The organism is Achromobacter sp. 1L-A-4-B-C2 (assembly GCF_057291955.1).
The window spans coordinates 230,687-286,326 of the sequence record NZ_JBXAWP010000005.1 but is presented as its reverse complement, the minus strand read 5'-3'; the positions used below and the strand labels follow the sequence as shown (position 1 = coordinate 286,326).

At 65.0% G+C, this 55,640-nt stretch carries 53 protein-coding genes (2 of these 53 running past the window's edge); 20 read left to right on the top strand and 33 right to left on the bottom strand.

From position 1 onward, the window contains the following. Nucleotides 1–443, bottom strand: partial view of a LysR family transcriptional regulator gene (locus AC0Z35_RS23360; RefSeq protein WP_485132892.1) — the start only. Its footprint begins 457 nt before the window's first position; only the first 443 of its 900 coding nucleotides appear in the window; it begins with the start codon at nt 441–443; the stop codon falls past the left edge of the window. 113 nt (nt 444–556) lie between these two features. On the opposite strand from AC0Z35_RS23360, the gene AC0Z35_RS23355 reads away from it, so the two are divergent. Further along, complete coding sequence (locus AC0Z35_RS23355) at nt 557–1,432, top strand: aldo/keto reductase family oxidoreductase (RefSeq protein WP_120156068.1); 876 nt, start codon at nt 557–559, stop codon at nt 1,430–1,432. A 48-nt stretch (nt 1,433–1,480) separates the two neighbouring features. On the opposite strand, the gene AC0Z35_RS23350 is transcribed toward AC0Z35_RS23355, so the two are convergent. The 6 genes from AC0Z35_RS23350 to AC0Z35_RS23325 all read right to left on the bottom strand — a co-directional run bounded on the left by AC0Z35_RS23350 (nt 1,481) and on the right by AC0Z35_RS23325 (nt 8,943). Beyond that, entirely contained in the window at nt 1,481–3,055 is a 1,575-nt protein-coding gene (locus AC0Z35_RS23350; RefSeq protein ID WP_485132893.1) for a serine hydrolase, read from the bottom strand. Nucleotides 3,056–3,062: 7 nt separating this feature from the next. Then, a complete protein-coding gene (locus AC0Z35_RS23345; RefSeq protein ID WP_485132894.1) occupies nt 3,063–4,184 on the bottom strand; it encodes a hypothetical protein in 1,122 nt (373 codons plus the stop codon). Nucleotides 4,185–4,312: 128 nt separating this feature from the next. Next, entirely contained in the window at nt 4,313–5,458 is a 1,146-nt protein-coding gene (ampH, locus tag AC0Z35_RS23340; protein ID WP_104145308.1) for a D-alanyl-D-alanine-carboxypeptidase/endopeptidase AmpH, read from the bottom strand. A 151-nt stretch (nt 5,459–5,609) separates the two neighbouring features. Next, nucleotides 5,610–6,524: a GAF domain-containing DNA-binding protein gene (locus tag AC0Z35_RS23335; protein ID WP_223264979.1), complete on the bottom strand. Its 915-nt coding sequence runs from the start codon at nt 6,522–6,524 to the stop codon at nt 5,610–5,612. A gap of 137 nt (nt 6,525–6,661) precedes the next feature. After that, complete coding sequence (locus AC0Z35_RS23330; protein ID WP_485132895.1) at nt 6,662–7,951, bottom strand: M20 aminoacylase family protein; 1,290 nt, start codon at nt 7,949–7,951, stop codon at nt 6,662–6,664. An 8-nt stretch (nt 7,952–7,959) separates the two neighbouring features. Further along, complete coding sequence (locus AC0Z35_RS23325; protein WP_046807791.1) at nt 7,960–8,943, bottom strand: Bug family tripartite tricarboxylate transporter substrate binding protein; 984 nt, start codon at nt 8,941–8,943, stop codon at nt 7,960–7,962. A gap of 108 nt (nt 8,944–9,051) precedes the next feature. Between AC0Z35_RS23325 and AC0Z35_RS23320 the strand changes: the two genes are divergently transcribed. After that, nucleotides 9,052–10,101: a LysR family transcriptional regulator gene (locus AC0Z35_RS23320; protein WP_485132896.1), complete on the top strand. Its 1,050-nt coding sequence runs from the start codon at nt 9,052–9,054 to the stop codon at nt 10,099–10,101. Here the strand turns inward: AC0Z35_RS23320 and AC0Z35_RS23315 are convergent. Continuing rightward, on the bottom strand, nt 10,098–10,628 hold the full coding sequence (locus tag AC0Z35_RS23315) for a GNAT family N-acetyltransferase (RefSeq protein ID WP_314355769.1): 531 nt from the start codon (nt 10,626–10,628) through the stop codon (nt 10,098–10,100). The two genes, AC0Z35_RS23320 and AC0Z35_RS23315, sit on opposite strands and share 4 nt — an antisense overlap. Nucleotides 10,629–10,817: 189 nt before the next feature. Here AC0Z35_RS23315 and AC0Z35_RS23310 point away from each other — a divergent pair, with 189 nt between their 5' ends. The 3 genes from AC0Z35_RS23310 (at nt 10,818) to AC0Z35_RS23300 (ending at nt 13,091) form a co-directional block, all read left to right on the top strand. Continuing rightward, entirely contained in the window at nt 10,818–11,069 is a 252-nt protein-coding gene (locus AC0Z35_RS23310) for a hypothetical protein (protein WP_082134694.1), read from the top strand. A gap of 157 nt (nt 11,070–11,226) precedes the next feature. Beyond that, nucleotides 11,227–11,655 (top strand): DUF2231 domain-containing protein, encoded by a 429-nt coding sequence (locus tag AC0Z35_RS23305; RefSeq protein WP_319301795.1) that lies wholly within the window; start codon nt 11,227–11,229, stop codon nt 11,653–11,655. Next, nucleotides 11,652–13,091 carry a PQQ-dependent sugar dehydrogenase gene (locus tag AC0Z35_RS23300; protein ID WP_485132897.1) on the top strand — a complete coding sequence of 480 codons (1,440 nt, stop codon included), beginning with the start codon at nt 11,652–11,654 and terminating at the stop codon, nt 13,089–13,091. The genes AC0Z35_RS23305 and AC0Z35_RS23300 overlap by 4 nt, the downstream gene beginning before the upstream one ends. Nucleotides 13,092–13,104: 13 nt before the next feature. Here AC0Z35_RS23300 and AC0Z35_RS23295 read toward each other — a convergent pair whose 3' ends face one another. Next, a complete protein-coding gene (locus AC0Z35_RS23295; protein WP_485132898.1) occupies nt 13,105–13,566 on the bottom strand; it encodes a bleomycin resistance protein in 462 nt (153 codons plus the stop codon). Nucleotides 13,567–13,770: 204 nt separating this feature from the next. On the opposite strand from AC0Z35_RS23295, the gene AC0Z35_RS23290 reads away from it, so the two are divergent. Further along, nucleotides 13,771–14,793, top strand: coding sequence for a MerR family transcriptional regulator (locus AC0Z35_RS23290; protein ID WP_485132899.1), 1,023 nt, complete (start codon nt 13,771–13,773; stop codon nt 14,791–14,793). Nucleotides 14,794–14,817: 24 nt separating this feature from the next. Here the strand turns inward: AC0Z35_RS23290 and AC0Z35_RS23285 are convergent, their stop codons facing one another. After that, nucleotides 14,818–16,074 carry a hypothetical protein gene (locus AC0Z35_RS23285; RefSeq protein ID WP_485132900.1) on the bottom strand — a complete coding sequence of 419 codons (1,257 nt, stop codon included), beginning with the start codon at nt 16,072–16,074 and terminating at the stop codon, nt 14,818–14,820. Nucleotides 16,075–16,417: 343 nt separating this feature from the next. Between AC0Z35_RS23285 and AC0Z35_RS23280 the strand changes: the two genes are divergently transcribed. The 4 genes from AC0Z35_RS23280 to AC0Z35_RS23265 all read left to right on the top strand — a co-directional run bounded on the left by AC0Z35_RS23280 (nt 16,418) and on the right by AC0Z35_RS23265 (nt 20,835). Next, the gene (locus AC0Z35_RS23280; protein ID WP_485132901.1) at nt 16,418–17,563 is read left to right on the top strand and encodes a muconate/chloromuconate family cycloisomerase; all 1,146 of its coding nucleotides are present in this window, start codon (nt 16,418–16,420) and stop codon (nt 17,561–17,563) included. 83 nt (nt 17,564–17,646) lie between these two features. Then, on the top strand, nt 17,647–18,582 hold the full coding sequence (catA, locus tag AC0Z35_RS23275; protein WP_485132902.1) for a catechol 1,2-dioxygenase: 936 nt from the start codon (nt 17,647–17,649) through the stop codon (nt 18,580–18,582). Between the two features lie 114 nt (nt 18,583–18,696). Then, a complete protein-coding gene (locus AC0Z35_RS23270; RefSeq protein ID WP_485132903.1) occupies nt 18,697–20,040 on the top strand; it encodes an MFS transporter in 1,344 nt (447 codons plus the stop codon). A 15-nt stretch (nt 20,041–20,055) separates the two neighbouring features. Then, nucleotides 20,056–20,835, top strand: a complete 780-nt coding sequence (locus AC0Z35_RS23265; RefSeq protein WP_046806384.1) for a 1,6-dihydroxycyclohexa-2,4-diene-1-carboxylate dehydrogenase — start codon at nt 20,056–20,058, stop codon at nt 20,833–20,835. On the opposite strand, the gene AC0Z35_RS23260 is transcribed toward AC0Z35_RS23265, so the two are convergent. Next, nucleotides 20,827–22,032, bottom strand: a complete 1,206-nt coding sequence (locus AC0Z35_RS23260) for an MFS transporter (RefSeq protein WP_205571566.1) — start codon at nt 22,030–22,032, stop codon at nt 20,827–20,829. The two genes, AC0Z35_RS23265 and AC0Z35_RS23260, sit on opposite strands and share 9 nt — an antisense overlap. Nucleotides 22,033–22,338: 306 nt before the next feature. On the opposite strand from AC0Z35_RS23260, the gene AC0Z35_RS23255 reads away from it, so the two are divergent. Next, nucleotides 22,339–22,926: a GTP cyclohydrolase II gene (locus AC0Z35_RS23255; RefSeq protein ID WP_104145295.1), complete on the top strand. Its 588-nt coding sequence runs from the start codon at nt 22,339–22,341 to the stop codon at nt 22,924–22,926. 73 nt (nt 22,927–22,999) lie between these two features. Here AC0Z35_RS23255 and AC0Z35_RS23250 read toward each other — a convergent pair whose 3' ends face one another. Next, nucleotides 23,000–23,716, bottom strand: coding sequence for a PAS domain S-box protein (locus tag AC0Z35_RS23250; RefSeq protein WP_485132904.1), 717 nt, complete (start codon nt 23,714–23,716; stop codon nt 23,000–23,002). Between the two features lie 332 nt (nt 23,717–24,048). Between AC0Z35_RS23250 and AC0Z35_RS23245 the strand changes: the two genes are divergently transcribed. Both AC0Z35_RS23245 and AC0Z35_RS23240 read left to right on the top strand, forming a co-directional pair. Next, nucleotides 24,049–27,150: an autotransporter outer membrane beta-barrel domain-containing protein gene (locus AC0Z35_RS23245; RefSeq protein ID WP_485132905.1), complete on the top strand. Its 3,102-nt coding sequence runs from the start codon at nt 24,049–24,051 to the stop codon at nt 27,148–27,150. A gap of 48 nt (nt 27,151–27,198) precedes the next feature. Further along, complete coding sequence (locus AC0Z35_RS23240) at nt 27,199–27,765, top strand: dihydrofolate reductase family protein (protein WP_485132906.1); 567 nt, start codon at nt 27,199–27,201, stop codon at nt 27,763–27,765. On the opposite strand, the gene AC0Z35_RS23235 is transcribed toward AC0Z35_RS23240, so the two are convergent. From AC0Z35_RS23235 to AC0Z35_RS23225, 3 genes are all read right to left on the bottom strand, one after another. Continuing rightward, nucleotides 27,712–28,236: a hypothetical protein gene (locus AC0Z35_RS23235; RefSeq protein WP_485132907.1), complete on the bottom strand. Its 525-nt coding sequence runs from the start codon at nt 28,234–28,236 to the stop codon at nt 27,712–27,714. The two genes, AC0Z35_RS23240 and AC0Z35_RS23235, sit on opposite strands and share 54 nt — an antisense overlap. Nucleotides 28,237–28,285: 49 nt before the next feature. Continuing rightward, nucleotides 28,286–29,059 carry an alpha/beta hydrolase gene (locus tag AC0Z35_RS23230; RefSeq protein ID WP_485132908.1) on the bottom strand — a complete coding sequence of 258 codons (774 nt, stop codon included), beginning with the start codon at nt 29,057–29,059 and terminating at the stop codon, nt 28,286–28,288. Nucleotides 29,060–29,365: 306 nt separating this feature from the next. After that, on the bottom strand, nt 29,366–30,220 hold the full coding sequence (locus AC0Z35_RS23225) for a YihY/virulence factor BrkB family protein (RefSeq protein ID WP_120156032.1): 855 nt from the start codon (nt 30,218–30,220) through the stop codon (nt 29,366–29,368). 51 nt (nt 30,221–30,271) lie between these two features. On the opposite strand from AC0Z35_RS23225, the gene AC0Z35_RS23220 reads away from it, so the two are divergent. Then, nucleotides 30,272–30,619, top strand: a complete 348-nt coding sequence (locus tag AC0Z35_RS23220) for a hypothetical protein (RefSeq protein ID WP_255593189.1) — start codon at nt 30,272–30,274, stop codon at nt 30,617–30,619. Nucleotides 30,620–30,628: 9 nt separating this feature from the next. Here the strand turns inward: AC0Z35_RS23220 and AC0Z35_RS23215 are convergent, their stop codons facing one another. From AC0Z35_RS23215 to AC0Z35_RS23185, 7 genes are all read right to left on the bottom strand, one after another. Further along, nucleotides 30,629–31,399 (bottom strand): enoyl-CoA hydratase/isomerase family protein, encoded by a 771-nt coding sequence (locus tag AC0Z35_RS23215; protein WP_485132909.1) that lies wholly within the window; start codon nt 31,397–31,399, stop codon nt 30,629–30,631. Nucleotides 31,400–31,409: 10 nt separating this feature from the next. Beyond that, nucleotides 31,410–32,558, bottom strand: coding sequence for a type 2 periplasmic-binding domain-containing protein (locus tag AC0Z35_RS23210; protein WP_485132910.1), 1,149 nt, complete (start codon nt 32,556–32,558; stop codon nt 31,410–31,412). Next, a complete protein-coding gene (locus AC0Z35_RS23205) occupies nt 32,555–33,751 on the bottom strand; it encodes a CaiB/BaiF CoA transferase family protein (RefSeq protein WP_485132911.1) in 1,197 nt (398 codons plus the stop codon). Before AC0Z35_RS23205 ends, AC0Z35_RS23210 begins: the two co-directional genes overlap by 4 nt. A 30-nt stretch (nt 33,752–33,781) precedes the next feature. Continuing rightward, nucleotides 33,782–34,543 (bottom strand): SDR family NAD(P)-dependent oxidoreductase, encoded by a 762-nt coding sequence (locus tag AC0Z35_RS23200; RefSeq protein ID WP_485132912.1) that lies wholly within the window; start codon nt 34,541–34,543, stop codon nt 33,782–33,784. After that, nucleotides 34,540–35,718, bottom strand: coding sequence for an aldose 1-epimerase family protein (locus AC0Z35_RS23195; protein WP_485132913.1), 1,179 nt, complete (start codon nt 35,716–35,718; stop codon nt 34,540–34,542). The genes AC0Z35_RS23200 and AC0Z35_RS23195 overlap by 4 nt, the downstream gene beginning before the upstream one ends. Nucleotides 35,719–35,855: 137 nt before the next feature. Then, on the bottom strand, nt 35,856–36,770 hold the full coding sequence (locus tag AC0Z35_RS23190) for a sugar phosphate isomerase/epimerase family protein (RefSeq protein ID WP_485132914.1): 915 nt from the start codon (nt 36,768–36,770) through the stop codon (nt 35,856–35,858). Nucleotides 36,771–36,800: 30 nt separating this feature from the next. Then, nucleotides 36,801–37,892: a Gfo/Idh/MocA family protein gene (locus tag AC0Z35_RS23185; protein WP_046806370.1), complete on the bottom strand. Its 1,092-nt coding sequence runs from the start codon at nt 37,890–37,892 to the stop codon at nt 36,801–36,803. 226 nt (nt 37,893–38,118) lie between these two features. Between AC0Z35_RS23185 and AC0Z35_RS23180 the strand changes: the two genes are divergently transcribed. Next, nucleotides 38,119–39,216: a LacI family DNA-binding transcriptional regulator gene (locus AC0Z35_RS23180; RefSeq protein ID WP_046806369.1), complete on the top strand. Its 1,098-nt coding sequence runs from the start codon at nt 38,119–38,121 to the stop codon at nt 39,214–39,216. Nucleotides 39,217–39,223: 7 nt separating this feature from the next. Here AC0Z35_RS23180 and AC0Z35_RS23175 read toward each other — a convergent pair whose 3' ends face one another. Continuing rightward, on the bottom strand, nt 39,224–39,982 hold the full coding sequence (locus AC0Z35_RS23175; protein ID WP_485132915.1) for an NADPH-dependent F420 reductase: 759 nt from the start codon (nt 39,980–39,982) through the stop codon (nt 39,224–39,226). Nucleotides 39,983–40,075: 93 nt separating this feature from the next. Here AC0Z35_RS23175 and AC0Z35_RS23170 point away from each other — a divergent pair, with 93 nt between their 5' ends. After that, complete coding sequence (locus AC0Z35_RS23170; protein ID WP_082134582.1) at nt 40,076–40,456, top strand: winged helix-turn-helix transcriptional regulator; 381 nt, start codon at nt 40,076–40,078, stop codon at nt 40,454–40,456. A 79-nt stretch (nt 40,457–40,535) separates the two neighbouring features. Here the strand turns inward: AC0Z35_RS23170 and AC0Z35_RS23165 are convergent, their stop codons facing one another. Both AC0Z35_RS23165 and AC0Z35_RS23160 read right to left on the bottom strand, forming a co-directional pair. Next, complete coding sequence (locus AC0Z35_RS23165; RefSeq protein ID WP_485132916.1) at nt 40,536–41,408, bottom strand: nickel/cobalt efflux transporter; 873 nt, start codon at nt 41,406–41,408, stop codon at nt 40,536–40,538. Between the two features lie 10 nt (nt 41,409–41,418). After that, complete coding sequence (locus AC0Z35_RS23160; RefSeq protein WP_104145279.1) at nt 41,419–41,697, bottom strand: metal-sensing transcriptional repressor; 279 nt, start codon at nt 41,695–41,697, stop codon at nt 41,419–41,421. Between the two features lie 131 nt (nt 41,698–41,828). Here AC0Z35_RS23160 and AC0Z35_RS23155 point away from each other — a divergent pair, with 131 nt between their 5' ends. The 3 genes from AC0Z35_RS23155 to AC0Z35_RS23145 are packed head-to-tail and all read left to right on the top strand — an operon-like array spanning nt 41,829 to nt 44,392. After that, the gene (locus tag AC0Z35_RS23155; RefSeq protein WP_485132917.1) at nt 41,829–42,797 is read left to right on the top strand and encodes a chromate resistance protein ChrB domain-containing protein; all 969 of its coding nucleotides are present in this window, start codon (nt 41,829–41,831) and stop codon (nt 42,795–42,797) included. A 24-nt stretch (nt 42,798–42,821) separates the two neighbouring features. Beyond that, nucleotides 42,822–44,021, top strand: coding sequence for a chromate transporter (locus AC0Z35_RS23150; RefSeq protein ID WP_485132918.1), 1,200 nt, complete (start codon nt 42,822–42,824; stop codon nt 44,019–44,021). Between the two features lie 20 nt (nt 44,022–44,041). Beyond that, nucleotides 44,042–44,392 carry a rhodanese-like domain-containing protein gene (locus AC0Z35_RS23145; RefSeq protein WP_319301745.1) on the top strand — a complete coding sequence of 117 codons (351 nt, stop codon included), beginning with the start codon at nt 44,042–44,044 and terminating at the stop codon, nt 44,390–44,392. 59 nt (nt 44,393–44,451) lie between these two features. Here AC0Z35_RS23145 and AC0Z35_RS23140 read toward each other — a convergent pair whose 3' ends face one another. The 7 genes from AC0Z35_RS23140 to AC0Z35_RS23110 form a co-directional block, all read right to left on the bottom strand. Further along, on the bottom strand, nt 44,452–45,561 hold the full coding sequence (locus AC0Z35_RS23140; protein ID WP_319301743.1) for an NAD(P)/FAD-dependent oxidoreductase: 1,110 nt from the start codon (nt 45,559–45,561) through the stop codon (nt 44,452–44,454). Next, nucleotides 45,558–46,943 (bottom strand): FAD/NAD(P)-dependent oxidoreductase, encoded by a 1,386-nt coding sequence (locus AC0Z35_RS23135; protein WP_485132919.1) that lies wholly within the window; start codon nt 46,941–46,943, stop codon nt 45,558–45,560. The genes AC0Z35_RS23140 and AC0Z35_RS23135 overlap by 4 nt, the downstream gene beginning before the upstream one ends. Further along, nucleotides 46,940–47,236, bottom strand: coding sequence for a (2Fe-2S)-binding protein (locus AC0Z35_RS23130; RefSeq protein ID WP_319301739.1), 297 nt, complete (start codon nt 47,234–47,236; stop codon nt 46,940–46,942). Before AC0Z35_RS23130 ends, AC0Z35_RS23135 begins: the two co-directional genes overlap by 4 nt. Further along, complete coding sequence (locus AC0Z35_RS23125; protein WP_319301737.1) at nt 47,233–48,936, bottom strand: thiamine pyrophosphate-dependent enzyme; 1,704 nt, start codon at nt 48,934–48,936, stop codon at nt 47,233–47,235. The genes AC0Z35_RS23130 and AC0Z35_RS23125 overlap by 4 nt, the downstream gene beginning before the upstream one ends. Further along, nucleotides 48,933–50,666: a hydantoinase B/oxoprolinase family protein gene (locus AC0Z35_RS23120; RefSeq protein WP_319301735.1), complete on the bottom strand. Its 1,734-nt coding sequence runs from the start codon at nt 50,664–50,666 to the stop codon at nt 48,933–48,935. The genes AC0Z35_RS23125 and AC0Z35_RS23120 overlap by 4 nt, the downstream gene beginning before the upstream one ends. Nucleotides 50,667–50,677: 11 nt before the next feature. Then, nucleotides 50,678–52,753, bottom strand: a complete 2,076-nt coding sequence (locus AC0Z35_RS23115) for a hydantoinase/oxoprolinase family protein (RefSeq protein WP_319301733.1) — start codon at nt 52,751–52,753, stop codon at nt 50,678–50,680. A gap of 129 nt (nt 52,754–52,882) precedes the next feature. Beyond that, nucleotides 52,883–53,827 (bottom strand): LysR family transcriptional regulator, encoded by a 945-nt coding sequence (locus AC0Z35_RS23110; RefSeq protein WP_104145270.1) that lies wholly within the window; start codon nt 53,825–53,827, stop codon nt 52,883–52,885. Nucleotides 53,828–53,957: 130 nt separating this feature from the next. On the opposite strand from AC0Z35_RS23110, the gene AC0Z35_RS23105 reads away from it, so the two are divergent. Beyond that, nucleotides 53,958–54,929, top strand: coding sequence for a Bug family tripartite tricarboxylate transporter substrate binding protein (locus tag AC0Z35_RS23105; RefSeq protein ID WP_319301730.1), 972 nt, complete (start codon nt 53,958–53,960; stop codon nt 54,927–54,929). Nucleotides 54,930–55,021: 92 nt separating this feature from the next. Here AC0Z35_RS23105 and AC0Z35_RS23100 read toward each other — a convergent pair whose 3' ends face one another. Then, nucleotides 55,022–55,640 carry the 3' portion of an MFS transporter gene (locus tag AC0Z35_RS23100; RefSeq protein ID WP_319301728.1) on the bottom strand. Its footprint extends 641 nt past the window's final position, so only the last 619 of its 1,260 coding nucleotides appear in the window; the start codon falls outside the window, past its right edge — the gene reads right to left on this strand; the stop codon is at nt 55,022–55,024.

Genomic DNA, 55,640 nt, shown 5'->3' with positions numbered 1-55,640 from the left:
CTTTCTTCGTAGCGAATGCCCGCATCGCAATCCGATTGCAGCAGGTCCACAAAGCGGTCCTCGACAACGACCTCAAGGCAGATCTCCGGGTAGGCGGCCAGAAACGGGGGGACGATGCGCGGCAGCACCAGCTTGGATGCCGCCAGCGGCACATTCAGCCGCAGCCTCCCCGCCGGCCGATCACGAAAGTGGTTGGCCACGTCCAGCGCCGATTCCACCGCGTTGAGCGCGGGCGTCAGCTGTTCCAGCAAGCGCTGTCCGGCAACCGTTAGCGCCACGCTGCGCGTCGTTCGGTTAAGCAGCCGCAAACCCAGCCGCGTTTCCAACCGGCGCACGGCCTCGCTCAATTGCGATGCGCTGGCCCCGGTCATGCGCGCAGCGCCACGAAAGCCGCCATGCGTGGCAACGGCAACAAAGGCGCTGATGTCTTGAAGGTCGACCACGGCGTTTCTCGATTGTTCGGATTTCCGCACAAGCTGTGCGATTGTGCCCGATTGTCGCACGGCCAATCCAGGCCTAGACTGCCAGGCATTCACCCCCGTTCAAGGAATACCCCATGACCCAAGCCCAACAAGCCGGCACCTACCGCCTGGCCCAATTCAACGTCAACCGCCTCGGCTACGGCGCCATGCAACTGGCCGGCCCACACGTGTACGGTCCGCCCAAGGACAAACAGCAGGCTATCGCCGTGCTGAAGGAGACCGTGGAACTGGGCATCAACCACCTGGACACCAGCGATTTCTACGGGCCGCACATCACCAATCAACTGATCCGCGAAGCACTGCATCCGTATCGCGACGACCTGGTCATCGTGACGAAAGTGGGGGCGCGACGCGGCGCCGATGCGTCCTGGATACCCGCCTTCTCTGCCGCTGAACTGGAATCGGCCGTGCACGACAACCTGCGTAATCTGGGGCGCGACGTGATGGACGTCGTCAACCTGCGCTTGATGTTCGACGTGGCCGGCCCGGCGGAAGGCGACATCGAAGCATCCATGACCACGATGGCCGAACTGCAACGCAAGGGCCTGGTGCGTCACATCGGCCTTAGCAACGCCACCGCGCGGCAAGTGGAGCAGGCGCGCGGCATTGCCGACATCGTTTGCGTGCAGAACCAATACAACCTGGCCCATCGCGGCGACGGCCCGCTGATCGATGCACTGGCCCGCGACGGCATTGCCTACGTGCCGTTCTTCCCGCTGGGTGGTTTCTCGCCGCTACAGTCGGCGGTGTTGTCGGACGTGGCGAACAAGGTGCAGGCCACGCCGATGCAGGTGGCGCTGGCCTGGTTGCTACAGCGTTCGCCCAACATCCTGTTGATTCCGGGTACGTCGTCGGTGAAGCACCTGCGCGAAAACGTCGATGCCGCCGCGTTGCGCCTGAGCGACGATGACATCCAGGCGCTGGATGCCATCGCGCCGGAACCGCGCTGATAGGCGGATGCGGGGCAATATGCCAGGCCCAGGCACCCAGCCCGCGCGCTATTGACGGGTCCAGCGGCCCAAGCCGGCATCGTCATAGAACTTGATGGCGAAGCCGGCGGCACGGCCCTGGTTCATCTCGAACACCAGCGACGCCCGCGAAGCGACCAGTTCGGCTTCGCCCACGGGCGAAAAAGCGTAAGTGTCGCCATCCCAGTGCGTGAGCGGAAAGCGCATTGCGCGCGGGCCTAGAACCAGCGTCAGGCCATCGTCGGCCTGTTCGATCCGCGCCGCGCCGTAGTACGGATTGTCAAAGCCGCCGGCGTAGGCGGCCACGGCTTGTGCGGGTGTCGGCTTGGCCGGTTTAACCTTGCCGGAAAGGTCCGCCTGCGGTTCAAAAAAGCCCTTCATCGCCCCGTGATAGGCCGCGTACCAGTCCCGGGTCGGCTTGCCGTAAAGCGCCGTATCGGTAAACGCCGCCGCCACGGATTCGGCCGCGCCGATGGGCGCGCCATTGGTCAGCACCACAATGCCGATGCCCGCCGACGGCACGATCTTGAAGGTGGTGCCCGTGCCCATCAGGAAGGCGCCCGAATGCCCCATCGACGGCCGGCCGCCCAGTTCGGTGTTGACGTTAAAGCCATAGCCATAGAAGCCTGAACGCGAATTCAGATCGTGGGCACGCGCGGAAAACGCCTGGGCGGTCAGGGCGGGCAGCAGCGCGCCGGGGGCGATAAGCCTCTTGCCCTGATATTGGCCGTCGGCCAGCAGCAGCTTCAGCCACTCGGCCATGTCGATGACGGTGGACGACGCGCCGCCGGCGGGCGCCTGCTGGTCCGCATTGCGCTGGCCCAGCGACACGAACTTGCCTTGTTGGTAGCCATGCAGAACGGCGTGATTGGTGTGCGCCATGAAGTCGTCGAAGCGATAACTGGTGGCCTGCATGCCCAAGGGCTTGAACAGCCGTTCGTCAGCCAGCTTGTCCCATGGGCGGCCCGCTGCCCTGGCCACGGCGTTGGCGCCGATAGTCGTGCTGAAGTTGGCGTAGTGATAGGACGTGCGAAAGGCATCCAGCGGCAATTGCCGCAAGCGCGTGATGACGTCGGCCTGCTTGTACCCCAGGTCTTCCAGGTCGTCACCCGCAGTGCCAGGCAGCCCCGACCGATGCGCAAAGAAGTCGCCGATGGTGGCGTGCCGGGACACATAGGCGTCTTGCAGGCGGAAGTCCGGCAGGTATCGGGCCACGGGGTCATCCCACGCCACGGTGCCTTGGGACACCTCGATCGCGGCCACCGTTGCCGACAGTGACTTGGAGATGGATGCGATCTGGAACACCGTGCTTGCGTCCACGGGCGCATTCCTGCCGACCTCGCGCGTGCCCCAGCCGCGTACCAGCACCGTCTTGCCGTCCACCACCACGGCCACGGCCATGCCCGGCACCCCGCTGCGCGTCATGATGTCTTGCACGATGCCCGGAAGCGCCTGGACGGCGTGTTGCGCGCTGCCTGAGGGAATGGCCACGACGTCCGCCGGCGGGCTGGCCGCGCTGTCGATCGCCACGGTCTGCGCCCACGCCCCGGAACCGCCAAGCGCCAAGGCGCATGCCCAGGCCGGAAATAGTGTTTTGCTTGTCATGGTGCCCTCAGAATCCCGCCTGGTAAGCGATGCGAAAAACGCCTTGGTTGATACGAATGGCCTGGTCGCGCTGGTGCGTCAACCCCGCCTGCACAATGAAGCCCAAGGGCGTCACGTAGGTCAGGGCGCCCGATAGCGCCCAATCGACGTCGTCCTTGAGTCCGTAGCGCGCTAGCTTTTGTTCGCTGCCCGATAGCCTGCGCACGGCGGCTGTGGCGGTCAGTTGCCAGCGGTCGCGCGACAGCGACACCGACGTCACGCTGTTGCCGTTTGCCACCGGCGCGCCTCGAAAGGCGGTGGCGTAGGTGGCCTCGTTGAACCAGCCCAGGCTCCACGCGTTGCCCAGCGGCGCGTCATAGCGCAGGCGGGCCGACACGGTGTTGGCGCTTTTTCCGTGGGACGGGTCCACGTACAGCCTGCCCGCATCCACGCCGCCCGACAGGCGCTCCAAACTCGGCAGGTCGCGGAAGTCATAGGACACGATGAAGGACTTCATCTGGTCGCTGAAGGCGGGTGGTGCGTCCGTGCGGATGAAGCTATCGTCCAGGCTCAGGCGGCGGTTCAGCGCCGTGTCGTCACGCTTGAATAGCACCGCCGCCACGGAATGTGCGCCTTGGCCGGGCGTGTCCAACGTGTAGCGTCCGCCCAAGCCGATCGATCCGCGAAACTCAGAGTTTTCGTTAAAGCCGGTGTACACGCCGTCGATGACATGCCAGGCATCCCCGAAGCCCAGGTCCATCTTGCCGCCATACAGCGCATAGTGATCGGCCGTATAGGCCGCGAACAGGTTGTTCATATCGACGCCCAGGTCGGAAAACGCGTTGTCCTTTGTTTCGTTGTTGGCCGAGTTGAACGTGGCCTTGGTTCGGATGGAAAATTCCCGCGTCAGTTGCAAGACCAGGGCAGCCTCGGCGGTGGGCTGCACGCTGCTCCAATGGGATCGCGGGATCCGGCCGTTGTCGTCCTTGATGCCGGAAAAGCCGGTGTAGCCGGTCATCAGTAGAAAGCGGCCGTTCAGCTGCGGGTACTGACTGTCGTCATCGCCCAGTTCGCTATAAGGCGTCAAGAAGATCTCGGTCTTGAAGATGTCTCTGGCTTCTTGCGCCGACGCCGTGTGCGCGATCAGCATGGCAAGCATCCCGAATAACCCAAACAACCCAGACAACCCAGACAACCCAGACAACCCAGACAACCCAGACAACCCAGACACCGCGGCGTGGATTGGCGACACGGCGCGCGGCACCGACTTCAACCCGATCACCGCGCCAACTCGGCCGCCAATGTGCGTACTTGCGAATGGATGTTCTCGAACATGGCGAAGTTGACGCGGCTGGCCACCACAAAAATGCCCAGATCCCGGTTCGGCGACAGCACCGCATAGCTCATGAAGCCCCCCAGCCCGCCGCTTTTGCCCAGCAGCAACGGCGCGCCATTGCGCGGCAACGTGGCCACCCAGCCCAAACCCATGCCGTCGGCGTCGGTCACTTCGGTGCCCACCACTGACTTCAGCCCGTCATACGGCAGCCACATCAGGTGGTCCAGCGCGAACGCTTCTTTGGCCTGCCTGGCGCCGTCCAGGTGCCAGCGCATCCATCGCGCCATATCGCTGGCCGACGAATAAATGCCGGCGCTGGCATACATCACGTCGGGCACCGTTGCGTTCGCGTCCGGCTTGCCGAACGGGTCCAACCCCGTCATTAACCGCTTCTTTTGCGCATCGTTAAGCACGTTGGTGGTATCCACCAGGCCCGCCGGTCGAGTTACTTCGTTGGTCAGCACCGTTGAATAGTCCGTCCCCGCCGCCTTGGCCAACGCGTCGCCCAGCAAGCCGAAGCCCAGGTTGGAATACAGCGTGGTGGTGCCGGGTACATAGGCCGGCTTGTTGGCGCTCATCCATTTCCAGTAATAGGCGCGGTCAAAGGCGGCGTAGGGGTTGTCTGACGGCTTGGCGTCCGGGTTGGGCAGTTCGCGCGGCAGCCCGCCAGAATGCGTGGCCAGATCCAACAGGGTGATCGGACGGCCGTGGGATTGAAGCTGGGTGCCGTCCGGTGCGTACTTGGCCAGCGGGTCCGTCAGTTTGAGTTTGCCCTTGGCGGCCAAGGACGCCAGCACATCGGTGGCGAAAACCTTCGAGACGGACGCGATCCGGAAGACGGAATGTTCGTCGGGTTCGACCCCGTTCCCCGGCGCCGTCTCGCCATAGCCCTGGATCACGACCTCGTCGCCGCGTACCACCGCGATGATGACGGCGGGGGCGCCCGAATTCAGATAGAGCTGCATGCCGGCCATCGACACGGCGTCCTGTAGCGCGGGGTCGGCGGCGTTGGCTGGGGCGGTGCCCAGCGCGCACGCGACGGAAAACGCCAGGGAGGTGAAGCGCGAAGCAAAGCGGGACGCCAGCATGCCGATCCTGAAGAAAAAGCGCCGGGGGAACGGGGGTTCCTCCGCATGCCGAGATAATCCCAAGAACTTGGCGAACGGTCTTCTGCGTCAGGACGAAACAACATGCCGGCATGACGAATGACATCCGCCGGTGCACGGCAGGGGTGGGCTTTCAGATCCCCATGCGCTCGCGCAGCAGCTTGCGGTACGACCGCGATACCGGCCAGTGGCTGTTCACCGACCGCATTCGGATCAGCCACTTGTCGACGCTTCTGCGGTCCACGTCCATGACATGCAGCGCGTTGGCAATGGCGGTGCGGTGTACACGAAAGAAGGTCTTGTCCGGCAGCAGGGTGCACCACATGCCCAGCGCGCGGGAATCCAGCACCATCGAGCCGTCGTCCAGCCAGATCTCGCTGTAATTGCCGGCCGAGCGCACGCCCACGATGGCTTCGGGCTGTACGCCCCGGACCACGCCGCGCATGGTCAGATAGATGACGGCGGTCGTGCCGTCGTAGACGGCGCGCCGGTCATCGAGGCGGTTGGCGTACTTGGCTTGCCCGATCAGGTTGGCGCATTGATATACGGCCCGAACTTCTTGCGGGGACCACGTCCTGTACTGCGCGGTGGTGTCGAAACCGATGATGCCGTAGAGCTTTCCGTCATGAAAGACCGGCACGCTGAGCACGCTTTTATTACCCTGACGCTGGAATTCCATCTGGATCGGCCGCGCGGTACGCGGCAGGTCGTTGATGTCATGAATGGCCACGGCCAAGCCTTTCACCATGAACCGGTGCAACCAGGCGATCAGGGTCGTCGGCACATCCTGCAATTGCTCAACGAAGGGTTGAGTCTGGCCCCGGCACCATTCGTGCGTGTTGCGCAGGCGTAGCAGGTCGGGGCGGTATTCGATCATCCAGGCGCGGTCTGCGTCCGAGGTCTCGCCCATGAAGGCCAGCAGATCCGCGATGGCGTCATTGACGGGGCGCTTAAGCAGGCCCATCGCGCATTGGTACAACCAGTCCGAGGGCGGATTGCCGTCGAGATACGTAGCATTGTGCGTTGCGTACTGACCAGCATCTTTCACACGCAGTTCCCCCGGCGGCCGGATCACCTGTCCTCGCGCTGGCTGCGCCGCGCGCCCTGGGGCGATTTTCACCTTGCCCGGCGGGAATGACAAGAGAGCCGGGCACGCGCAACGTGCCCAAGCCCCCCGGCCGGCTTCTAGCCCGTGTCCCGCGCCAGGAACCGCTGCGCCAGGCGCACGAAATACGCGGCCCCCAGCGGGATCGCTTCATCGTTGAAGTCATACGACGGGTTGTGCAAGCGGCAAGGCCCGGGCCCGTGCCCCGCGTCCCGATGCGCGCCCGCGCCGTTGCCCAGCAGCACGTAGCAGCCCGGTCGTTCGGCCAGCATGAAAGAGAAGTCCTCGGACCCCATCAGCCGGGCAAGGTCATCCGACACGCGCTCTTGGCCCGCGACTTCACGCATGACCTCGACCGCAAAGCGCGTCTGTTCCGGGTCGTTCACCAGCGACGGATAGCAGCGTTCGAAGGTCAGCGTGGCCGTGCAGCCGAACGTGGTGGCGGCACCGTTGGTGATTTCTTCGATGCGCCGCTGGATCATGTCCAGCGTGTCGTCGCGGTGCGTGCGCACCGTGCCGCCCAGCCACGCCGCTTGCGGGATGACGTTGACCGCGTCGCCGCCGTGGATCTGCGTGACGGACAGCACCGCCGGTTCGTCGGGCGCGCGGTTGCGCGAGATCACGGTTTGCAGCGCCAGCAGGATGTGGCCGGCGCAGACCAACGGGTCGACGCCCAGTTCCGGCTGCGAGGCGTGCGCGCCCTTGCCCGTGATGTCGATGCGAAAGCGGTTGCTGGACCCCATGAAAGCCCCGGCCCGCACGCCGAAGCTGCCCACGGGCAGGTCCGGCCAGTTATGCAGCGCGAACACCGCATCGCAGGGGAAGCGGTCGAACAAGCCGTCTTCGATCATGGCGCGCGCACCGGCCTGGCCGCCTTCTTCGGCGGGCTGGAAGATGCAGTGGATGGTGCCGTCGAACTGCGCGTGCCGCGCCAGGTACCAGGCCGTGGCCAGCAGGATGGCGGTATGGCCGTCGTGACCGCAGGCGTGCATGCGGTTCTCGTGTTGCGACTTGTGCGCGAAGGCGTTGGCTTCGGGCATCGCCAGGGCGTCCATGTCGGCGCGCAGGCCGATGCGGCGCGCGCCCGTGCCGCGCGTCAGCGTGCCGACCACGCCGGTGCCGCCGATGCCGGTCGATACCTGCCAGCCCCAGGCGGCCAGTTCGCGGGCGACGAGCGATGCGGTGCGGTGTTCTTCAAAGCCGATTTCCGGATGCGCGTGCACATCGCGGCGGATGGCGCGAAACGCCGGGTTGGCGCTGATGGTGGCAAGTATGTCGGCGGCGTCGGCGGCGTCGGCGGTGACAGCGGCGTCGGCGGGGGCAATGCCGAGGTTGTCGCGGCCGGCGTCGGGGTCTTGGTGGGTCGTCATGCGGTTCCTCAAGGCTGCGTCGGAAGGTTCAAGGCGCGCAACGCGGTGACGTCGTCACGGATGCGGGCATCGAAGCTGGCTTTGTCGTAGGCGGTTGCCGATTCCATGCCCATGGCCAGTACGCGTTCGCGCACCTCGGGCTTGTCCATCACGGCGGCAAGCGCGTCGCGCACGCGTTGCAGGCGCTCGGGCGGCACGCCCTTGGGGGCCAGCACGCCCACCCAGCCGACCATCTCCATGCCCTTGACCGTCTGGCTTTCGTTGATGGTGGCCAGGTCGGGGTAGGCCGCCAGGCGCTGGCGGCTGATCACGCCCAGCGATTTGATGCGGCCTTGTTGCAGATGCGGCAGCGCGGTGGGCGGCGCCATGACGGCCATGTCGATCTGCCCGCCCAGCAGGTCATTGACCAGCGGCGACGCGCCCTTGTACGGCACGTGCAGCATCTTGGTGTCGGTGCGGCGTTGCAGGTCTTCAACCACCACCTGCTGAAACGTGCCTTGGCCCGGGCTGCCATAGCTCAGGCTTTCCGGGGCGGCGCGCAGCGCCTGCACGACCTGGTCGATATTCGATTGGGGAAGATCCTTGCGGGCCACCAGAATGAGCGGCGACGTGAACACCAGCGACACCGGGTCGAAACTGTCCGTGGCATACCGCAGGTTGCGATTGACCAGCGGCTGCAAGACCACGTCGTTGATGCTGCCGGCCAGCAGCGTCGTGCCGTCGGGCTTGGCCTGCGCCACGCGGCCCGCGCCGATAGCGCCGCTGGCGCCGCCCACATTCTCGATGACTACGGTTTGGCCCAGGCGTTCGCTCAGTTGCGGGGAAATCGCCCGCATCACGGCGTCGATCGAGCCGCCGGCGGGGAAGGGGATGATGATGGTGACCGGCTTGTCGGGCCAGGTTTGCGCTTGCACGGGCGCCAACCAGGCCCCCGCGATCAGCGCCGCGGACAGCGCGGCGCGAACCCGCGCGCGACGGAAAAAGTGCAGCATTTCAAACCCCTTGTTTTGTTGGTGTCAGGCCGCTATTGCGCCTTGAATAGCTATACTTGAAAAGTGAAATATCAATAACAGATATGCCGTTTAGGAATAGCTGAATCCATGCGTACCGCCACCGCCACCGCCACCGCCACCGCCACCGCCACCGCCACCGCCACCGCCACCGCCACCGCCACCGCCACCCCCGGCAGCCCGTCTTCTGCCGCCACGCTCTTTAACCGCCTGATCGCGCGTACCCGGCTGCGGCATTTGCAGCTGATCGTGCTGGTGGCCGAATTGGGCAGCGTGCAGCACGCCGCCGCGCAGATCGGCCTGACCCAGTCGGCCGCCACCAAGATGGTGCTGGAAGTCGAGCGCGTGCTGGAAGCGCGTTTGTTCGAACGACACGCGCGTGGCATGCGGCCCACCTTTGCCTGCCGGGATTTGCTGCCGTTGCTGCGCAATGTGATGAACAGCCTGACCGGTTGCGCGGAGTCCCTGGCGGCGGCGGGCGCGGGCTTTGAAGGCACGGTGCGCGTGGGCGCGATCACGGCTGGCGTCAGCGGCGTCATCAACCCCGCGCTGCCCGAGTTCTTTGCCCGCCAGCCGCAGGTTCGTCTGGAATTGTTCGAAGACGCGTTGCCGGTATTGCTGGGTCGTTATGCGGATGGCGAACTGGATTTTCTGGTTGCGCGCGAACCCGCGCAGCTGGCGCCCGATTCCCAGTTCCAGGCATTGCTGGCCGATATCTGCGTGGTGGCCTCGGGGCCCGGGCACCCGCTGCTGGGCCGCCGCAATCTGCAACCCGCCGATTTGCTGGCCTACCCCTGGGCCAGCCCACCGCTGGATAGCCAGACCTATCGCGCGTTCGAGGCGCTGTTCGCCGAAGGCGGGGAACTGCCGCCTCAGCAACCGCTCAGCACGCGCTCATTTGCCACCATGGTGCATTACCTGCGCGCCAGCCAGGCCCTGATGATGGGCCCCTTGAGCTTCGTGCGCGAAGGCCTGGATTCCGGCGCGCTGGCGCGGCTGGATTGCACGCTGGCCGACACCTTGCCGCCGTTGGGCCTGGTCAGCCGTACCGAACCGCGCAACCGCAGCGTGGCGGCTTTCCAGGCGCATCTGTTGGAGACCCATGCGGCTCGCCGCCCCGGATCGCAACGCGCGGGCTAGGGGATGACCGAGTAGATGGACGCCGGCACCGGGCCTCCGTGCAGTTGCAGCCGATTGCGCGCGGTGCATTCAAATTGCGCGCCTGCCTTGCGCGCCACCGCCTCGCTTGCCACGTTGCCCGCTGCAATCACGATCTCGACGCGGTGCATGCCCAGGGTGTTAAAGGCGTAGGGCAGCATCGCCCGCACCGTGCGATGCGCGACGCCTTGCCGTTGGGCCGACTGCCTTACCCAGTAGCCCAGATTGCAAAACAGGTTCTGCTGATTGATCGCGTTCAGCCCCACGCCACCCAGCAGCCGGCCAGCGTCTTCCGAGAACACGCCGAACTCATGGCCCGTCTGCGCATCGCGGCTGGCGCGGCACATCGCAAACCAGTCCAGCGCGTTTTGCTCGGAAAACGAAGCCGTGCACCACGGCATCCAGCGGCCGACGGTATCGACGGATTCCCGTGCGGCATTCGCGAAATCTTGGGCGTCGGTATCGCGGAATTCACGGAACAATAGGCCTTGGAAAACGAAGGGCTGCATGGCTTTTTCTTTGGGCGGATTGGAGGCAACGGTGGAACATTATCGCTAAATGATTGCGCGTTGCGGGCGGCCGTTGGCGGCCTCTGCGCGCTGACGCAGCCCGGCATTGCGAGTAAGGTAGCGGTTTACACGCTTAAGGCCTGATTACCCGGCACATCGGCCTGTGCCGCCAGCAGGAAACCGATCATCATGCAGATTCTTCGTTCAGCAGTGCGGTGCGTCATTGCCCCGCTTTGTTTCGCGGCAATGGCCGCTTGCACAAGTCAGCCCGCGCGGCAAACCGATATGGACTATCACAGCCGGCCGTCTTCCACGACGCAGTCCGCAACGGGTAACCCGGGTTCATCGGGCCAGCGCCTGACCATACAGTCCGGTGAAGGCGAAAGGTTGAATCTGCCTTGGTTCATCCAGGATACGCAGGACTGGGTCAACAGCAACTGATCGACCCAGCACGGGGCCACGACACGCGGCGCCGCGCACCGATTTCTGAAAACGCCCAGCCGATGCTGGGCTTTTTTGTTGTGGGGCTGGGAACGGCAATTGCTGCCGACGTCGATGTTTCCGCGCGCGAGTCCGCTACTTTAAGAGGCGATCAGACGTGACCCAACTTATCGAAAACAGATATGCCCTGACCGTGCACCCCGTGCCGGCAGTCTTCCTGGCGGGCATGTTCCCGTGGTTTCTAGGCGCCGCGCTAGCCGATGCGGCCTATGCGCAGTCTTTTCACATCCAGTGGAATAATTTCGCGTCGTGGCTGATCATCGGCGGCCTGGTGTTCGGCGGCATCGCGCTGCTGTTCGCCATCGTGGATCTTTTCCGGGCCTATCAGCGCGCACGCGGCATCGTTTCGTACACGGTGGTGCTGTTGGCCACCTGGGTGTTAGGCATTATCAACGCCTTGATCCACGCGCGCGATGCCTGGGCGAGCATGCCGCTGGGCTTGATCCTGTCGGTGATCGTGGCGGTGCTTGCGTGCGCCGCGATCTGGCTGGGCTTTCGCACGCCGCACATCAGAGGGGCCAAATGAAACACGCCAGCTTGCTTGCCGTTATCCCGCTTGCCGCCGCAGCCGGAATTTGCCTGGCCCAGGGCCAGCCGTCTCAGGTGGGGCCCACGCCGGAACTACCCAAGCCCGAGCAGGGGCTGCTGCCTGACATGGTCATCGCCAAACCCGCGGACTGGGGCGACAAGATGCCCACGGTGCCTGAGGGCTACAAGATCACCGCCATCGCCAAGGACCTGAAAATACCGCGCCAGACGCTGGTATTGCCCAATGGCGACATCCTGGTGGCAGAGGGCAGGGGCGGCAATGCGCCCAAGCTCAAGCCCAAGGACGTCATTGCCGGCATCATCAAGGCGCGCGGCACCAGTTCGGTAAAAGGCGGCAACCGCCTGACCTTGCTGCGCGATGCCGATGGTGACGGCACGTACTCGGCCTCGACCTTCGCGGAAAATCTGGATGCGCCCTATGGCCTGGCATTGATAGACAACAAGCTCTATGTCGCCAACCAGGGCGCCTTGGTTCGCTTCGACTACCAACCGGGCCAGACACGGGCCAGCGGCCCGCCTGAAACCGTGACCGAGTTGCCGTCCGAGATCAATCACCACTGGACCAAAGCGCTGGCCGCCAGCGCGGACGGTCAGCATCTGTATGTGGGCATCGGCTCTAACAGCAACATCACGGAACGCGGCATGGACGTGGAGGCGGACCGCGCGCGAATCTGGCAGATCAACGCCCGCACGGGCGAACACAAGGTCTACGCCACGGGGCTGCGCAATCCCACCGCGTTGACGATTGAACCGGGCTCCGGGCAGCTGTGGGCCGTGGTGAACGAGCGCGACGAGCTGGGTCCGAACCTGGTTCCCGACTATTTGACCGCCGTGCAGGCGGGTGCCTTCTATGGCTGGCCGTATAGCTACTGGGGGCAGAATATCGATGACCGCGTGCGCCCGCAAAACCCGGACAAGGTGGCGGCCGCCATCAAACCGGACTACAGCCTGGGCGCGCACGTGGCGGCCCTGGGCGTTGATTTTTCGTCCGAGGCGATGGGCGCAAAATTCGCCAATGGCGTGTTCGTCGGCGAGCACGGCAGCTGGAACCGTAGCGACCCGGTCGGCTACAAGGTCGTCTTTGTGCCGTTCCGCGACGGGCGCCCGTCCGGTCCGCCGCAGGACTTTGTGGCAGGCTTTCGGGATAGCGACGGCACCACGCGCGGCCGCCCGGTAGGCGTGACGGTAGACCCGAAGGGCGCGCTGATCGTGGCGGACGACCTGGCAAACGTGATCTGGCGTATCACGCCGACGTCGGAAGCAGGGGCGGGGGCAGGCAAAGGCACAGGCACAGGCACAGGCACAGGCTCCGGTTCCAGCCCAAGCGCAGCCCCAACCCCAAGCTCAGCCCCAAGCTCCGGCCCAGCCCCCAGTTCAGGCTCCCCCCAGCAACCCGCCACCGCGCCGCAATAGGATCAACGTCAGCTCAAGCCGCCGCTGCAACAGATAGCGCAACGGTCGCCACGGGCCGGTCGCCTATCCATTCGGAAAAACGCAGCAGATAGCCGTCGGGGTCCTGCACCAGAAATTGCTGGACCCCGATCTCGATCTGCCCGTTTCGATACCAACGTTGCTGCATCGTCCGGTACATCGGCCAGTCCGCCGCCAGCAGCCGTTCGTATAACGGCCCGACGGACTTCACCTTGATCTCAAAATTCACACCCCGCCCCAAAGGCGCTTGCAGCGGGGCGGTGATCCAGCCATCGTCTCCCCGGATCTCGTCCAGCATGAATTGCGCGCCGTCCCGATCCAGAAACACAAAACCCTCTTCCTCGCGCTGGTAGACCACCTCGAATCCACACAGGTCGATCCAGAAGCGTCGGCTTTGCGCTATGTCTCGAACCATCAGCTCCGGGACCAGGCGCGCTCGGTACGATTTATCTTCCATCGTCTCTCCTTGTGTCTCTATTCGTTGGGCCGCCATGATATCGCCCGGCGGCGTTGCGCGGTCAGCCCGCGTGTGACGTTTCCGGCACGTTTAGGCGGCCGGCAGCACATACAGCACCCGTGTCGAAACAGGACTTGCGGCGCTGCTTGACCCTCACGTAACGTGATGGCCCAGAGTTTGGCCTGCGCATTCGAAGGAGGAAACATGCAGCTGACCGTAGGAGAACTGGCAAAGCGTAGCGGGCTGACCGTGCGCACGCTTCACCACTATCACGCGATTGGTTTGCTGACGCCTTCAGCGCGCGCCGACAACGGCTATCGCCTGTACGGTCGCGACGAAATTGCCCGTCTGCATCAGATTCAGGCATTGCGTCGCTTCGGATTGGCCTTGGCGGAAATCGGCGCCTACCTGGACCAGCCCGGCGTTCCCTTGGCGGACGTGATCTCTCGGCAGATTGCCATGCTGGACCGTCAGATGCAGCAGGCCGCGCGCTTGCGCGAGCGCTTGGCGCAACTGCACGGGCAGTTGACGGACGGCACGGAGCCCGAGCTGGCCGATTGGCTAAAAACTCTGGAAATGATGACTATGTACGATAACTATTTTTCGCCCGAAGAACTGGCGCGCCTGCCCCTGTATACGCATGGGCCGGACGGCGACCCGGACTGGCTTGCGTTGGTTCAGCAAGTGCGTCAGCAGATGGAGCAGGGCGTGGCGCCCGAGGAAGCCAATCCACGCGAGCTTGCCCGGCGCTGGATGGAACTGCTGCTGCGCGATACCAACGGCGATCCGCGCTTGTTGGTGAAGCTCAATCGCATGCACGAGCAGGAACCTGGCATGCAGACGCACGTCGGCATTTCCAAAGCCATGCGCGACTATGTGCTGCGCGCCTTCTCGGAAAGCAAACTGCTGATCTACGAAAAACACCTGACGCCGGACGAAGCCCGGTTCATGCGCGAACATTACGGCGACCGGATTTCGGAATGGCCGTCGCTGATCGCGGAGGTCCGAAACGCCATCGATGCGGGCGTGGCGCCCGATTCGGAAACCGGCCAGGCTCTGGCGCGGCAGTGGCTGGAACTGTTCAGTTCGTACGCGGGCAAGGACCCGGCCACACATGCCAAGTTCCGGCAGGCGTTGATGACCGAGCCCGAGTTGACCGCCGGCACCTGGGCCGACGACGCGACGCTGGCGTTCATGCGGCAGGCGATGGGGGCGTTTGCCAAGTAAGCCAACCCCCCAGCCGTTCCGGTGCTAGCCCGGCGGGCGCGGCGTTACCAGCTTGATCTCGTCGATCTGGCTGGCATAGCTGGCGCCTTGCAGCAGCAGCACCGTTTGCGGGTTGCCCTGGCGCCGGTCGATCCATTGCGATTGGGTCCCCGGCGTCTTTTTGCGGAACTGGATGTCGTAATCGGCGGCGGCGTTGTCGTAAGGCAGGCGCACGTCGATCCAGCTTTCGCCCAGCAGGCGGTTGACCGTGCGACGGCTATCGCCGATTTTCAGGCCGACGATGCTGCCCGTGAACGGCGCGCGCACGGTGATGGTGTCCACCTTGCCGGCAAAGTCGAACACCAGCTCCATGCCCCGATCCGGAAAGTCCAGCTTGGTTTTGCCGGACTTGCCTGCGGGCACCGGCATGGCCGTGGTGCCAAAGGCCGTTTGCACCTGGCTGATCGAATCGCCCAGCCACACGCCCAGGCCGGTCGTCACCAGCGTGTCGTCGCCGGCGCCTGCCGGTTTGTCGCCGAAGCGTTCGCGATAGGCGGCGGTTTGCACGGCCAGGTTGGCGCGGTCGCGCAGAACGTCGCCGGCCAGCCAGTTGCTCATGAAGTCACGCATCGGTTCGCCTTGGCAGTCAAAGCGGTCCGACGCGTTGCGCGCCGCCAGTTGCTGCGCTTTTTCGACGTAGGTCTTGTCTTTATCGGTCAGCAGCGCGGGGATCTCGTCCAGCACGAAACGTTTGCCGGGGTTGTTGCACTTTTCGGCATACAGGTTGTAAAGCGTGGCGTTGGCGTGGATACGCGCCAGCGACGTGGCGATGTCATCGCGCAGCAGCACCTGGCTGACCGTGGCCGAGCGTTGCTCGGTGCGTGCGCGCACGTCCTTGTCCAGCTCGCTTGCCAGGGATTTCGGACGCGGCTCGCTGGGGCCGAACAGCCGGCTTTGCAGGTTGTCAATCGACTGGCCGACGTTGACGTTGTACAGGCCGGCGCTTTGGCCGATCTGGAAAATGCACAGCAGACCCGCCGCCACGCACAGCACCGTGCGCGGCCACCCGCGCGCGGGCTCGCCGTACGAGCCGTCGTTCTTGAGCATCTTTGCCGCCATCACCAAACCGGCAATAGCCAGGATCAGGCCCAGGATATTGAAACGGGTGTCCTGCACCACCATGCCGTTCACCGAAGCCTGCTGGGTCGTACCCATGAATAGCCAGAAAGGCAGCATGCCCAGAATCAGCGCGAAGATTGGGCGGCGCAGTCGATGCCAAAGGCCGGGGGTGTTCTGACTCATATCGCAGGGTCTCTCTGTCTTGGTTTCGAGGACCCGCATTATTAACTGGATCGGCGTCACCGTTTTTTCCTTTCAAAGGGCTGCGGTGTGGGCGCGCATATCAGAAAGGTATGGAACGCCTGGGTGGGGCGCGCGTGCGTTTCGCGTCTGAGTCATTGTTTTTCACTGATCGTAAACCCGTATGGATCCCAGAATTCCGTAGCTGTGAAGCAGCCGGTTCACCCAGGAAATTCCGCCATATATACCGTCAAGGTATCAATTTGGACATTCAAAGTATTGGACGATAAAAGTGCGTCGGACCTATAAATCCACATCCCGACCCTTAACCATTCCTGTGCCGAACATGCCCGTAGCAACTATCGAACGCATCGAAACGTCTCTTGTCGACCTCCCGACCATTCGGCCTCACAAGCTGTCCGTGGCCACGATGCACGGGCAGACGCTGATGCTTGTTCGCGTGGTGTGCAGCGATGGCGTTGTGGGTATCGGTGAAGGCACCACCATTGCCGGCATGGCGTACGGGCCGGAAAGCCCCGAGGCCATGAAGCTGGCCATCGACGCCTACTTCGCGCCCGCGATGATCGGCCAGGACGCCACCCGCATTCAGGCGCTGATGGCGCACGTGGGCAAGCTGGTCAAGGTGAACCACTTTGCCAAGAGCGCGCTGGAAACGGCGTTGCTGGATGCGCAAGGCAAGCGCCTGGGTGTGCCCGTCAGCGAACTGCTGGGCGGGCGCCGCCGTGACCGCCTGCCGGTGGCCTGGACGCTGGCCTCGGGCGATACCGCCCGCGACATCGCCGAAGCCGAGCAAATGCTGGATACGCGGCGACATCGGATTTTCAAGTTGAAGATTGGCGGCCGGGACCCGAAGGTCGACATCCAGCACGTGGCCAATATCAAAAGCGCGCTGGGCGACCGGGCGTCGGTGCGGGTGGACGTCAACATGGCGTGGAGCGAGACGCAGGCCGCCTGGGCCATCCCGGCGCTTGCGCAAGTGGGCTGTGAACTGGTCGAGCAGCCCGTTGCCAGCGCCGTGTCGTTGGCACGTTTGATGCGCCGCTTTTCCGTCGCCTTGATGGCCGACGAAGTGCTGCAAGGCCCCGAAAGCGCTTTCGAGATCGCGCGGGGGCACGGCGCGGATGTGTTCGCTATCAAGATCGAACAGAACGGCGGCCTGTTTGCCGCCCAGCGCGTGGCCGCGATTGCCGATGCGGCGGGTATAGAACTGTACGGCGGCACGATGCTGGAAGGCGCCGTCAGCACCATTGCCGCCGCGCATCTGTTCGCCACCTTTGCGCAACTGCAATGGGGCACGGAATTGTTCGGCCCCTTGCTCATCACCGAAGAGATCCTGACGCAGCCGCTGGATTACAGCGACTTCGAACTGACCGTGCCCAAGGGCCCCGGCCTGGGCATTGAACTGGACGAAGCCCGCATCAAACGCTTTACGCGTGACGGGCTGATCAAGGTGACGGCCAAACGGCATTGATCGCGGGCGTTGTGCCCCGCGTGCAGCGAAACGCTAGCGATACCCCAGCGATACCCCAGCGATACCCAAACGGAGACAAAATCATGAGCCTCAACATTTTTAACAGCAAGGAAGTGCAGGACCTGCTGACCGCCGCTTCGAACGTGGACGGCGGCGAGGGCACGCCGCGCTTCAAGCAGATCGTGCACCGCCTGTTAAGCGATCTTTTCAAGGCCATTGACGACCTGGACATCACGCCGGACGAGGTCTGGGCGGGCGTGAACTACCTGAACAAGCTGGGCAGCGACGGCGAAGCCGCGTTGCTGGCGGCCGGCTTGGGCCTGGAAAAGTACCTGGACATCCGCATGGACGAAGAGGACAAGCGGGCGGGCCTGGACGGCGGCACGCCGCGCACCATTGAAGGCCCGTTGTACGTAGCCGGTGCGCCGCTGCGCGACGGTGTGTCGCGCATAGATCTGGACCCGGACGACGCCGCCGGCCCGCTGGTGATTCGCGGCGTGGTCACCGATACCAATGGCGCGCCGCTGGCCAATGCGGTCGTCGAATGCTGGCACGCAAACTCCAACGGCTTTTACTCGCACTTCGACCCCACCGGCGCGCAAACCGATTTCAACCTGCGCGGCGCCGTCAAGACCGGCCCCAATGGCGAATACGAATTCCGCACGCTGATGCCCGTCGGCTACGGCTGTCCGCCGCAGGGCGCCACCCAGCAACTGCTGGACTCGCTGGGCCGCCACGGCAACCGCCCCGCGCACGTGCACTTCTTCGTCAGCGCCGACCAGCACCGCAAGCTGACCACGCAATTCAACATCGAAGGCGACCCGCTCATCTGGGACGACTTTGCCTATGCCACGCGTGAAGGCCTGATTCCGCCGGTGGTTGAAAAATCCGGCGGCGACAAGCTGGGTTTGAAGGCCGATACCTACAAGGAAATCGAATTCAACTTTGCGTTGACCAGCCTGTTGCAAGGCAAGGACAACCAGATCGTCAACCGCCTGCGCGCCAGCGCCCAGGCGTAATTGCCCACGGCCTCGCGCGGCGATGCTCGGGGCCTTTATTTCCGCATTGCAGTGCAGTCTTGACCACATACCAATAACGCATAACGCACCAAGCGAAATCACGAGGGGACTTTCATGTCAGCAACGCTATCCATACCCAGCCTGATCGATAAGAATCGAATGAGCGCCTTCCAATGGCGCGTCTTGATTCTGTGTTTTTTGATTGCCCTGTTCGACGGCTTCGACACGCAGGCCATGGCCTTTACCGGCCCGGCGATTCTGGTGGCCTTCAAGCTTCAGTCGGGCGAACTGGCGCCCATTCTTACTGCCGGCATCGTGGGCATGACCGTGGGCGCCATGCTGTTGGGCCTGGTGGGCGACCGCATCGGCCGACGGCCCGCCGCCTTGATGGGTGTTGCCGTGTTTGGTGTGGCGACGCTGATGACGGCCGGTGCCACCGAGACCTGGCAGATCCTGGCGCTGCGCTTCATTGCCGGCCTGGGCATGGGCGGCTGCACGCCTATCGTGCTGGCGTTGGCTGCCGAGTATGCCCCCGCGCGCTTGCGCGGCACCGTCATCACCGGCGTGCTGCTGGGCCTGCCCGCCGGCGCCATGCTGGGCGGCCTGCTGGCCGCGCGCATGCTGCCCGTGATTGGCTGGCAAGGCATCTTCATCGTGGGCGGCGTTGCGCCGTTGTTGTTGCTGCTTGCGTTGTTCGTGCTGCTGCCCGAATCGCTGCAATTCAAGGCCATGCGCGGCGATGCCGCCGGCCAAAGCTATGTGGCCCGCATCCTTGCCAGGATCTCGGGCCAGCCGCTGCCTGCCGGCACGCGCTTTACCGTGCCGGAAGACGCCACGATCCGCGCCAGCGTCAAGGCGTTGTTCGCCGATGGCTATGCGCGCAAGACCATCGCAATCTGGTCCATCTATCTGCTCAATTGGGTGGCGTGGTTCATGCTGCTGTCGTGGTTGCCCACTGTGCTCAAGGCCGCCGGGCTGCCCGCCGACCAGGCGCCCATGGGCACGTTCACCGTGAACCTGGTCTTCATCGTCTGCGCGATCCCCCTGTCTTACCTGATGCCGCGCGTGCCGACGCGTTCGTTGCTCATCGCCATGTTCGCGTTGGGTATCGCGGTGTCGTTGGGCCTGGGCTACGCGGGCACCGACTGGACGATGGTCTTCATTCTGGTGGGGGCAGCCGGCCTGGGCATCGGCGGCCAGCAACTGGCGCTGAACTACCTGGTGATTGGCGCTTATCCCACCGCGCTGCGCGCCACGGCCACGGGCTGGTCCATCGGCGTGGGACGTGCCGGCGCCATCATCGGCTCGGCCATCGGCGGCAGCTTCCTGGGCTGGTTCGGCCCGTCGGGCTTCTTCCTGGCCCTGGCCGTTCCGCTGGCGGGCGCCTTGCTGGCCGTGCTGCTTGTCGACACGAAAACGTCGCGGCCCGTGCCGGGCGAACTGTCGCGCGCCCACTAAATAGAAAGGCGTTCCATGAACCGTTTTGAAGATCAGATTGCATTGGTGACGGGCGCCGCCCAGGGGGTGGGGCGCGCGACGGCGCGGCGGCTCGCCGCCGAGGGCGCCAGCGTGGTCCTTGTTGACCGTGCCGCCGACCTGGGCGCGGCCGTGGCCCGCGAGATCCGCGAGGCGGGCGGCCGCGCGTCCTTCATCAGCGCCGACCTGGAGACCCATGCCGGTGCGCAGGCGATGGTCGAGTACACGCTGGACACCCATGGCCGCATCGACGTGTCGGTGCACAACGTGGGCGGCACCATCTGGATGAAGCCCTTCTGGGAATACACCCCGGACGAGATGCAGCGCGAGGTCAACCGCTCGTTGTGGCCGACGCTATGGTCTTGCCGCGAAGTGATTCCGGTGATGCGCAAGCAAGGTCGCGGCGCCATCGTCAACGTGGGCTCGAACGCCACGCGCGGCATCTACCGCGTGCCGTACTCGGCGTCCAAGGGCGGCGTGCACGCCGCCACCATTTGCATGGCGCTGGAGCTTGCCGAAAGCGGCGTCCGCGTCAATTGCGTGTCGCCCGGCGCGCTGGACAACGGCGTGCGCGCCATCCCGCGCAACACCGAGCCGCCGTCGGAACAAGACCAGGCCTGGCAACGCGAGATGTACACGGATTGCCTGGCGACCACACCGATGCACCGCATGGGCAGCATGGAAGAGGTCGCCGCCGCCATCTGCTTCATGGCGGCGCCGGAAGCGTCGTACATCACGGGGCAGGTGATGTACGTGGCGGGCGGGCATTTAGGGTAGGGCAGCGGGTTTGCGCCGCAGCATGACCGGTATGAAGCACGCCAGACCCAATAGCGGGCCAGGCAGCAGATACCAGGCCACGCTCGCGCCCAGCATCGGAAAACCATGCGTCACCAAGGTGATTGAAAATACGGTAATCAAAAACCCGATGCTGTTCTGTATTGCCAGCGCCCCGCCCACCAGTGCCGGCGGGCAGGCGCGCGCGGATATCGCGGAGAACTGCGGCGAGTCAGACACGACCGTCAGGCCCCACAACAGCAGTATCGGAATACAGAGCCCCATGCCGAAGGGCCTGGCAAACGGATAGGCAAGACACATCAAGCCGGATACGCCCAACGATGCCGCCGCCACGATTGGGCTGCCCACGCGTTGGCTTAATCTGCCGCCGATGATGCTGCCCAATGCGCCGATGCCGATAATGGAAAACGACAAGGCCGGTGCCAGTGCAGGGCTTGCATCGGCGGCGACCCCCGGCGTGCTTATCAAGTCGTGCACGAAAAAGGGAACCAAGGTCCAAAACGCGTACAGCTCCCACATGTGCCCGAAGTAGCCCAGCGCCGACGCACGAAACTGCCTGCCCTTGAAAGCGGTGAGCGCCATGCCCCATCCCACCCGCGACGCTTGCGCGCGGGGCAGATACGGCCCGTCCCCCAAGGCTTGAACCAACGCGCCGCCGGCAATGGCCAACAGACTGGAAGCCAGCACCACCTCGTGCCAGGACAGGGCGCCGCCGCCGGCCCGCACGGCGTGGGGCAGGGCGGTGCCCAGCGTCAGCATGCCCACCAGTAAACCCAATGTGGATCCGGCGGCGGTCTGGGTCCAGCCGATCACCATTTTCATGCCCAGGGGGTAGATTCCCGCCAGGCAGATACCGACGGCAAAGCGTAGCGCCAGCCCTTCGGTGAAATCCGACGCGAACCAGGCGAAGCAGGCGTTCAATATGGCGCCCAGATAACAGGCGCCTGCGAACAGTCTGCTGGCCGGGTAGCGGTCCGCCACGCCGCTGGCGGCCAGGACCAATGTGCCCAGAATGAAACCGATCTGCGTTGCGCCCGTCAGTTGGCCGAACTGGGCAGTGCTAAGCGCCCATTCGGCCGAAAGGCTGTCCGCCGCGCTATTCGGGCTGAACCACAACGATGTACCGCATAGTTCGGCCACGACGATCAGCGCGAGAGGGTAGCGAAGCAACACGTTCATGGAAGCTCCAGCTTTGGGCCTGGGGTCGGTTCCGTGTCGGGGTTCGGGTGCGGGTTCGGGTCCGGGGTCGACATCCCCGTCGGAGTTACGCTAAGAATCTACGCCGATCCCGCCTTGAACGTGAATAAAAATCCCCCGATCGCCCCGCCGCCCGGCTTTGCGCGCCAGCTTCCGGGGGATGACGTCGGGTATACAATCGTCGGCAACCCTTTAACACGCGAGTTCCCCGTAGTGAGCGACACATCAAATACCCCCACCGCTGCCTTGCTGGATGGGGCCACAGTGCGGACGGAGGTGTGCTTGCCGATGCGGCTGCTGGACGGGCGGGACGTCGAGGCGCAGGTTTACACCTTTCATGGTCTTGCCGACGGCAAAGAGCACATCGCCCTGAAATTCGGCAAGCCGGGCGCGGCGCCCCTGGTGCGCCTGCATTCCGAGTGCCTGACCGGCGACGTGTTCGGTTCCCTGCGCTGTGATTGCGGCCCGCAACTGCACGAAGCGCTGCGCCTGCTGAACAACGAAGGCGGTTACCTGCTGTACCTGCGCCAGGAAGGGCGCGGCATCGGCCTGTATTCCAAGCTTGATGCGTATCGCCTGCAAGAGCAGGGGCGCGATACCTACGCCGCCGACCGCGAGCTGGGCCACGGCACGGATGCCCGCGACTACACGGCGGCCGCGCAGATGCTGCGCGCCTTGGGGCTCCAGCGTATCGAGCTGCTTAGCAACAATCCCGACAAGTCGTCGCAGCTGGAGCAGCACGGCATCCAGGTGGCAAGCCGGCTGACGGGCGTACACGCCAACCCGCATAACGTCGGCTACCTGCGCGCCAAGGCCACGCAGACGCATCACGTGCTGGCAACGATTCTTCCGAATTTTCCGGTCGGCGCTTCCTGATTCAGCTTTCTTGATTCATTCAAGGCCGCTGGCCCGCGCCTATCAAGGCGCCGCGGCCGTGGCGCGTTTGCGCTTAGACCAGCCGCGCCACCTCGTCCCGCCGCCGGCTTTCTATCGGGTCATAGAACCGATACCCCATCCCCCGCAGCGTCGCAACCGGTAGTTCTCGGTCGCAGGCCTGTTCGACTTTTCTGCGCAGCCGGCGCATCTGCGTATCCAGACTGCGCCGGTCATAGGTCCAGTAGTCCTTCCCAAGCGCTTCCACGATGGCCCGACGGCTGGCGCCCTGGTGATGGGCGGCAAGCGTCGCCAGGACCGTGTAGTCCTGGTGCGACAAAGGAATGGGCGAAGCCCCCGGAGGCACCAGGCAGGGCGGCGAATCGCAAAGTTGCCATGGCTGCGGTTGCGCCGGCGCCAGCTTATCTTCCAAGGCAGCGCGCTCCACATACCGTTCGGATACGTCACGTGCCACCGCGACGCGAATCTGTTTGTCCGGATACCATCGCGCCGACCACATGATGTGCACCAGCCGGCCGTCCTTGCGCACGTATCGGTTCTCAAAATCGTATTGCAGCTTGCCGCCCATCAGCTGGTCGACGGCCGCCAGTGTCGCGGGCCGGTCGGCTTCGCAGATCAGGTCCATCATCGGGCGGCCCACCATCTCTTGGGGCGTGTAGCCGAAGATCTGTTCGCACGCGCCGGTCACGCTGAGGAACACGCCCGACTCGCTCACGACACATACGGCGTCCAGGAGCATGGGCATCAGGTCGGCAGGCGGCGTGGCGGACATCAGAGTTTGTGGGGGGTGAGTATCGGGGCACCGGTGTACCTGTACCGGAACGGAATCGCGCGGCGCACAGTGTAACCAGTCTTGCCCGCCGAGCGCAGCGCTTTCTTTGCATGCCGCCCGGCAGGTAATCCAGCGTGTGCGCTTAGCTTTCCTCAGCATTGCCGCTCAGATTTGCTCAGCTTCAGACGCGCGCAAATTCCTATACTCCGCGTCGACGCGCCGGGATGCAAACGCCCGGCAGCCCCAACACCTGGAAGCCAAGTATGAAGCTGATGCGCCTGTCACCCGTAAATTCCCCTTTGACTCTGCGTCCGCTTTCAGCGGCCATTGCCATGGCCGCCGCCGTGCTTGGCACGCCCACCGCCGTTGCGGCGCCCCTAACCTGGATCGGCGGTGCGGGCGGAGCCTTTTGGGGCGTGCCCGCGAACTGGGGCGGTGCCCTGCCCAGCATTGCAGACGACGCCTATGTAGGCGCCGGCGTTGTTCAGCTGGACGGGGCCAGCGAAGCCGGCACATTGCTGGTGGGAGACACGGCGGCGGGCACATTGGTGTTTCGAACGGGCGGCAGTTTGAACACGGGCAGCTTCGTGCTGGGCAACGGCGGTGGATCAAACGGCGCGGCCTTGCTGGGCGGCGCGGGCGTCGGCACCGTCTGGAACTCTGTGAACGGCACGATCGCCAAAGGCGTCAACAGCACCGGGTTCTTGACCGTGATGGGCGCCGGCAGTCGGGTCGAAGTGTCGTCCGTGTTGTATGTGGGCGAACGCGGAACGGCCGCGCTGGGCATCATCAATGCCGGCGAGTTGCGGGCGGGCGATCTGACAGCCGGCCGGGGTGGCGACGCGTGGGGAGAAATACAGGTGACCGACGCAGGCTCCAGTTTGCACGTCGGGACCCTGCGGGTGGGCGGCGATGAGTTCGGGCCGGCCAGCACCAGCGCTCGCGGCACGGTGCGCGTGCTGGCGGGCGCGTCGCTTATCGCCACCGCAATCAACGTCGCCGACTCGGCGCTTTCCACAGGCTTTGTCCAGGTAAGCGGAGCGGGATCGTCGGCGGATTCCGCATTGCCGCTCAGAGTGGGGCATCTTGGCAACGGCGCGTTCGAGGTCAGCCATGGGGGGCGCGTGCAGAGCGGTGGCTTGATCGCGGCGGACAGGGCGGGCTCGACCGGCAGCGTCTCGCTAATAGGCGCGGGTTCGTCCTGGACCAGTTCGGGGCCTGTGGAAATTGGCAACGAGGGCAGCGGCACGCTTTTGGTGGCCGACGGCGCGACGCTCAGCGGAACGTCCGGCTTCGTTGGTGGCGGGGCGGGCAGCCTCAGCACTGCCTCGATTGGCGGCGCGGGATCTTCCTGGATCAACAGCGGCATCTTTGTCGTCGGCGATGCCAACGGCGCGCGAGGCGGGTTGGGCGTTTCCGACGGCGGGCAACTGCTCAGCTGGAACGGTACGCTGGGCAGGCGGGCGGGGTCTTATGGCAACGTGACGATTTCGGGCGACGGATCGAACTGGACGTCTACCGGACCGGTGACCGTGGGCGATGCCGGCGAAGGAAGGCTGCTGCTGATGTTCGGCGGGGCACTGAACGCAAGTGAAGTCGTCATCGCGAACGCGGCGGGTTCCAAGGGCACGCTGGTGATGGGTACGCCCGCGGATTTTGGCGCCGCGCCAGTCGGCTTGTTGAACGCGCCCGTATTGCGCTTTGGCGCGGGCGACGGTGAACTGCTGTTCAACTTTGTCGGCCCGGCCCTGACCTACGGCGGCAGCATACAAGGCAATGGCCGGGTCAACATCCTGTCCGGCGACGTGATACTTACCGGCATCAGCAGCAACACCGGCCTGACGACCGTATCGGCAAGCACGCTTACGGTCAATGGCGCTTTGGCCGGACCGGTCAGCGTGGGGGCGGGGGCCACCTTGGCGGGTTCAGGTTCGGTGGGGCCGACCACGTTGGTCGCCGGGTCGATTCTCAGCCCCGGCAATTCGATCGGCACCCTGACCGTCAACGGCGACCTGACCTTTGCGCCGGGGTCTACCTACCGCGTCGAAGCGGCGCCCACATCGGCCGCCAGCGATCGGGTCGTGGTGAATGGTATTGCGCGCCTGGCGGGCTCGGTGCTGCACGTGGGGCCGGACGGCAACTTCACGCCCAACCAGCGCTACACCATTCTTAGCGCCCAGTCGTTGCAAGGCCGGTTCGACAGCGTGTCGTCGAACTACGCATTCCTGGATCCCCAGCTTTCCTACAGCGCCACGGACGTGACGCTGGGCTTGCTGCAAACGCGCACCTTTCCCACCGGCGCCACGACGCCCAACCAGCGCGCCGTGGCGGGCGCCTTGCAAAACATGAACGCGGACAGCGCGTTGCGCCAATATGCGGCAACGCTGGCGATGGGCCAGACCGGAGACGCGTTCGACAGCCTGTCCGGTGAAATACACGCCAGCGTTTCCAGCACGCTGCTTCAGGGCGCGGCGCTGGTGCGCCAGACGCCCTTGGCCAAGCTGCGAGCCAACCTTCAGGCGACCGCGCGCCCCGGCAGTCCCCTCGCCGCAGGAGGCGCGTCCGATGCCCCGGTCCCACCCGGACAGATGCCCGCGTCTGGCGCTTTGCCCGCCTGGGCCGAAGTCGTGGGCAACTGGCAGACGATCGATGCCGACGGCAATGCCGCTCAAGTCCGCCAGCATGTTGGCGGCTTGTTCGTGGGCGCCGACCGTCCGGTCGGTGCGGGCTGGCGCGTCGGCGGCGCACTGGGCTACACCGACAGCAACGCGCGTGTCGACCAGCGCTCATCGCAGGCGGATGTGTCCAGCTACAGCGCGTTGATCTATGGCGGAAAGTCCTTCGCGGTCGGACCCGGCGCGTGGCAATTTATGGCGGGCGCGGGCTACACGTGGCACGATATCTCGACGCGGCGCTACGCCAACAGCCAGACCGCTGCCTTGACGGCGGTCTATGGCGCCAGCACCAGCCAGGTGTTCACCGAACTGTCCTATGCCCGGCCAATCGGGAAACGCACCACGGTGGAGCCGTTCGTGGGTCTGGCCTGGAGCAATTTGCGCACGCGCGGCTTTGCGGAAAGCGGCGGCGACGCCGCGCTGTCGGGCCAATCAGGCAGCATGCAGCAGACGTCTACAACGCTGGGTCTGCGCGCCGCCCAGGAATTCGATGTCGGCGGCCGTCAGGGCAGGGTGTTTGGCACCGTGGGTTGGCGCCACGTGTTCGGTGACGTAAAACCGGAATCCGTATTGGCGTTCGACGCCGGTCAGCCGTTTACCGTCGCGGGCGCGCCCATCGGCCGCGATGCAGCGCTGGTGGAATTGGGAGCCGAGGTGGCGATTGCACGCGCAGCGTCAGTAAGGCTTGGGTATGCGGGCCAGTATGCCGGCGACAGTCGCGACCATTCCATCAACGCGAATGTGCGCTGGCAGTTCTAAAGGCGGGCGACGTCATCGCCCCGGTGCATATTTTGGGAAACCGACATCATGGGAATGCTGACTTTCGCTTTCAACGTCACTCTTGACGGCTGCGTAGACCACCGAGAAGGCATCGTTAACGAGGAAACGCATGCCTTCTTCACCCGGCTGATGGACGAGTGCGGGGCGATGCTGTGGGGCCGCGTCACCTACGAGATGATGGAAGCCTACTGGCCGGCGGTCGCCCGGGGCGACGTGGACGCATCACCGGCCATGCGCGAGTGGGCCGTCAAGCTACAGGCCAAGCCGAAATACGTGGCGTCCTCGACGCGAAAAGACTACCCGTGGACCAACAGCCACCACCTGGCGGACGAGCTGCGCGCCGGCGTACAGAAGCTGAAGAACGCCACGCCGGACGGCGTACTGCTGGGCAGCGGCCGGCTTGCCACCGAGTTGGACCGGCTGAACCTGATCGACGAATACCAATTCCTGGTGCACCCGGTAATCGCCGGGCACGGTCCCACCCTGTTCGAGGGCGGGCTGCCCGGCTCGCGACGGCTTGAGCTGATTTCCGCCAAGCCGCTACGAGGCGGCGCCGTCGCCATGCACTACCGGCGCGTGCCCGGCTTGCTGTAGCCGCCACTTCGGGATCTGATATTCGTAGCCGGCGGCTTCCAGCGTTTGGTACCGGGCGAACCAAGGCGCCATGTACTGCTCGATATCCTGCGGCAGCGTTGCCAGCCATGCGCGTAAATCTTCGGGTTCGCACAGCGCCACCGGCGCGCCGCTGGCAAGCGTGTCTTCCGGGACCAGGCCCTTTCCGGGCACCAGGTAGGCGCGGCGATAGAGGCGGCCCTTGTCCCAGACTTCGGGGGGTACATAGACCGGCCAGCCACCTTCATGCGGCACGGAAACGTAAACGCCGATCGAGACCAACTGCCGATTCTCGAAGGAATCCTTGTAGCGGTTCAGCACCAGCCCCTGTTCCACCTCGCCAACCATGCGCCACAGGCAACGCTTACGCTTATTGCGCCAACCGGCGAACGCGGGGTGAGGGCGCAAGACGTCCATGAATCCGTCTTCAATCAGTGCAAAATCCAGGGGCATTTTCAGGGTCCGGTCGGGGGGCGAGTTGGGCTGGGCTCTATGTGATGGTTCAGCGCGCCGGCAGTAGATATTTCATCGCCTGCATGAAGCCTCGTGGTGCGACGGTGAGATGATCCTCGTCGTTCAAGACCGCTGATTTCAATGTCAAGCTCGGGTACTTCCTGCTTTGCAGCGCCGCTTCCAACGCCCGGTTGTCGGCAACCATGTCCACGGTCTGGTTATAGCGTCGATCACCCTTGCGCAAGGCCTCATACTGGCCGACATAAAGATAGACCTTCGCATTCAGATCCTGATTTTTCTTGGCATAGCTCGCTTCCAGCTTCAACGCATGTCGCTTGTCGTACCAAAGCGATGGACTGCCAAGGATATAACTGCTGAACAGGCCAGGTTCGGTGAAAAGGATTTGCGTCCCAAGCAGTGCGCCGTAGGAGTGGCCCAGAAATATTGCTTTGGCAGGGTCCGCTCGGTAGCGAGCGTTGACAAAGGGCTTTACCTGATCGCGCAGATACTGTTGATAAGCCTGTGCCTGACCGTGGATGGCGTTGGGCGATGCCGTGCTCGGGCCGTTTGGTGTCGGCGTGTAGTCGCGCTGGCGGCTGACACCCCCGTTCTCGCCTTTCCCATAGGACAGGCCGATCAGAATGAACTCCTCGACCTGGGGGCCTTCAACATTCAGGCGGCGCGCCAGCTGGCGGATGATCGGGAACGCGTAGTCGGCGTCGGTCGCATACAGCACGGGGTAGCGCCGCTGCGGTTGCGCGGCATAGGACGGCGGCAATGCGACGAAGACCTGGTAGCCGCGTTTGGAAATGGGATCGGGCACGTCCCATACCTCGCTATCGGGGATCTCGTAGGGGTGCCCGTTTCCAGTTTGCATCCTGGGCGAGGAGGGGGCCTGAGCGTACGTCGGAGCGCTAACAGTGCCGAAGCTGATAATAAGGGCGACCAACAGGGCATTTGGAAAACGTCGATGCATGTGGATTCTTGGTGTATACGCCCAGCCCTCGGCACCCGGGTATGACACGGCCCATGATGAGTGGCAGGTTTGCGCAGCAGTAGGGCCGCATATCCTAGCCGATTCGATCTTCTTGCGCGTGGCGATCCGACCCTACGGCGGGTTTTTGGATCTTTAGCTGCGTTCTCTGCGCGATCCATGCGCTTGGGCATAAACACGGGTGAATTCCGCGCCCAGCAGAAACACCTGGGCCGCGTAATAAACCCAGATCAGCACGATTACCAGCGACCCCGCCGCCGCATACGACGAGGCGACGGATGCCTTGGCCATGTACAGGCCGATCAGGAACTTTCCGATTTCGAACATCACGGCGGTGACGAACGCCCCTGCCCAGACGTCTCGCCACGCGACCGAGACCTGGGGCATGAATCGGTAGATCATCCCAAAGAGCAGGGTGAGTATGCCCAACGTAATTGCCTCGTTGAGCACTTGCAGAAGCACTCCCCAGCCGGGGATGCCGCTGCCCAGCCAACTGCCCAGTGCCGCCAGCACGGTGCTGACGACCAGCGAGACCAGCAATAAAAACGCCAAGGTCAAAATCAGGCCAAACGAAAGCAGACGCGCGCGGATGACGGCCCAGATGCCGGACTGCTTCTTGGCGTTGACCTTCCAGATGCGATCCAGCGCGCTTTGTAGTTCCGAAAATACTGTCGTCGCCCCGACCACCAGCACCACGACGCTGATGACCGTGGCCGCGATGCCCTGCGCGGGTTCTTGCGCGCCCAATACGACACTTTCCACCGCCTTCCCGCCCTCTGCGCCGACCAAGGCGCTGACCTGCTCCAACAACTGCCCCTGCGCGGCTTCGTGGCCCCAAAAGAAGCCGGCGATACCGATCACGATAATAAGAAGTGGCGCCAGCGAGAAAACCGTGTAGAACGCGATGGCGGCGCCCATGCTGGGCGCATAGTCGTCCAGCCAGTTCGTCACCGTTTGCTTAACTAACGCATAGAACCCTTTGATAGCCATTTCCACACTCCCAGCGCATGCGGAAGGTGTAGCAAGTGGCGTGCCGACCCCATGGCCGGCGCCGAGCAACGTAAAATGTCAGGCTTCCACCTTCTACGTGCTTTCCTCATGAACCTTGAACGACTCCGTCGCGAATTTCCCGACTACGACATCACCACCCTGCCGGCCCTTCCCGAAGGGTATTTCGACGCGTCCAGCTATATCGATGCAGCGCCATCATTTGAGAACAAGGAGCGCGGCTTGAAGGTGTTTATCGACTACGCCAACTATGCCGACCGTCCGTCCGGCAGGAGCCAGCGCTTCTGTGTTTCCCGCTACGACGAGGATGAGGGCGACTTCGAGGACGTGGCCCTGTCAACGAACGACTGGGCCGAAGTCTTGCGCTTCCTGACCGCCTGAACGCCCTGGTCAGCGCCGCTCGAACGTCGGCGCGCGCTTTTCTTCGAATGCCCGCCGGCCTTCCTTGGCGTCGGCGGTGGCAAAGCAGATCGCTTGCAGATCGCGCTCGTATTCCACGGCCTTCTCAAGCGGCATCGACAGGGCGGCACGCAGATTGACGCGTGCCGTCTCGGCCGCGATCGGCGCGCGCGAGGCAATGGTGGCGGCAAGCGCTTGCGCGCGCTCGCGCAACTGCTCTTGCGGCACCACCTCGCTTACCAGGCCCCAGGCCAGCGCCTGCTCGGCGCGGATGGGGTCGCCGGTCAGCACCATCAGCGCCGCGTTGCTCGGGCCTACCGCATGGACAAGCTGGGCCGTCATGCCGCCGCCGCCGATCCAGCCCAGCTTGATCTCGGGCGCGCCCAGGCGCGCGTTGTCGGAGGCGATGCGGATATCGCAGGCCAATGCCATCTCCAGGCCGCCGCCGAAGGTATAGCCATTGATCGCCGCCACCGTGGGCTTTTTCAACATGCGCACGCAGTCGCAGTAGTCGAGCCGATTGCGAAAATCCCACGGGGTGGCGTAGCGGTCAAGCTCGGTAATGTCCGAGCCGGCGCAGAAGGCCTTGGGGCCCGCGCCGGTCAGGATCACCGCGCGCACCTGCGCGTCGGTGTTGCATTGCTGCACCGCCGCGATCAGCAGGTCGGCCATCTCGGGCGTCATCGCGTTCAGCTTCTCGGGGCGATTGAGTTCGATGATGGCGACATGGCCATCGATACTGAGGTTAACGAGTGCGTTCACGTCGACATCCTTAGGTTGCGGTGTGCTTGGGGGCGCGGGCCAGGCTGGCCTGGAAGCGCTGAGTCAGGCCGCGCGCCAATAAGTGGGAGGATGCGCGTGCGGCGACGCCGTCACGCAGGAATTGCGAGGCCTCGGCCTGGAAGGCGATGTAGCCATCGTGCCGGGGGCGGATCGAGGCAGCCTCAAGCGTGCGAGCCGTGTTGACATAGAAGTTGCCGCTGGCCGCATTGACGTTCGCATCCGCCCAACTGCCGCGATGGCTGGGCTGCCCTTCGTGCTGCGGGATGAAGCCGCTTTGGGTATCGGCCGCGAGCAACCACAACAGATGCGCGCGCAATTCCGGCCCCACGATGCAGCGCCGTGAAATCGCAATGCCGGTGCCGCCGAGGATCGAGCCGGGCCTGCCCGCGTCAGCCTCGGGCGCGTCGCGGAACGTCAGCGGCTTCGCGACCGCCAAGGTGGCGTAGTTCACATAGCCATAGACCAGCGGGCAGAGCGCGATGTCATCGCGCGAGCTCATGTGGCCAAGCAGCGCAATCGGGTTGTACGCCAGGGCGTGCGCGGGCGTGAGCCGCGCCAATTCGCTGAGCACCTCGCAAGCCTCGGCAAGCGTCGCCTCGTCGTGCCACGCGCCGTGCGGACGCAGGTCGGTATCGGGCGCGATGGCGGCCGCAATCGACAACAGCGACAACAACGGGTGCGGGCCGCCCCAACTGAGCGCGACCGCGCCGCTGCGTTGCGACAGCGTCAGCACCTCGCGCCAGGTGCGCGGCACGGGGCCGTCGAGCCGATCGGCGCGCGTGGCCATGACCTGCGTGGCGGCGTCCAGCGGCAGCGCCCATTGGCGATCGTCCATGCGATAGCTGTCGTACGACAGCCCGATGCTGTCGCGCGCAATCCGCGCCAGCTCGTCAGGCGCGAACACGGTGTCTAGCGCTTGCACGCAATCGTGCGCCAGGGCCTCGCCCAGATGCGGATGATCCAGCACCACGAGGTCATAGCGGGCGCAGAGTTCGGCGATGGGCGCCGATTCGAAGCCTTCAAGCGACTGCTTGTCCCAGTGCACAAGTGGCGCGTGCGCGGTGGCAGCGTGCAGCGCATTGAAGCCGCGCGGGTGATCCCAGGTCAGGCCGCGGTAGGGCAGGGCGCGCACGCTCATTCAGAGGCTCCACGCAGCACCGCGCCCGAGGCGGCATGCGCGGCGATCTCGTCGGCGCTGAAGCCGAAATCGCGCAGGACTTCGTCGGTGTGCTGGCCGGTCAGCGGTGCCCCGCGCACCACTTGGCTTGGCGTCTTGGAAAAGCGGATCGGAAAGCCCGGTGTCTTGATCTTGCCTTCGGTCGGATGCTCATATTCGACGAAGGTGCCGTTGTGCGCGATCTGCGGATCGTCGACCAGATCGGCGTATCCATAGACGGGGCTGCACCAGATGCCGGCGGCATCAAGCTTGGCGAACCAGTCGGCCGTCGAGGCCTTGGCAAGCGTGTCGCGCACCAGCGCATAGATCTCGTCGCGCTTTTCCCAGCCGTCGCGCTCGTCGGTGTACTGCCCCAGGCGCGGCTCTTCGGTCACGCGCGCCAGCACGTTCATGTCGGGCATGGCAAGCGCCAGATAGCCGTCGCTGGTCGCGAAGGTGCCATAGGGCGCGCGGATGTACACGTGGGCATGCGGCTCGGCGCTGCGCACCTGCGGCTTGTGCCCCACGGTGTAGACCGAGAGCTCCTGCATCTGGATCGTGGTGATCGCATCCAGCATATTGACCTCGACTTTCTGGCCTTCGCCGGTACGCTCGCGGTGCAGCAGCGCGGCCAGCACGCCTTCGAAGGCGCAGTACGCGGTGACGGCGTCGACCACATACTGGCCTGCCGCGCGTGGCGCTTCGCCCGCACGGCCCGACGACAGCATGGCGCCCGACATCGCCTGCAACAGCAGGTCCTGACCGGGGCGCGTGGCATAGGGGCCGTCTTCGCCGAAGCCGGACATCGATACATAGATCAGGCGCGGGTTCAGCGCCGACAGGGTCTCGTAGTCCACACCCAGACGGCCGGCGACACCCGGACGGTAGTTCTGGATAAACACATCGGCCTGCGCCGCGAGTTTGTGGATGATCTCCTTGCCGCCGGCACTCTTCAGATCGATCGCCAGCGAGCGCTTGTTGCGGTTCAGCGAGAGAAAGGACACGTTGATCTTGTTGCCCGTGATGCCGCCGGCCGGCGCGTGCCGCTGCCATTCGCCGGTGGGCGGCTCGATCTTGATCACGTCGGCGCCCAGGTCGCCCAGGCGCTGCGCCGCGAACGGCCCCGCCATGGCGATGGAGCAGTCCAGAACCTTGTAGCCAGAAAGAATACTCATGCTTCTACCCTCTGCGTGCGCCGATGCGCTTCAATGCATGACCCAGCCGCCGTCAACTGCCAGCGTCTGTCCGGAAATGAAACCCGCCTCGTCCGAGGCAAGGAAAACGATGGCCGCGGCGATGTCGCCCGCGTGCCCACGGCGCTTTACCGACTGGCGTTCAAGCACCATGCGGTTGTAGCCCTCGGGATCGGGATGAATCTTCTCGGCGTCGGTGGGAAACGCGCCCGGCGAAATGGCGTTGACCGTGATGCCCCACTTGCCGAACTCGCGGGCGAAGGCGCGCGTGGCGCCCACCATCGCGCCCTTGGATTGCACATAGGGCAGCAGGTTTTCCCAGCCGCCGGACAGCGTGATCGACGAGATGTTGATCACGCGGCCCCATTGCTGTTCGCGCATGCCCGGCAGCGCCGCGCGGATGATCTGAATCGCCGCCTCCACGTTCACACGGTGCACGCGCGCCAGCTCTGCGTCGCTGTATTCCTCGAACGGGCGCGAGGGGTAGATGGCCGCGTTGTTGATGACCACATCAATCGGGCCCTGGGCCGTCAGCTGCTCAAGCTGCGATTGCAGCGCGCGGGCGTCGGCCAGATCGACCTGCACGATGTGAAGCTGGTCGGAAAACCGCGCGGGCACGGTGCTGCGCAGGCGATCGATATGGCCGGCGTGGTTGTCGAGCGCGATCACGCGGGCGCCCGCTTCCAGCAGCGCAATCGTGGTGTCCACACCGAAGCCGCCCGCCGCGCCCGTGACCAAAACGCGGCGGCCTTGCAATGAGAAGCGCGCGCTCATGTGCGCCCCGCGATGGGCGCAAAGCGCCCCGACAACGGCGGATAATCGGCCTCGGGCTGCGCCGCGATCGCGCGGATGCGGGCTTCGCATGCCGCGATATCGGCGGGCGAGCCCAGCACGCTGAACGTGGTGTCGTAGCGGCGCTCTTCACCATGCTCAAGCCAGATGAGCTCGTTGCGCTCACGCGCCGCGCCCTGGCCCAGCACATGGTTGGTCGAGGGTTCGATGCCCATCGCATACTGGCCCGATTGCAGGTTCTGCCATTGATACTGGCAAGGGAATTGATGCTTGAAGGTGCTGACCTGCATGCCCAGGCCCAGCTTGTCGTTGACCAGGGCCACCGGGACGCTGCCGTCGGCGGCGGCGGCCATCTCGTGCTGCCACACTTGCTCATGAAAGCCCAACTGCGGCGCCGGCATGCGGCGGTAGCCCACGCCCTGCTTGCGGTAGGTTTGCTCGTGCGCGGCCCACACCACATCGCGGATCGGCGCCAGATAGCGCGAGTCGGCGTCCAGCACCGGATAGCCCAGGTTGATGTGATAGCAGAGCATGTGGGGCGTGCGGTAGAAGCCGCGATTGACCACGCGGTCCGACAGTTGGATGTCGTTGGTGCCCACCTCGATCTCGATGCGGCGGTGCAGCTCCAGGTGCTCGCCGAACACGGTGCCCTGGCTGACGATTCCCTCTGCCCACAGCACGCAGCGATCGCCTTCCCAACGTTCGCCGTAGCCGGTCAGCCGCGCGGGAATGGTGCCCACGCGGCCATGGATGGACTGCTTGGCGGTCTTGCGCGGGCCGTACGCATAGTTGTCGGCCGGCGCGTCGTACATGAACAGAATGTGGTCTAGTCCGCAAGTGACCATAAGGCCCGAGAACGAGCGCATCCAGCCCAGTCCGCCTTCGCCTTCATAGTCATGCAGGCCGGGATGGCGAAAGCCCGACGGCGACTGCCATCCCATGGCGAAGCCGCGGTATTCGCAATCGGCGATGTCCATCGCGCGATCCACCAGCACCGTGAAACGCAGGCCCGTACCGCTGCGGAACTCCAGCATGCGGATACCGCGCTCCAGCCCGTCGTCCAGCGTCATCAGGCGTACGCCGGCAAACTGCGCAAGCTGCCCGGTGCGCGCCTCCACGTCGCGGCGCGTCATCCAGGTTCCGTAAATGTCAGGCATGAGTTCTCCCTGGCAAAGGCGCGGGTGCGCGCTTGCCGGTGTCGGTGTTCAAAATCGTGTTCGCAGTCGTGTTCGCGGGCGCGCCGGGGGCCTTATGCAAAGGTGCCTCGCGGCGCGCCTGTGTTGCGGCAGGCGGCCTACAGGCCGTTCGCGCGCAGCCGCTCGTCCAGGAAGGTCTTGGCGCGCGGCACGTCGTCTTCGGTCAGGTGTTCGATGATGATGGGAATGTTGGGGTGCTTCTTGGCCAGGCGTTGCAGGTAAAGGTCGTAATTGAGCGCGCCCAGGCCCGGCGCCGGCAGCTCGATCTCGCCCACGCCACGGAAGGTGTGGCTCTCGGCCGCGCCCTCGTCACCGATGTCGCTGTGCTTTTCCGACTTGTCATCGCCCGAACGCTTCACGTCCTTGGCATGCGCGATGCAGATCCTGTCGGAAAGCGCGTCGAACACCTGATTCAGCGTGCGGTCCATCTGGTCGATGTTGTGCGCTTCGAAGTAGTTCGTCGGGTCCATCAAGAGGCCGAGGCCAGGGTGATCCACCTCGGCGAACATGCGCAACGTTTCCTCGACGGACCCCACCACGTTGTTCACGTAGGTCTCAAGCAGGAACACCGCGCCATGGTCATAGGCATGTTGGGATAGCTCGGCGATTACCGCGCGGCACTGGTCCCAGCCTTCCTCGGTCTTGTTTTTGGGGTGATGCACCCAGTCGCTGTCGGTGGCGAACGTGCCGGTTTCCGAGATCACATAAGGCGAACCCAACTGGCGTGCGTGCGTGAGGATGTCTTTGAGATAGCCGTTGCGGCGTTGGCGCTCGGCGGGATCGGGATGAACGATATTGGTATAGGCCGAGATGCAGGACACCGGCAGGTTGTAGTTGCGGAACGTGTCGCGGATCTGCGTGCATTTCTGCGCGGTCAACTGCCCCGGGCCGAGTTCCATGTCCTTGAAATGCAGGTCCAGCTGCACGGTGTTGAAGCCGTGCGAGCGGATCACCTTGGCGGTGCGCTCCAGCTCATAGGGAAAGTAGCCCGAGAAGATTCCGGTCTGGATCATGATGCTTGTCTCCGTCTGTTTTTTGTCTGGTTATTCAACAGCCGGCAGCCGTACTGTGCGGCCTTCGGCGATGGACGTATACGCGGCCTCGACCAGCGCCATGGTGCGTACGTTGTCGGTCACGCTCAACGCAGGCTCGGTGCCGCTGGCCAGCGCGTACTGCAACTGCTCCATCACGCCGATGAAGGCATGCGGAAACCACATCGTGTCCCACGTGGGGGTTACCCAGCGCCCGTCGGTATGGCCCTGGGCCGCGCGCGAGGCGTAGCTCAGGGTCGACGGCTCGCCGGTGGGCCAGCCGATGGTGCCGCGCGCGACGCCCTCGGTGCCTTCGACGCGCCAGCGAATGTGTTGGTCGTCCGGGTATCCCTCGGCGCGCGGGCCCGACCACACATCTTCAAGCGACAGCGCCAGCAGGCCGTTGCCAAAGCGCAGCGTGGTGCTTACCAGCCCATCCTGATGCGCGAACTGGGTGCGCGGATCGGGGCGGGTGATGCTGGTGATCTCGGTGGGCTCGCCAAACAGATAACGCAGGGCATCAAGGTGATGCACGCTCATGTTCGAGAGCGTCAGGCGGTCATAGCCGCGCAAAAAGTCCTGCCAGTGCGGGATCGCGTGCATGTCGATCTGCGCGAACACCGGCGTGCCCAGCACGCCCTGGTCCAGCAGCTGCTTGAGCGTGCGCATCGATTGGTCGTAGCGCATGTTCTGGTTGACCGACAGGATCTTGCCGGCGGCCCGTGCCTCGTCGCGCAGGGCGCGGGCTTCGTCCAGCGAGAGGGCAAGCGGCTTCTGCGCCAGCACGCCGCGCACGTGCGGGGCGCGCAAGGCGGCGCGTATCAGCTCGGGCTGCATATCGGGCGGATACGCGATGTCCACGATTTCGATCCGCGGATCGGCGATCAGGGCCAGGGGATTCTCATGCACTAGCGGGATGCCGTAGCGTTCGGCGACCTTGGCCGCTTTGCTGCGAGTACGCGACGCGATCGCCGCCACCGTGAAGCCGGCCTGCTGATAGGCCGCCAGATGGCATTCGGCCATGATCATGCCGGCGCCGATGCAGCCGATGCGAAAGCGCCGTTCCCGAATGGGCGGGTCGGGCACCAGGGTAGGGTGCGACATGTGCTCCTCCTGCCGGCTTGGTATGCACTGTCGACTGCCTGGCATCCTGCCGTGCGGTGTTTGATGTTATTGAGCCGCGATAATCACATCAAAACAATCAGGGGTAAAGGTGGCTGGCGCCCATAGGGCAGCAACGTTACCTTTTTGATCCAGAATGATTGCAAATGATGGGTTATGATCGCCTCGCTGCCATCGTCCTGATGGTGTCTTGAGAGCCTGGTCCCGCATGCGCCCCACCATTTCCCTCATTGCCCGTGAAGCCGGCATGTCCACCGCCACCGTGGACCGCGTGCTGAACGACCGCGACGGCGTGCGCGGCAAGACACGCGACCGCGTGCTGGCAATCGCCAATCGCCTCGGCTACTTCGTCCAGGGCGCCGATGCCGCAAGCCAGGACGTGCGGGTCGATTTCGTTTTACCCGCCGGCACCAACAGCTTCATGACCGCGTTGGGTCAGCACCTGCTTGAAGAAGCCGCCACCCGCCCCGATGTGCGCGCACGCCTGCATCTGATCGAGGGATTCGACGCCAATAAGCTCGCGCAAAAGCTCTACGAGCTGCGCGGCCAGACCCAGGCCGTTGGCTTGGTCGGGCTGGACCATCCACAGGTGCGCGACGCCATCATGGCGCTGCGCGACAGCGGCGTGCATGTGAGCACCCTGGTGTCGGACATTCCGATCTCGGCGCGCCTGGGTTACGTGGGCATCGACAACCGCGCCGCGGGCCGCCTGGCCGCGCTGTTGCTCGGCCGGTTTCTGCCACAGCACACCGAGCGCAAGGTCGCGGTGTTCGTGGGGTCACTGGCGTATCGCGGCCACGAAGAGCGCGAGATGGGCTTTCGCTCGCTGCTGAGCGAAGAGTTTCCGCACCTGCGCATCGCACACATTCTTGAGATCGGCGACGACCGCGACCGCGCCTTTGCCGTCACGCAGGAGCTGCTGCGCAACGAGCCGCCGCACGCGATTTACAACATCGGCGCCGGCAATCAAGGCATCGCGCGGGCGCTGAAAGAGGCGCGGCCGGCTGAGGCGCGGCCGGCAGAGGCGCGACCGGCCGAGGCGCGGCTTACCGAGGCATGGCCCAACGAGGCTCGCTCAAACCAGGCAGCCTCGGCCCATCGCATCGTCTTCGTGGGTCACGACCTTACCGAAGCCACGCGCCGACTGTTGCTCGATCGCACCATGGACGCCGTGATCGACCAGAACCCGCGCGTCGAGGCACGCGAAATCGTCAAGCTGCTGGTGGCGGCCGTGAAGGGCGCGCCCGAACCCAGCTACCTGCCGCGGCTTCAGGTCATCTTCCGGGAAAATATTCCGGAGCCGTGATAGTCGGTCAGCGGTGGCCATGCTGCGGCGCATTGATCCTGCGGTTCATCGCCACAACTTCTTCGTGTGTCGGGCTCGGCCCCAGCTTGGCAAAAGCCTCCGCCATCTGGCCGCGTTTTCGCTCGGCATCGCCCTTTACCGCCGATGCCAGGGCCGCGCGCGTTTCGTCGGCGTCCCAGTCGCAGCAATAGGCGGGCGTGCAGGGCTGCTGTCGCCAGGACTCGCTCAAAGAGCCGGCGTCGACTGGATCAAAACCGACTTGGTCAACCAGGTTCATCGCGACCTGCTTACATCCCTCGTCGTCACCCGCAACCGCGATGGCCAGGCGGCCTTGGGCGCCCGTAGGCGTTCCCAGGTTCGCCAGGGTGTAAGCCAACGCATTGTTGAATGCCTTGGTCACCGGGCGGCCAATCTGCTGAGACACCCATACGCTCTCAGGCATTCCGTCGTCGATTTCTGCGATGCGCGCGTCTCGCATGCCGGGGTAGTAGTTGCTGGTATCGATGATAGGCACAACGGTCGCGACCGAATTGAACAAGCCGGCCGGAAGCTGCTGCATCGCCGGCAGGGGAATGGCGAGGATGATGGCGTCCACATTGTTCACTGCGTCCCAGACGTCTGCTGCCGTCGCGCCCATCTGCTTTGCAAGCGTGGATATGCCTTCTCTGCCCTTGGAATTGGCTACGCGCACTTGATGCCCGGCCGCCGTCAGTTTGCGAGCGAGGGTGCCGCCGATGTTTCCTGTCCCGATGATCCCGATATTCATGTGAACTCCTGCGTATGAAGGGCCCACTGTAGAATTTCGCTTTCGAAATTGGAAGTACCCACTAAAACCTCAGTAACCCACCAAGGAGGCCTTATGACCGGGGATCGGGAATGGAACTGTGAAGACCCCAATCGTCGACGCGAGTGGGCGGCGGCGACTACTGAAACCTTGCGAGTCCTTGAGGGGAAGTGGAAGATCATCATTCTGTGCCAGCTGTTTGCCGCTAAAAAAGCGATCCGTTTTTCAGAGCTGGAACGGCTTATCGATGGCGTGAACCAGAAGATGTTGATTCAGCAACTGAAGCAGCTTGAAGCGGACGGAATCGTGCATAGAACGGTTTTTCCTCAGGTCCCTCCGAAAGTGGAATATCAGCTGACAGAGGCGGGATACGCGCTCGGGCCCTCGATGCAGGCGCTTATCGAATGGGCAGAAAGGCGCCATGAGTTTGTCGCGTCACATGTTCCTGGGCAATGACGTCACCGCTCGCTTGCACAAGGCTCGGGCGTGGGCCAGGGTGGGCCTCGATAATCCTCAGCGCTTCTGCATACCGGTCCTAAGCGGGATGCAGGCCAACCCATCCATTCATCCCCACATAGACGCCCACGGCAATGATCAGCAAGCTGGAGAGATACGGCGCTTGCTGGGCAACCGCGTTAAACCAAGGCACACGTTTGTTGACGTGGCGGACGCTTAGCGCCGCCACGGCGCCGACCGTCACCAGCGTGATGGCCAGCCCGATCGAGAAGCACAGCACCAGCACGGCGCCCAGCGTGAACTCCTTGAGTTGAAGGCACAACAACAGCACGGTGATCGCCGCGGGGCAGGGGATCAGGCCACCGGTCAGGCCGAACAAGGCGATCTGCCAGTTGGTCACGTTGCGGTTCGTGAAACGCCGCCGGATGTCATTGGCGTGCGCAAGCTGGTGAGCATCCTGGTATCCCTCGGCCCCTACGTCCAGTCCTCGCGGCGCATCTTGGCGGTGGTGCTGCTGATGCTCATGGCGATGGTGGTGTCCATGTCCATGTCCATTTTCATGGTCATGTCCATGGACATGGTGATGATGGCCATGGCCCGCACCATGCTGCTCGCGCCAGGTCCGCCAGAACATCCACGCCGCGATCAGCACGATGATCACCCCGGACGCCAGCTGGAAATACGGCTCCAACTCCTCCGCCGCGACGCCACGCCACAGATACATGCCGCCCAGGCCGATCCCCCACACGATCGCCGTGTGCGAAATAGTCGCGGTGATGCCCAGCAACACGGCCTGCGCCACCGAACCCCGGATCGCGACGATGAACGCCGCCATCATCGTCTTGGAATGGCCGGGCTCCAGCCCGTGCAGGGCGCCCAGCAGGATGGCGCTGGGAATGAACAGCCAGGCGTGCGATGCGCCCTGGGCGATCAGATCGGAAAACGACAGCATGGATCCGTCCTTAGAGGTACTTGGTGATTTCTTTGAATTCGTCGATCGCGCGCTGCCGGTCCGCGTCCAGCTCGCCCACCGCGTCCTGCAGGCAGTGGTCGATGTGGTCCTGAATCAGGACTTTCTTGGCCTGGGAAATGGCACGCTCAACCGCGTGTAGCTGCTGGGCAAGCTCAAGGCAGGGACGGTGTTCTTCCATCATTGCCAGAATGCTGCGCAAATGGCCTTCCGCCCGCTTGAGACGTTTGGCGACGGCGTCGTGATGATGGTGGGGATCAGGTTTTTCCATGCGGAAATAATATCCCCCCGGGGGGGATCCCTAGGCTGGAAACCATGTCGCCAATCAGGGCAAGCGAAAAAAATGTTGTAGCGATCTCTACATGATTGCAGATATCGCAACCTCTTCTTATTCTGCTTCCCATGGACACCTCGCTCGCATCCTCGTGGTTTCTGCTTATCGTCAGCCTGCCCACCGGCGGTGCCACCGCGCGCATGCGCATCTGGCGCAAGCTGAAGGCCCTGGGCTGCACCGCCTTGCGCGACGGCGCCTATCTGCTGCCGGCTCATGCCGAGCAAGCGGCACAATTGGCCGATCTGGCCACCGAAACAACTGAAGAAGGCGGCCAGGCCTGGCTGCTGCGGGTCCAGCCGCGGGACAACGACGAGTCCGCCTCGTTCCAGCAGCTGTTCGACCGCTCGGCCGACTACGAAGCCTGGCTGGCGGAACTGGCCCAGGCGCGCCAGACGCTGGCCGGTTTGAATGGGCCGGAACTGAACCGACTGTTGCGCCGTCACGAACGCAGCTACCTGGCGTTGCAGCGGATCGATTTCTTCCCGGGCGAAGCCTCGCTGCGCGCTCAAGCCCAGCAGCGCGATTTCGCCAATGCCATCGAATCCCTTCTGTCGCCCGGCGAACCTCATGTCGCCCAGGAGGGAAGCATCGCGCGCCGCGATCCCATGCATTACCGGGGCCGGCTCTGGGCGACCCGGCGCCATGTCTGGGTAGACCGGGTCGCTAGCGCCTGGCTGATCCAGCGCTTCATCGACCCGTCCGCGCGCTTCCTTTGGATCGAGAACCCGGTCGACTGCCCGCCTGATGCCCTGGGATTTGACTTCGACGGTGCCACTTTCACACACGTGGGCGACAGGGTGTCGTTCGAGGTGCTGCTTGCCAGCTTCGGACTGGAAGACAACCGGGGCCTTGCACGTCTGGGCGCGTTGGTGCATGGGCTTGACGTCGGCGGCGCCGCCGCGCCGGAAGCTGCCGGTTTCGAGGCCATGCTGGCCGGCGCGCGCAAGCGCCTGCCCGACGACGATGCCCTGTTAGCCGAGGTCGGCGCCGTGCTGGATTCTCTGTACGCCCATTTCTCCGGTGGGCGTCAGACATGACCCTTCCTTGCCAAGAGCGCGACCGTGAATCCCGCTGAAGAATCCGCCCGCGACCACGCCGCGACGTTTGTCTCGCCGCCTGGCTATACCCTTTGGCAATTAGCCTGGTATTTCGTCCGGCTGGGGGCCATCGGTTTCGGCGGGCCTGTTGCCTTGGCCGGCTACATGCACCGCGATCTAGTCGAGGGCAGGGGCTGGATCACGGACGGCGATTACAAGGAAGGTTTAGCGCTGGCCCAACTGGCGCCAGGCCCTCTGGCCGCGCAGCTTGCCATCTACCTCGGCTACGTGCACTACCGCATTCTTGGCGCCACGCTGGTGGGCATCGCCTTCGTCCTGCCATCGTTCTTCATGGTTGTTGCGCTGGGCTGGGCATACGTGCGTTTCGGCGGCCTGGCCTGGATGCAAGCGGTGTTCTACGGCGTGAGCGCCGCCGTGATCGGCATCATCGCCATCAGCGGCTACAAGCTCACTACCAAGAGCGTGGGCCGCGACAAGCTGTTGTGGGCCATCTATCTGGTGCTGGCTGTCGTAACCGTTATCACCGAGTCTGAAATAGCCTGGCTGTTTCTGGCGGCCGGCCTGCTCGTCTGGTTTTGGCGCGCGCCGCCCCGGTGGCTGAAGTCCGGCCATCTGCCGGCAGCGGCCGCGATGTTCGCGCCAGCGGGCACGGCGCTAACTAAGCTGGATTGGCCGCTGCTCTGGCAGATCGGACTGTTCTTCGCCAAGGCGGGCGCTTTCATTTTTGGTTCCGGCCTGGCCATCGTGCCGTTTCTCTATGGCGGCGTGGTGACCGACTTTCACTGGCTCAATGACAAGCAGTTCGTGGATGCCGTAGCGGTGGCCATGATCACACCGGGACCCGTCGTTATCACGGTGGGTTTCATCGGCTACCTGGTGGCCGGTTTTCCCGGCGCCTGTGTGGCGGCGCTGGCCACCTTTCTGCCTTGTTATCTGTTCACCATCGTCCCAGCACCCTATTTTAAAAAGTACGGAAAACTGCCCGGTGTCCTCGCATTCGTTGACGGCGTGACGGCCGCGGCAATCGGCGCTATCGCGGGCGCAGTCATCGTTATCGCCCGACGCACAATCGTCGATATGCCGACACTGATGTTGGCGATGGCCGCGGTGCTGCTGTTGTTACGGTTTAAAAAACTGCCCGAACCGATGATCGTGACGGGCGCGGCGCTGATCGGCCTGGCGATTTACCCGCTGATGCATTAAGCCCGCTGAAGGAGCCCATCATGCAAAGCATATCCATTCCCGAACTTGCGCTTTGGCGCGGCGCCGGGTTTCCCCATACGTTGATAGACGTGCGACGCAAGCTCAGGCGCATGGAGGATGGGGTGTCAATCCCTGAAGGCCAATGGCTTGACCCCGCTTTGTGGCTGGACTGGAAAGACACGATAGCAAACACGCAGGCCGTGGTCGTCTATTGCGCCGAAGGCCACGAACTTAGCCAAGGGCTGGCGGCCACCCTTCAGGCGATGGGCATCGACGCCAGATATTTAATTGGCGGGATACAGGCTTGGCGTGCTGCCGGGCAGTGCGTGGAATCAATCGAATTTCGCGACCGGCACGCCGGTAGTGCGTGACTATCGTTCCTGAGCGCGAACGGCGCCGCGTCGCGCCAGATCGCGCCTTTGCACTTGTTCTAGCGCGCCCACCTGGCCGGGGAAAAGCGATCCGCCATTAAAAGGCCGCCTCGGTCCAAAGCCATGTCGGCAAGGACCTCGCCCACGGCGGGCGCGATTTGGAATCCTCCGCCCGAGAACCCAAAAGCGTGCAGAAGCCGCGGCACTGTGGCGCTGAAGCCGATGACGGGGTTCTTGTCGGGAAAGTACCCTTCGATGCCGGACCAGCAGCGGATAATGCTGGCGCGGGCAAGAGCCGGCAAGATAGCGGGAGCGGTGCGCCCAAGCTCGGCCATTGCGGCAGGGCCAGGACGGCTGCGGTCGCCCGGCAAGGCGTGCCCGTAGCCGCCGCCCATGACGAAATTGCCGCGCCCCACTTGCCTTGCGTAAAAGCCCCCGCCTTCAACTCCCAGCGAAACGTCGATCTGTCGCGTAAGCGGTTCGGTGACGAGCATGGTGGGATATTTGACCTGCAAGGGTAAGACGTCGCCGAACCAGCCGGCAGCGACGGCGCCCCAAGCGCCGGCTGCATTGATCACCGTGCCGGCTCGGATCTGGCGGCCATCCGCTGCGGTCAATAGGAAGTCGCCGGCCTGCGTGTCCGCATGGGCAATTGCGCAGTGCTCCAGCAGCAGGGCGCCGGCACGCGCGGCGGCGTGGGCGAAGGCGGGCGCGACCAGGCGGGGGTTGGCCTGGCCGTCCTCGGCACACAGCGAGCCGCCGACGACATCGGGCGCAAGCGCCGGAAAACGTCGGCGCAGCGCCGCGCGATCCAGGATATCGAGGCCCAGGTCGAAGTCGCGGACCTTATCGCGATAGGCGACGAGCTTGTCCAGGTCCGCCTGCGAGCGGGCAAGCTTGAGGTGTCCGGTGCGCACATATTCCGCGTCGGTGCCGATCAATTCGGGAAGCCTTGCCCAGATGCCGTGGGCGCGCTGGGCAAGGTAGAGCTGTTCGATGTTGCGGCCCTGGCGGCGCACGCCACCGAAGTTGACGCCACTGGCGCGCGCGCCGCACAGGCCGCGCTCGATCAGGACGGTGGCGACGCCGGCGCGCCGCAAGGCAAGAGCGGCGCTGGCCCCGACCAGGCCGGCGCCGATGACGGCGACGTCGGTGTGCAACAGGGTCATGACGGATCCTTGCCCAGGACGGCGAATGGCAGCGGTTTGACGGGCGCCTGTCCTCGCATCCGGCCAACGGCCGACAGCGGAATCCGCCGGCAGTCCGCTAGCAGTTCGGCGGCGCCGCTCTGGCACATGCGGCCCTGGCACAAGCCCATGCCGATGCGGGTCAGGGCCTTGAGGCGGTTGAGATCATCGACGGCGTATTGCCGGGCGACAGCGCGCAGTTCGCCGGCGCGCACTTCCTCGCAGCGGCAGACTATGACGCTGTCATCGCAGCCGGTGCCCGTGCCCGACAACGGGAAGGCGCGGTTCAGCCCTTGCCGGAAGCGTGCCAACGCGGCCTGCTTGCGGGCAAGCCAGCGCAGTCTTGCGCCATCCACGCGGATGCCGCTGTCGGCCAGCATGGCAAGCGCGCTGCGCTCGCCGGAAAGCTTCGCCAGCATGGCGCCGCCGATGCTCGCGCCGTCGCCGGCCAGGTAGACGCCGGATACCGTGCTGCGGCCGTCGGCGTCGCGCCGGGGCAGCCAGACGCGCTGGGCCGCGTCGAAGTCGAAGGCGCAGTCAAGCAGGTCCGGCAACTGGGTTTCGGGGCGCAGGCCGTGGCCGACCGCGAGCGCGTCGCACGCGAAGTCGCGCTCGGCGCGGCCGATGCGCGCGCGCACGCCTTCGACGCGGGTCGTGCCTTGCGCGGCGAGCAGGTCGGCGGAATGGTGCACGGGTACGCCGTTAGCGCGCAGCCACCCCAGGTAGTACAGGCCCTTGGCCAGCGTGCCGGGCTGGTTCAGCAGCGCGGGCAGGGCGCTTGCCTGTGCAGCCAGGGGCGCGCTGTCCAGCACGGCCTGCACCTGCCCGCCGGCGCGCGCGTACTGATAGGCAACGAGATACAGCAGCGGGCCGGTGCCCGCGAACACGATGCGCGGCCCCAGCAGGCAATGCTGACCTTTAAGCGCGATCTGGGCGCCGCCCAGCGAGAAGACGCCGGGCAGGGTCCAGCCGGGAAAGGGCAGGACGCGGTCGGTGGCGCCGGTGGCGATCAGAAGGTGCGAGTAGCGCAGCCCATCAAGGTCGCCGTCACGCACCAGATCGAGGTGCTCGGGCGTGGCGTTCCAGACGGCCGTCCGGGCGCGGTAATCGGCCTGCCCGCGCAGCTGGGCACCCGCCGCGTGGATGGCGGCGGCTCGCTTGTGTTCAAAGCCATAGCGTTGGCGCGCGCTGCCGCGCGGCACCAGGCTCTGGCGATAGATCTGGCCGCCCGGCAAGGGCGCCTCGTCGATGATGACGGGTCGCACGCCATGACGCAGAAGCGTTTGCGCGGCGCGCACGCCGGCCGGCCCGGCGCCCACCACCACCATCCGCGGCTGGGTGCTAGCCGAAGATAACGCGTTCATGGGCATGCTCCGGGCAGGGTGTCGACCAGGGCCATGCCATCCTCGGCCAAGGTGGAACAGGCGCGCACGCGCTGGCCGCTGGAGAGATGCACCCAGCAGTCCTGGCAGGCGCCCATCAGGCAGAAGCCCGCGCGCGGCGCGCCCGCGCCCAAGGTGGTCCGCAACCGGTCGCCGGCCAGCAGCAGCGCGGTCAGCACGGTGTCGCCGGGCTGTGCGGCAATCGGCTGGCCGTTCCAGGTCAGGCGCAGGGCGGGCCCGGCCTGCGGGGCGACGCGGCGCAGCAGGGCAGTCATGCGCGCGGCTCCGTGGCGCCGGCCTTCTCGGCCTGCATCTGCGACAGGGTGCGGTCGGGCAGGATGATGTCGGCGTCGTACACAAGATCCAGGATGGCGGGCAGCCGGCGCTCGCGGGCGTAGGCCAGCGCGGCGTCGTAGGCTGGTGCAAAATCCTCGGTGGACGCGACCCGGCGGCCGAAGGCGCCATAGCTTTGCGCCAGCAGGGCGAAGTCGGGATTGACCAGGGTCGTGGCCAATGCGCGGCCAGGGTAGGCCCGCTCCTGGTGCAACCGGATGGTGCCGTAGAGCCCGTTGTTGAACACCAGGATGACGATGCCAAGCTGATGCTGCACGGCAGTGGCCACTTCCTGCATGGTCATCTGAAAGCAGCCGTCGCCGGCAAAGCAGATGACCGCGGCGTCGCGGTCGTGCAGCTTGGCGGCGATGGCCGCCGGCAGGCCGTAGCCCATGGCGCCCACGGCAGGCGCCAGCTGGCTGCCCAGCCCCTTGAAGGCGATGTGCCGGTGGGCATAAAGCGCGTAGTTGCCCGCGCCCACGGTGACGCAGGCGCGGGCGGGCAGCGAGGCCGCCACATGGCGGGCGGCCGCGTTGAGGTCGAGCGGGCCGGGGGTGGGCGGCAGCGCCGGCGCCGGCGCCGCGGCATGCAAGCCGCTACGACGCGCCTGCCAGCCGGGCGTGGGCGTGACTTCCGCAGCAGCCTGGGCAAAGCCGTCGATGCTGGCGGCAATGCCCAGCGCCGGAGTGCTCAGCCGGCCGATCTCGTTGGCGTCGGGGTGGATGTGCACCAGGGTCTGGCGCGGCGTGGGCGAGGCTATCCACTCGTAGTTCAGGGTGGTCGGTTCGCACAAGCGCGTACCCAGCGCGATGACAAGGTCGCTGTCCATGACCACCCGTTTCTGGTGTGCGGGCATGCTGGCGCTGACCTGTCCGACAAAGTTCGGATGGTCATTGTCAAACAGCTCCAGCCGTCTCCAGGCGGTGGCGACCGGCAGGTCAAAGCGCAGGGCGAAGTCGCGTATCGCCGTGCGCGCGGCATCCGACCAGCGCGAGCCGCCCAGCAGCAGCAACGGCTTGGCAGCGGTTTCGATCATCTGCCGCAGCCGCTGCATGTCGGTCGGCGTGGGGCAGGCCTGCGGCGTTGCGGGGGGCGCGGCCAGCGGCGCGCTGGTCAGGCAGGCCAGCATGTCCTCGGGCAGCGCCAGCACCACGGGGCCAGGGCGCCCGCTGGTGGCAACGGTCCAGGCGCGCGCCAGGTATTCCGGGATCCGGTCGGCACGCTCGATCTGCGCCACCCATTTCGCCAGCGGCGCGTACATGGCGCGATAGTCCACTTCCTGGAAGCACTGGCGGTCGGCGGTATCGCCGCCGACCTGGCCGATGAACAGGATCATGGGCGTGGAGTCTTCACGGGCGGTGTGCACGCCGATGGCTGCGTTGGTGGCGCCGGGGCCGCGCGAGACGAAGCAGATGCCGGGCTGGCCCGTCAGCTTGCCGTGCGCCTCGGCCATATAGGCCGCGCCGCCTTCCTGGCGGCAGACAATGGATTCCATCGTGTCGCGTCGCGCGTACAGGGCGTCGATGCAGGGCAGGAAGCTCTCGCCGGGCACCATGAAGACCCGGCGCACGCCAAAGGCCTGCAATTGCGCGATCAGGGCTTCGCCGCCGCTGCGCGGCGCGGGCTGTGCGGCGCCGGTCATGCGTTTTCCTGTTCAAGGGCGCGGGCTACGCGCTCGGGCCCGTAGTCGCGCTTGGCGGCCGCGCGGCTTACCTTGCCGCCCACGATATCGCGGCGGATATCCGCCAGGCTTCGCTCGGCTGGCGCGCCATAACCGCCGCCGCCGGGCGTTTCCAGACGCACCGAGACCCCCGCCGGCAGGGCGTGGCCCGAGATCTTGTTTGGCAGGCGTTTTTCGTCGGCGCGGCCCGGGTTCTGGATCAGGCGCGATGTGCCGCCGGTCAGGCCGCCATCCAGCCCGGCCGCGCCGAACAGCGCCGCGTCGCAACGGATGGTGCAGGCCAGCTGATCGTGCAGCGAGCGGATCTGGCGCGCGATGCCCATGCCGCCGCGGTACTTGCCCGCGCCGCCCGTGTCGTTGACCAGTGCGTATTCGTCGACCAACAGGGGGTACTCGATCTCCAGGGCCTCGGCGGGCAGATTGGATGTATTGGTGACGTTGACCTGGATGCCGTCCATGCCGTCGCCACGGGCGCGCCCGCCCGCGCCGCCGCCCAGCGTTTCAAGATAGACGAAGGTGCCCTTGCCGTCGCGCATGGGGCCCGAAAACAGCATCGATGGCATGACGTCGTTGGACGAGGCCATGCCGCGGCCAGGCGGCAGCAACTGGCCCAGGGCGCCGATCACGGTGCCGGCCACGCGCTGCGCGGTGGTCACGCGCGCGCCCACCGCGGCGGGAAACACCGGATTGGTGATCGTGCCCTCGGGCGCGCTGATGGTGATGGGCTGGAACAGGCCGTTGTTGGGCATCAGCTCGGGGTCGAGCATGGCCTTGACGGCAAAGTACACGCTGGCGTTAAGCGCACTGGCCGGCAGGTTGAAGGCGCCGCGCGCCTGCTTGCCGGTGCCGGTAAAGTCCACGTGCAGCTGGCCGCCCCGCGCGTGTACGTTCGCCTGTATCACCACCGGATCGCCGCCCATGCCGTCGTCGTCCATGCGTTCGGTGAAGGACGCGCTGCCTTCGGGCAACTGGGCGATGCGGTTGCGCAGCCGTCGCTCGGTGTAGCGCAAGATGCCATCGATGGCGGACAACACCGTCTCCAGTCCGGACTGCCGTACCAGTTCCAGCATCAGCCGGGCGCCCTTGTCATTGGTGGCGATCTGCGCCCGGATGTCGTGCATGCGGTTGTCCGGCTCGCGCGTGTTGTGCGCGATCATTTCCAGCAGATCCAGGTCCAGTTCGCCTTGCCGCACGATACGCATGGCCGGCAGGCGGATGCCTTCCTCCCACACGGTCTTCAGGTGATGGGAGGTCGAGCCCGGCACGGCCCCGCCCACGTCCGTGTGATGGCCGATGTTGGCGGCAAAGAAACGCAGTGCGCCGTCGCAGAAAATGGGCGATACGACGGTGATGTCCGGCGCGTGGGTGCCTCCGGCCAGATAGGCGTCATTGCACAGGAACGCGTCGCCGGGGCGGATGCCGGCGACGCCGTAGCGGCGCAGCACGGCGTCGATGCCGCCCGACAGCGAGCCCAGGTGCACCGGCACGTGGGCGGCCTGCGCCACCAGTCGGCCGGCGGCGTCGAACAGCGCCACGGAGCAGTCTTTGCGCTCTTTGATGTTGCTGGAAAAGGACGAGCGGATCAGCGTGTTGCCCATCTCTTCCGTGATGGACAGCAGGCGGTTGCTGAAGACCTCCATCTCGATGGGGTCGAAGGCGTCGGTATCGGCGGCAGTCGGTGCGGTGGTCATGTCGGTTTGCCTTAGGGTTGGAGAGTGACGACAAGGTTGCCGTAGTCGTCGGCGCGCGCTTGCTGGCCGGGCAGGATCACAGTGGTCGAACTCATTTCCTCGATGACGGCCGGCCCTTCGACAGGCGCGCCCGTCGGAAGTAGGGCGCGGCGGTAGATGGGCGTGTCGGCCCAGCCGGCGTTTTCGAAATAGACGGGGCGGTGCTCCTTGACCGCGCCCGCCAGGCTGGCGCCGCCGGCCACGTGGGCGATCGGCGCGCGCGGCACCAGGCCCACCGCGCGCACGCGGCAGTTGACGATCTCGACCGAGCGGCCGGTGGCGTCGTAGCCATACTCGCGGATGTGAGCCGCGCTGAAGGCGAGCACAAAATCGGCCAGCGGTAACAGCCGCATGCCCTCCAGCGGCACCGGGATCTCAAAATTCTGGCCCTGGTAGCGCGCATCGATGACGGCCGTCAGGCGCTGGGCGGAATCGCCCACGCCTTCGTCCGCCAGCCACGCGCGCGCCTTGCCGGCCAAGGTGTCCAGCGCCTGCTGCACCGCCTGCCAGCCCGCGTCGTTGGCGCTTGCCATCAGCGTCTGGACGAAGTCCATTGAGATGTCCGACAGGAGAATGCCGCGCGCGCACATGGTGCCGGGCTCCTGCGGGATCAACAAGGTGCCTATGCCGCAGTCGCGAGCCAGCTCGGCCGCGTGCAGGCCGCCGGCGCCGCCAAAGGCGCACAGCGCAAACTTGCGGATGTCGTGGCCACGCTCGGTCGACACCGCGCGCACCGCCCGGGCCATGTTCGAGTTGGCGATGCGCAGGATGCCGTAGGCCGCCTCTTCCAGGCTGATGCCCAGCGGCCCGGCCACTTGTTCCTGAAGCGCGGCGCGCGCGCATTCGGCATGCACGGCCATCCGGCCTTCAAGCAACGCCACGGGATTCAGGCGCCCCAGCACGACGTGCGCATCCGTCAGCGTGACGGCCGTGCCCCCCCGGTTGTAGGCGATCGGCCCGGGCACGGCGCCTGCGCTTTGCGGGCCCACCTTCAGCGCGCCCGCATCGTCGATGCGCGCGATGCTGCCGCCGCCCGCGCCGATGACGTGCACGTCGACCATCAAGGTCTTCACCGGATAGTCCGCCACCAGGCGGCTGGAGGTGAACAGCGGCTGCAATTCGGCCACCAGCGACACGTCGGTGCTGGTGCCGCCTACGTCGAACGTGATTAGGTTGTGAAAACCGGCCGCCTGTCCAAGCTCGGCCGCGCCGATCACCCCGGCGGCGGGCCCGGACACGCAGGTCCGTACCGGCGCGGTCAGCACCGATTCCACCGACATCAAACCGCCGTTGGAATGCACTGTCGTCGGAGGCACTCTCACACCCATGCCTTGCACCGAGTCGACCAGGTTGCGCATGTAGGCGGCCATGCGCGGGCCAACGTAGGCGTTCAGCGCCGTGGTCGACATGCGCTCATACTCCCGAAACTCGGGCAGGATTTCGCTGGATACGCTGAGGTACACGCCCGGCAGGTGTTCGGCCAGGATTTCACGTGTGCGGCGCTCGTGGGCATCGTTGCGGTAGCTGTGCATGAAGCAGATGGCGACCGCTTCCACCTGCGCGGCGGCGAGCTGGCGCGCAACCGAGGCGACCTCGTCCTCGTCCAGCGCCTGTAGCACGCTGCCGTCGGCGGCCATGCGCTCGCCGATTTCGAAGCGCCACTCGCGCGGCGCCAGCGGCTCGGGCTTGATGACGTTGTAGTCATACAGGTGCGGACGGGTCTGCCGGCCGATCTCCAGCACGTCGCGAAAGCCGCGCGTAGTCACCAGCGCGCAGCGCGAGCCGCGGCGTTCGATCACCATATTGGTGGCCACGGTCGTGCCGTGACCCACGTGCGCCAGCTCGTCGCCCGAGATCCCGTGTTCGCGCATCAGGTGCGCCAGGCCGCTCTGGATGGCCTCGGACGGGTCATGCGGCGTCGAGGGCACCTTGAAGTACGAGAGCTCGCCGCTATGCTCGGCCAACAGGGTGAAATCAGTGAAGGTTCCGCCCACGTCGAAGCCGACGCGGAAACGGCGCTCGCCGGGAAGGGATGCAGTCTGGGTCAACGCTAATCTCCAGGAAGCTGGCGCGGACGCGCGCCGATGCTAGGGTGACCCGAATCTTATCGACGCTGCATCATTCCTTCTAATCAAAGATTTGCATTGATAATCATCATCCTGGTGAATGACGGCGGATCAATAAGCGTGCGACTCGGCACCCTGCGCCGGATCGAACAACATCCCTTGCGCCTTGCACACCTTCAGGATTTCTTCGCGTAGCCAGCGGTGCGAAGGCAGGTTGTCGGAACGCTCGTGCCAGATCAGGTTGACCGTGCGCGGAATGAACGGGAATGGGGCTTCGATGGCTTCAAGCTGGTGGCTGTGCGGGCTGTTGCGTACGGCGTTGACCGGCACTACGCAGATCAGGTCGGTCTCGGCGAGCAGGCGCGGGGCCAGCGCGAATTGATTGATTGTCAGCACCGCATTGCGCTTGTAGCCATGGGCGGCCAGTTCGTGGTCGACCAGCGCCGATGTGCCCAGCAAGCTGACGACCAGATGGCGGGCGCGCAAGAAGTCGTCCAGCGTGAAACGTGGCATGGACAACAGCGGGTGTCCCTTGCGCATCGCGCACACATAGGTCAGCGTCTCAAGGGGCAGGGTGCGCAGCGACGAGCCGAAGTTCGAGTACACGCCGGCGGCCATATCGACTTCGCCCTTGTCCAGCAGCGCGGCGGTGTTGTCAAGCGAATAGGGGTGCAGGTGAATGCGGATGTTCGGCGCCACCATCTGTTGTTCAACGAACAGCGGCCGGATGACCTGGTCGGCCACGTAATCGGACATGGCCAGCCGAAACACTGCCTCGGAACTTGCAGGGTCGAATTCGTTGCGCTCCAGTGTCTCGGCAATGCGGGCGAGGGCGTCCCGTATGGGGGGCCAGAGCAATTCGGCGCGCTGCGTAGGCAGCACGCCGCCCTGCACTTTGATGAACAACGGGTCTTTCAATGTCAGGCGCAGCCGGTTGATGGCGTTACTTACCGCCGGCTGCGTCATGTGCAGGGCGAACGCCGCCCGCGTGACGTTGCGCTCGGTCATGACGGCGTCGAAAATGCGCAGCAGGTTCAGGTCGATGGCATCGAGCACGGTATCCCCATATCGTTATCAGTAATGTTGATGACGTTTTATTTTAATTGTTGATTGGTCATATAACACCGTACCGCTTAACCTTGCCCGAGTTCCTGCGCAGTTCACATGCAACTTGGGTAATCAATCGATGATAAAGAACCTGAAGTTTCTGACCGCCGCCTGTGTGGCAGCCCTGGCTGCCTCGTTTCCAGCCGCTGCGGACAACTATCCCAGCAAGCCCATCACCATCATCCTGCCGTATGCCACGGGCGGATCCGCCGACATGCTGGCGCGTTTTGCCGCCCAGGCGGTGCAAAGCGAGCTGGGGCAGCCCGTCATCGTTGAAGCCAAGCCGGGTGCCGGCGGCGTGCTGGGCACCGAGCATGTGGCCAGGGCAGAGCCCGACGGCTACACCTTGGCCCTGACCGCCAGCGGCACGATGGCAGTCAACCCCTACGTCTACAAGCTGCGCTACAAGCCCCTGGAGGATTTCAAGCAGATCACGGTGCTGGTGGACCTGCCTTTCGTCGTGGTGACGAACAACGCGTTTCCCGCGAAGACGCTCCAGGAATTCATCGATTACGGCCGTCGCAATCCCAACAAGATCACGTTCGGAAATGCCGGCCTGGGCACCCAGCAGCATCTGACACAGCTGATGTTCGCCCGCGCGGCGGGCATCCAGATCAACATCGTGCCCTACAAGGGAAGCAGCCCGGCGATGAACGACCTGCTGGGCGGCCACATCGACGCGGTCCTGGACAATACCGGCGTGCAGACCCCGTTCATCAAGGCGGGCAAGGTGCGGCCGCTGTTCGTCACGAACCCCGAGCGCGTAGCGGCGCTGCCTGACGTGCCTACCGCGCCGGAAGCCGGGATGCCGGGCTTTTCGGCCGTGGCCTGGTTCGGCCTGGCGGCGCCCAAGGGCACCCCGGACGCCATCGTTGAAAAGATCCAGGCCGCGATCGCGCGGGAGTTCGCCAAGCCCGAGATGAAGCAGCGCCTTTTGGACCTGGCCATGATCCCTCGCGCTTCCACGCCCGCCGATACCAGCCAACGCGTCAAGGCGGACCTGGAGGCATTCGGCAAGATTGCCAAGGAAGTGGATTTAAAGCCGATGTGAGTTCAGCCCGCAATGCGCGCGCGGGCGCATAGAGGTGCGGATCAGGAACTCGGAGCCGCGTCCGCGCAACCGCGAGCAAGGGGGGGCAAGGATCAGACCGCGATGTCGGGCCCATGCGATCCATGCGGCCCATGCGACCCGTGCGGATACGCCCCTCTGACCCGCATCCAGATGAACAAGCCGGCAAGCAGCATGACACTGCCTCCCGCAATAAAAACGCCCTCAATGCCTGTCAGGCTGAACATGGCACCGCCGGCCGCGGCGCCCATGGCGATGGAGGACTGCACCGACGCTACGACCATTCCGCCGGCACTTTCAGCCTGATCCGGCACGGCGCGCGCGACCCAGTTTGACCATGCAACCGGTACGCCACCGAACGCGAGGCCCCATGCCGCAACCAGCGTTGCCTGAACCGGTAGGGACGCGGGGAAAAGCGCCATCGCCAAGGCACTGCCACCGACCAGGGCCGGCATGAGGGCCAAGGTCACAGATAAGCTGCGCTGCATCAGCCAGCCTGCGAGCATGGTGCCCGCGAAATTCGCCACGCCGAAGCCAAGCAGCATCAGCGCCAGCCCGTTCGTTCCCACGCCGGCAGTGCTTTCCAGGAACGGCCGAATATAGGTGAAGAGAGCGAAATGGCCCGTATGCGCCAGAATGCAGCCCAACATGCCAAGCGCGATGCCGGGCCGCAAGAGAACGTCCAAGATCGTT

Excerpts from the sequence above, each read along its gene's own strand:
- AC0Z35_RS23355 (WP_120156068.1), top strand. The coding sequence starts at position 557 with ATGACCCAAGCCCAACAAGCCGGCACCTACCGCCTGGCCCAATTCAAC.
- AC0Z35_RS23350 (WP_485132893.1), bottom strand. The coding sequence starts at position 3,055 with ATGACAAGCAAAACACTATTTCCGGCCTGGGCATGCGCCTTGGCGCTT.
- AC0Z35_RS23345 (WP_485132894.1), bottom strand. The coding sequence starts at position 4,184 with ATGCTGATCGCGCACACGGCGTCGGCGCAAGAAGCCAGAGACATCTTC.
- ampH (WP_104145308.1), bottom strand. The coding sequence starts at position 5,458 with ATGCTGGCGTCCCGCTTTGCTTCGCGCTTCACCTCCCTGGCGTTTTCC.
- AC0Z35_RS23330 (WP_485132895.1), bottom strand. The coding sequence starts at position 7,951 with ATGACGACCCACCAAGACCCCGACGCCGGCCGCGACAACCTCGGCATT.
- AC0Z35_RS23325 (WP_046807791.1), bottom strand. The coding sequence starts at position 8,943 with ATGCTGCACTTTTTCCGTCGCGCGCGGGTTCGCGCCGCGCTGTCCGCG.
- AC0Z35_RS23320 (WP_485132896.1), top strand. The coding sequence starts at position 9,052 with ATGCGTACCGCCACCGCCACCGCCACCGCCACCGCCACCGCCACCGCC.
- AC0Z35_RS23315 (WP_314355769.1), bottom strand. The coding sequence starts at position 10,628 with ATGCAGCCCTTCGTTTTCCAAGGCCTATTGTTCCGTGAATTCCGCGAT.
- AC0Z35_RS23310 (WP_082134694.1), top strand. The coding sequence starts at position 10,818 with ATGCAGATTCTTCGTTCAGCAGTGCGGTGCGTCATTGCCCCGCTTTGT.
- AC0Z35_RS23300 (WP_485132897.1), top strand. The coding sequence starts at position 11,652 with ATGAAACACGCCAGCTTGCTTGCCGTTATCCCGCTTGCCGCCGCAGCC.
- AC0Z35_RS23295 (WP_485132898.1), bottom strand. The coding sequence starts at position 13,566 with ATGGAAGATAAATCGTACCGAGCGCGCCTGGTCCCGGAGCTGATGGTT.
- AC0Z35_RS23290 (WP_485132899.1), top strand. The coding sequence starts at position 13,771 with ATGCAGCTGACCGTAGGAGAACTGGCAAAGCGTAGCGGGCTGACCGTG.
- AC0Z35_RS23285 (WP_485132900.1), bottom strand. The coding sequence starts at position 16,074 with ATGAGTCAGAACACCCCCGGCCTTTGGCATCGACTGCGCCGCCCAATC.
- AC0Z35_RS23280 (WP_485132901.1), top strand. The coding sequence starts at position 16,418 with ATGCCCGTAGCAACTATCGAACGCATCGAAACGTCTCTTGTCGACCTC.
- catA (WP_485132902.1), top strand. The coding sequence starts at position 17,647 with ATGAGCCTCAACATTTTTAACAGCAAGGAAGTGCAGGACCTGCTGACC.
- AC0Z35_RS23270 (WP_485132903.1), top strand. The coding sequence starts at position 18,697 with ATGTCAGCAACGCTATCCATACCCAGCCTGATCGATAAGAATCGAATG.
- AC0Z35_RS23265 (WP_046806384.1), top strand. The coding sequence starts at position 20,056 with ATGAACCGTTTTGAAGATCAGATTGCATTGGTGACGGGCGCCGCCCAG.
- AC0Z35_RS23260 (WP_205571566.1), bottom strand. The coding sequence starts at position 22,032 with ATGAACGTGTTGCTTCGCTACCCTCTCGCGCTGATCGTCGTGGCCGAA.
- AC0Z35_RS23255 (WP_104145295.1), top strand. The coding sequence starts at position 22,339 with ATGCGGCTGCTGGACGGGCGGGACGTCGAGGCGCAGGTTTACACCTTT.
- AC0Z35_RS23250 (WP_485132904.1), bottom strand. The coding sequence starts at position 23,716 with ATGTCCGCCACGCCGCCTGCCGACCTGATGCCCATGCTCCTGGACGCC.
- AC0Z35_RS23245 (WP_485132905.1), top strand. The coding sequence starts at position 24,049 with ATGGCCGCCGCCGTGCTTGGCACGCCCACCGCCGTTGCGGCGCCCCTA.
- AC0Z35_RS23240 (WP_485132906.1), top strand. The coding sequence starts at position 27,199 with ATGGGAATGCTGACTTTCGCTTTCAACGTCACTCTTGACGGCTGCGTA.
- AC0Z35_RS23235 (WP_485132907.1), bottom strand. The coding sequence starts at position 28,236 with ATGCCCCTGGATTTTGCACTGATTGAAGACGGATTCATGGACGTCTTG.
- AC0Z35_RS23225 (WP_120156032.1), bottom strand. The coding sequence starts at position 30,220 with ATGGCTATCAAAGGGTTCTATGCGTTAGTTAAGCAAACGGTGACGAAC.
- AC0Z35_RS23220 (WP_255593189.1), top strand. The coding sequence starts at position 30,272 with ATGGCCGGCGCCGAGCAACGTAAAATGTCAGGCTTCCACCTTCTACGT.
- AC0Z35_RS23210 (WP_485132910.1), bottom strand. The coding sequence starts at position 32,558 with ATGAGCGTGCGCGCCCTGCCCTACCGCGGCCTGACCTGGGATCACCCG.
- AC0Z35_RS23205 (WP_485132911.1), bottom strand. The coding sequence starts at position 33,751 with ATGAGTATTCTTTCTGGCTACAAGGTTCTGGACTGCTCCATCGCCATG.
- AC0Z35_RS23200 (WP_485132912.1), bottom strand. The coding sequence starts at position 34,543 with ATGAGCGCGCGCTTCTCATTGCAAGGCCGCCGCGTTTTGGTCACGGGC.
- AC0Z35_RS23195 (WP_485132913.1), bottom strand. The coding sequence starts at position 35,718 with ATGCCTGACATTTACGGAACCTGGATGACGCGCCGCGACGTGGAGGCG.
- AC0Z35_RS23190 (WP_485132914.1), bottom strand. The coding sequence starts at position 36,770 with ATGATCCAGACCGGAATCTTCTCGGGCTACTTTCCCTATGAGCTGGAG.
- AC0Z35_RS23185 (WP_046806370.1), bottom strand. The coding sequence starts at position 37,892 with ATGTCGCACCCTACCCTGGTGCCCGACCCGCCCATTCGGGAACGGCGC.
- AC0Z35_RS23180 (WP_046806369.1), top strand. The coding sequence starts at position 38,119 with ATGCGCCCCACCATTTCCCTCATTGCCCGTGAAGCCGGCATGTCCACC.
- AC0Z35_RS23175 (WP_485132915.1), bottom strand. The coding sequence starts at position 39,982 with ATGAATATCGGGATCATCGGGACAGGAAACATCGGCGGCACCCTCGCT.
- AC0Z35_RS23170 (WP_082134582.1), top strand. The coding sequence starts at position 40,076 with ATGACCGGGGATCGGGAATGGAACTGTGAAGACCCCAATCGTCGACGC.
- AC0Z35_RS23165 (WP_485132916.1), bottom strand. The coding sequence starts at position 41,408 with ATGCTGTCGTTTTCCGATCTGATCGCCCAGGGCGCATCGCACGCCTGG.
- AC0Z35_RS23160 (WP_104145279.1), bottom strand. The coding sequence starts at position 41,697 with ATGGAAAAACCTGATCCCCACCATCATCACGACGCCGTCGCCAAACGT.
- AC0Z35_RS23155 (WP_485132917.1), top strand. The coding sequence starts at position 41,829 with ATGGACACCTCGCTCGCATCCTCGTGGTTTCTGCTTATCGTCAGCCTG.
- AC0Z35_RS23145 (WP_319301745.1), top strand. The coding sequence starts at position 44,042 with ATGCAAAGCATATCCATTCCCGAACTTGCGCTTTGGCGCGGCGCCGGG.
- AC0Z35_RS23140 (WP_319301743.1), bottom strand. The coding sequence starts at position 45,561 with ATGACCCTGTTGCACACCGACGTCGCCGTCATCGGCGCCGGCCTGGTC.
- AC0Z35_RS23135 (WP_485132919.1), bottom strand. The coding sequence starts at position 46,943 with ATGAACGCGTTATCTTCGGCTAGCACCCAGCCGCGGATGGTGGTGGTG.
- AC0Z35_RS23130 (WP_319301739.1), bottom strand. The coding sequence starts at position 47,236 with ATGACTGCCCTGCTGCGCCGCGTCGCCCCGCAGGCCGGGCCCGCCCTG.
- AC0Z35_RS23125 (WP_319301737.1), bottom strand. The coding sequence starts at position 48,936 with ATGACCGGCGCCGCACAGCCCGCGCCGCGCAGCGGCGGCGAAGCCCTG.
- AC0Z35_RS23120 (WP_319301735.1), bottom strand. The coding sequence starts at position 50,666 with ATGACCACCGCACCGACTGCCGCCGATACCGACGCCTTCGACCCCATC.
- AC0Z35_RS23105 (WP_319301730.1), top strand. The coding sequence starts at position 53,958 with ATGATAAAGAACCTGAAGTTTCTGACCGCCGCCTGTGTGGCAGCCCTG.